The 55995-nt window shown below is 62.4% G+C and carries 53 protein-coding genes and 1 other RNA gene (1 of these 54 only partly in view); 27 read left to right on the forward strand and 27 right to left on the reverse strand.

The window, feature by feature from the left end:
* The first annotated feature begins 215 nt into the window (after nt 1-215).
* Nucleotides 216-1010 carry an SDR family NAD(P)-dependent oxidoreductase gene (locus IRZ77_RS09930; protein ID WP_046617103.1) on the forward strand — a complete coding sequence of 265 codons (795 nt, stop codon included), beginning with the start codon at nt 216-218 and terminating at the stop codon, nt 1008-1010.
* Nucleotides 1011-1140: 130 nt separating this feature from the next.
* Here the strand turns inward: IRZ77_RS09930 and IRZ77_RS09935 are convergent, their stop codons facing one another.
* The 15 genes from IRZ77_RS09935 to yaaA form a co-directional block, all read right to left on the reverse strand.
* The gene (locus tag IRZ77_RS09935) at nt 1141-1953 is read right to left on the reverse strand and encodes an SDR family oxidoreductase (RefSeq protein ID WP_108480646.1); all 813 of its coding nucleotides are present in this window, start codon (nt 1951-1953) and stop codon (nt 1141-1143) included.
* 158 nt (nt 1954-2111) lie between these two features.
* The gene (locus tag IRZ77_RS09940) at nt 2112-2576 is read right to left on the reverse strand and encodes a multidrug transporter (RefSeq protein ID WP_085601224.1); all 465 of its coding nucleotides are present in this window, start codon (nt 2574-2576) and stop codon (nt 2112-2114) included.
* A gap of 99 nt (nt 2577-2675) precedes the next feature.
* Entirely contained in the window at nt 2676-4130 is a 1455-nt protein-coding gene (locus tag IRZ77_RS09945; RefSeq protein ID WP_046617045.1) for a mannose-1-phosphate guanylyltransferase/mannose-6-phosphate isomerase, read from the reverse strand.
* Nucleotides 4131-4165: 35 nt separating this feature from the next.
* A complete protein-coding gene (locus IRZ77_RS09950) occupies nt 4166-4813 on the reverse strand; it encodes an alginate O-acetyltransferase AlgF (RefSeq protein WP_046617046.1) in 648 nt (215 codons plus the stop codon).
* Nucleotides 4814-4829: 16 nt separating this feature from the next.
* Nucleotides 4830-5987: an alginate O-acetyltransferase gene (locus IRZ77_RS09955; protein ID WP_046617047.1), complete on the reverse strand. Its 1158-nt coding sequence runs from the start codon at nt 5985-5987 to the stop codon at nt 4830-4832.
* Nucleotides 5988-5997: 10 nt separating this feature from the next.
* On the reverse strand, nt 5998-7455 hold the full coding sequence (locus tag IRZ77_RS09960) for an MBOAT family O-acyltransferase (protein ID WP_046617048.1): 1458 nt from the start codon (nt 7453-7455) through the stop codon (nt 5998-6000).
* Between the two features lie 136 nt (nt 7456-7591).
* Nucleotides 7592-8695: a mannuronate-specific alginate lyase gene (locus IRZ77_RS09965; RefSeq protein ID WP_046617049.1), complete on the reverse strand. Its 1104-nt coding sequence runs from the start codon at nt 8693-8695 to the stop codon at nt 7592-7594.
* A gap of 7 nt (nt 8696-8702) precedes the next feature.
* Nucleotides 8703-10145, reverse strand: a complete 1443-nt coding sequence (locus tag IRZ77_RS09970; RefSeq protein ID WP_046617050.1) for an alginate O-acetyltransferase — start codon at nt 10143-10145, stop codon at nt 8703-8705.
* Between the two features lie 13 nt (nt 10146-10158).
* The gene (gene algG / locus IRZ77_RS09975) at nt 10159-11718 is read right to left on the reverse strand and encodes a mannuronan 5-epimerase AlgG (protein ID WP_085601193.1); all 1560 of its coding nucleotides are present in this window, start codon (nt 11716-11718) and stop codon (nt 10159-10161) included.
* 22 nt (nt 11719-11740) lie between these two features.
* Complete coding sequence (locus IRZ77_RS09980) at nt 11741-13219, reverse strand: alginate export family protein (protein ID WP_046617052.1); 1479 nt, start codon at nt 13217-13219, stop codon at nt 11741-11743.
* Nucleotides 13216-14643, reverse strand: coding sequence for an alginate biosynthesis TPR repeat lipoprotein AlgK (gene algK, locus IRZ77_RS09985; protein ID WP_046617053.1), 1428 nt, complete (start codon nt 14641-14643; stop codon nt 13216-13218). Before algK ends, IRZ77_RS09980 begins: the two co-directional genes overlap by 4 nt.
* Before the next feature lie 12 nt (nt 14644-14655).
* Nucleotides 14656-15822 (reverse strand): alginate biosynthesis protein Alg44, encoded by a 1167-nt coding sequence (locus IRZ77_RS09990; RefSeq protein WP_046617054.1) that lies wholly within the window; start codon nt 15820-15822, stop codon nt 14656-14658.
* Between the two features lie 36 nt (nt 15823-15858).
* Nucleotides 15859-17340, reverse strand: coding sequence for a glycosyltransferase family 2 protein (locus IRZ77_RS09995; RefSeq protein WP_046617055.1), 1482 nt, complete (start codon nt 17338-17340; stop codon nt 15859-15861).
* Between the two features lie 74 nt (nt 17341-17414).
* Entirely contained in the window at nt 17415-18731 is a 1317-nt protein-coding gene (locus tag IRZ77_RS10000; RefSeq protein ID WP_003257136.1) for a nucleotide sugar dehydrogenase, read from the reverse strand.
* An 867-nt stretch (nt 18732-19598) separates the two neighbouring features.
* Nucleotides 19599-20378, reverse strand: coding sequence for a peroxide stress protein YaaA (gene yaaA / locus IRZ77_RS10005; RefSeq protein ID WP_085601194.1), 780 nt, complete (start codon nt 20376-20378; stop codon nt 19599-19601).
* Between the two features lie 137 nt (nt 20379-20515).
* On the opposite strand from yaaA, the gene IRZ77_RS10010 reads away from it, so the two are divergent.
* The 5 genes from IRZ77_RS10010 to moaE all read left to right on the forward strand — a co-directional run bounded on the left by IRZ77_RS10010 (nt 20516) and on the right by moaE (nt 24706).
* On the forward strand, nt 20516-21646 hold the full coding sequence (locus tag IRZ77_RS10010; protein WP_196173457.1) for a polysaccharide deacetylase family protein: 1131 nt from the start codon (nt 20516-20518) through the stop codon (nt 21644-21646).
* A gap of 365 nt (nt 21647-22011) precedes the next feature.
* The gene (locus IRZ77_RS10015) at nt 22012-23406 is read left to right on the forward strand and encodes a PhoH family protein (RefSeq protein ID WP_046617058.1); all 1395 of its coding nucleotides are present in this window, start codon (nt 22012-22014) and stop codon (nt 23404-23406) included.
* A gap of 135 nt (nt 23407-23541) precedes the next feature.
* Nucleotides 23542-24012 carry a cyclic pyranopterin monophosphate synthase MoaC gene (gene moaC, locus IRZ77_RS10020; RefSeq protein WP_108480648.1) on the forward strand — a complete coding sequence of 157 codons (471 nt, stop codon included), beginning with the start codon at nt 23542-23544 and terminating at the stop codon, nt 24010-24012.
* Nucleotides 24012-24257, forward strand: a complete 246-nt coding sequence (gene moaD / locus IRZ77_RS10025) for a molybdopterin converting factor subunit 1 (protein WP_003251777.1) — start codon at nt 24012-24014, stop codon at nt 24255-24257. Before moaC ends, moaD begins: the two co-directional genes overlap by 1 nt.
* A gap of 2 nt (nt 24258-24259) precedes the next feature.
* A complete protein-coding gene (gene moaE, locus IRZ77_RS10030; protein WP_046617059.1) occupies nt 24260-24706 on the forward strand; it encodes a molybdopterin synthase catalytic subunit MoaE in 447 nt (148 codons plus the stop codon).
* Between the two features lie 137 nt (nt 24707-24843).
* Here moaE and rhlB read toward each other — a convergent pair whose 3' ends face one another.
* On the reverse strand, nt 24844-26307 hold the full coding sequence (gene rhlB, locus IRZ77_RS10035; protein WP_046616496.1) for an ATP-dependent RNA helicase RhlB: 1464 nt from the start codon (nt 26305-26307) through the stop codon (nt 24844-24846).
* Between the two features lie 101 nt (nt 26308-26408).
* Nucleotides 26409-27065 carry an alpha/beta hydrolase gene (locus tag IRZ77_RS10040; RefSeq protein WP_108480652.1) on the reverse strand — a complete coding sequence of 219 codons (657 nt, stop codon included), beginning with the start codon at nt 27063-27065 and terminating at the stop codon, nt 26409-26411.
* A 331-nt stretch (nt 27066-27396) separates the two neighbouring features.
* On the opposite strand from IRZ77_RS10040, the gene IRZ77_RS10045 reads away from it, so the two are divergent.
* The 4 genes from IRZ77_RS10045 to IRZ77_RS10060 all read left to right on the forward strand — a co-directional run bounded on the left by IRZ77_RS10045 (nt 27397) and on the right by IRZ77_RS10060 (nt 31554).
* The gene (locus IRZ77_RS10045; protein WP_046616498.1) at nt 27397-28425 is read left to right on the forward strand and encodes an amino acid ABC transporter substrate-binding protein; all 1029 of its coding nucleotides are present in this window, start codon (nt 27397-27399) and stop codon (nt 28423-28425) included.
* Between the two features lie 67 nt (nt 28426-28492).
* Entirely contained in the window at nt 28493-29671 is a 1179-nt protein-coding gene (locus IRZ77_RS10050; RefSeq protein ID WP_196173459.1) for an amino acid ABC transporter permease, read from the forward strand.
* Nucleotides 29672-29681: 10 nt separating this feature from the next.
* On the forward strand, nt 29682-30779 hold the full coding sequence (locus IRZ77_RS10055) for an amino acid ABC transporter permease (RefSeq protein ID WP_046616500.1): 1098 nt from the start codon (nt 29682-29684) through the stop codon (nt 30777-30779).
* 10 nt (nt 30780-30789) lie between these two features.
* The gene (locus IRZ77_RS10060; RefSeq protein ID WP_003251792.1) at nt 30790-31554 is read left to right on the forward strand and encodes an amino acid ABC transporter ATP-binding protein; all 765 of its coding nucleotides are present in this window, start codon (nt 30790-30792) and stop codon (nt 31552-31554) included.
* 124 nt (nt 31555-31678) lie between these two features.
* Here the strand turns inward: IRZ77_RS10060 and algW are convergent, their stop codons facing one another.
* On the reverse strand, nt 31679-32839 hold the full coding sequence (gene algW, locus IRZ77_RS10065; RefSeq protein ID WP_046616502.1) for a Do family serine endopeptidase AlgW: 1161 nt from the start codon (nt 32837-32839) through the stop codon (nt 31679-31681).
* 168 nt (nt 32840-33007) lie between these two features.
* Between algW and IRZ77_RS10070 the strand changes: the two genes are divergently transcribed.
* The 4 genes from IRZ77_RS10070 (at nt 33008) to IRZ77_RS10085 (ending at nt 37375) form a co-directional block, all read left to right on the forward strand.
* A complete protein-coding gene (locus IRZ77_RS10070) occupies nt 33008-33766 on the forward strand; it encodes a Nif3-like dinuclear metal center hexameric protein (RefSeq protein ID WP_046616503.1) in 759 nt (252 codons plus the stop codon).
* A 242-nt stretch (nt 33767-34008) separates the two neighbouring features.
* Nucleotides 34009-34926, forward strand: coding sequence for a sulfate adenylyltransferase subunit CysD (gene cysD / locus IRZ77_RS10075; protein ID WP_013974136.1), 918 nt, complete (start codon nt 34009-34011; stop codon nt 34924-34926).
* 15 nt (nt 34927-34941) lie between these two features.
* Nucleotides 34942-36843, forward strand: a complete 1902-nt coding sequence (gene cysN, locus IRZ77_RS10080; protein ID WP_046616504.1) for a sulfate adenylyltransferase subunit CysN — start codon at nt 34942-34944, stop codon at nt 36841-36843.
* 157 nt (nt 36844-37000) lie between these two features.
* On the forward strand, nt 37001-37375 hold the full coding sequence (locus IRZ77_RS10085; RefSeq protein ID WP_052970536.1) for a tail fiber domain-containing protein: 375 nt from the start codon (nt 37001-37003) through the stop codon (nt 37373-37375).
* Nucleotides 37376-37544: 169 nt separating this feature from the next.
* Here the strand turns inward: IRZ77_RS10085 and IRZ77_RS10090 are convergent, their stop codons facing one another.
* Nucleotides 37545-38024: an Lrp/AsnC family transcriptional regulator gene (locus IRZ77_RS10090; protein ID WP_016498026.1), complete on the reverse strand. Its 480-nt coding sequence runs from the start codon at nt 38022-38024 to the stop codon at nt 37545-37547.
* A 127-nt stretch (nt 38025-38151) separates the two neighbouring features.
* On the opposite strand from IRZ77_RS10090, the gene IRZ77_RS10095 reads away from it, so the two are divergent.
* On the forward strand, nt 38152-39348 hold the full coding sequence (locus IRZ77_RS10095; protein ID WP_196173461.1) for a methionine gamma-lyase: 1197 nt from the start codon (nt 38152-38154) through the stop codon (nt 39346-39348).
* A 144-nt stretch (nt 39349-39492) separates the two neighbouring features.
* On the opposite strand, the gene IRZ77_RS10100 is transcribed toward IRZ77_RS10095, so the two are convergent.
* A complete protein-coding gene (locus IRZ77_RS10100) occupies nt 39493-39930 on the reverse strand; it encodes a YhcB family protein (RefSeq protein ID WP_025340565.1) in 438 nt (145 codons plus the stop codon).
* A 135-nt stretch (nt 39931-40065) separates the two neighbouring features.
* Here IRZ77_RS10100 and IRZ77_RS10105 point away from each other — a divergent pair, with 135 nt between their 5' ends.
* The 3 genes from IRZ77_RS10105 (at nt 40066) to zapE (ending at nt 43335) form a co-directional block, all read left to right on the forward strand.
* Nucleotides 40066-40701 (forward strand): alpha/beta hydrolase, encoded by a 636-nt coding sequence (locus tag IRZ77_RS10105; RefSeq protein ID WP_085601201.1) that lies wholly within the window; start codon nt 40066-40068, stop codon nt 40699-40701.
* 25 nt (nt 40702-40726) lie between these two features.
* Entirely contained in the window at nt 40727-42076 is a 1350-nt protein-coding gene (locus IRZ77_RS10110; protein ID WP_046616508.1) for a tryptophan--tRNA ligase, read from the forward strand.
* 164 nt (nt 42077-42240) lie between these two features.
* Nucleotides 42241-43335, forward strand: coding sequence for a cell division protein ZapE (gene zapE, locus IRZ77_RS10115; RefSeq protein ID WP_046616509.1), 1095 nt, complete (start codon nt 42241-42243; stop codon nt 43333-43335).
* Between the two features lie 33 nt (nt 43336-43368).
* On the opposite strand, the gene IRZ77_RS10120 is transcribed toward zapE, so the two are convergent.
* Together IRZ77_RS10120 and IRZ77_RS10125 are read right to left on the reverse strand one after the other, a co-directional pair.
* On the reverse strand, nt 43369-44289 hold the full coding sequence (locus IRZ77_RS10120) for a GlxA family transcriptional regulator (protein WP_075047039.1): 921 nt from the start codon (nt 44287-44289) through the stop codon (nt 43369-43371).
* A 303-nt stretch (nt 44290-44592) separates the two neighbouring features.
* Nucleotides 44593-45633, reverse strand: a complete 1041-nt coding sequence (locus tag IRZ77_RS10125; RefSeq protein ID WP_046616510.1) for an NADP(H)-dependent aldo-keto reductase — start codon at nt 45631-45633, stop codon at nt 44593-44595.
* A 257-nt stretch (nt 45634-45890) separates the two neighbouring features.
* Between IRZ77_RS10125 and rplM the strand changes: the two genes are divergently transcribed.
* The 7 genes from rplM to IRZ77_RS10160 all read left to right on the forward strand — a co-directional run bounded on the left by rplM (nt 45891) and on the right by IRZ77_RS10160 (nt 50757).
* Nucleotides 45891-46319 carry a 50S ribosomal protein L13 gene (gene rplM, locus IRZ77_RS10130; protein WP_003260798.1) on the forward strand — a complete coding sequence of 143 codons (429 nt, stop codon included), beginning with the start codon at nt 45891-45893 and terminating at the stop codon, nt 46317-46319.
* Nucleotides 46320-46333: 14 nt separating this feature from the next.
* Nucleotides 46334-46726: a 30S ribosomal protein S9 gene (gene rpsI, locus IRZ77_RS10135; protein ID WP_003260797.1), complete on the forward strand. Its 393-nt coding sequence runs from the start codon at nt 46334-46336 to the stop codon at nt 46724-46726.
* A gap of 264 nt (nt 46727-46990) precedes the next feature.
* Entirely contained in the window at nt 46991-47584 is a 594-nt protein-coding gene (gene petA / locus IRZ77_RS10140; RefSeq protein WP_015271723.1) for a ubiquinol-cytochrome c reductase iron-sulfur subunit, read from the forward strand.
* Nucleotides 47584-48795: a cytochrome b gene (locus IRZ77_RS10145; protein ID WP_025340560.1), complete on the forward strand. Its 1212-nt coding sequence runs from the start codon at nt 47584-47586 to the stop codon at nt 48793-48795. The genes petA and IRZ77_RS10145 overlap by 1 nt, the downstream gene beginning before the upstream one ends.
* A complete protein-coding gene (locus IRZ77_RS10150) occupies nt 48795-49574 on the forward strand; it encodes a cytochrome c1 (protein WP_046616512.1) in 780 nt (259 codons plus the stop codon). The genes IRZ77_RS10145 and IRZ77_RS10150 overlap by 1 nt, the downstream gene beginning before the upstream one ends.
* Nucleotides 49575-49691: 117 nt before the next feature.
* A complete protein-coding gene (locus tag IRZ77_RS10155; RefSeq protein ID WP_085601202.1) occupies nt 49692-50315 on the forward strand; it encodes a glutathione S-transferase N-terminal domain-containing protein in 624 nt (207 codons plus the stop codon).
* 10 nt (nt 50316-50325) lie between these two features.
* Nucleotides 50326-50757, forward strand: a complete 432-nt coding sequence (locus tag IRZ77_RS10160; RefSeq protein ID WP_046616515.1) for a ClpXP protease specificity-enhancing factor — start codon at nt 50326-50328, stop codon at nt 50755-50757.
* 51 nt (nt 50758-50808) lie between these two features.
* Here IRZ77_RS10160 and IRZ77_RS10165 read toward each other — a convergent pair whose 3' ends face one another.
* From IRZ77_RS10165 to IRZ77_RS10185, 5 genes are all read right to left on the reverse strand, one after another.
* Complete coding sequence (locus IRZ77_RS10165) at nt 50809-51027, reverse strand: YgdI/YgdR family lipoprotein (protein WP_046616516.1); 219 nt, start codon at nt 51025-51027, stop codon at nt 50809-50811.
* 165 nt (nt 51028-51192) lie between these two features.
* Nucleotides 51193-51771: a BON domain-containing protein gene (locus IRZ77_RS10170; protein WP_063913315.1), complete on the reverse strand. Its 579-nt coding sequence runs from the start codon at nt 51769-51771 to the stop codon at nt 51193-51195.
* Nucleotides 51768-52361 carry a phosphoheptose isomerase gene (locus tag IRZ77_RS10175; RefSeq protein WP_012274070.1) on the reverse strand — a complete coding sequence of 198 codons (594 nt, stop codon included), beginning with the start codon at nt 52359-52361 and terminating at the stop codon, nt 51768-51770. The genes IRZ77_RS10170 and IRZ77_RS10175 overlap by 4 nt, the downstream gene beginning before the upstream one ends.
* A gap of 85 nt (nt 52362-52446) precedes the next feature.
* Nucleotides 52447-52818: a YraN family protein gene (locus IRZ77_RS10180; RefSeq protein ID WP_013974121.1), complete on the reverse strand. Its 372-nt coding sequence runs from the start codon at nt 52816-52818 to the stop codon at nt 52447-52449.
* Nucleotides 52818-54635, reverse strand: coding sequence for a penicillin-binding protein activator (locus IRZ77_RS10185; RefSeq protein ID WP_196173463.1), 1818 nt, complete (start codon nt 54633-54635; stop codon nt 52818-52820). The genes IRZ77_RS10180 and IRZ77_RS10185 overlap by 1 nt, the downstream gene beginning before the upstream one ends.
* Nucleotides 54636-54821: 186 nt before the next feature.
* Between IRZ77_RS10185 and rsmI the strand changes: the two genes are divergently transcribed.
* Both rsmI and rnpB read left to right on the forward strand, forming a co-directional pair.
* Complete coding sequence (gene rsmI, locus IRZ77_RS10190) at nt 54822-55697, forward strand: 16S rRNA (cytidine(1402)-2'-O)-methyltransferase (protein WP_043935900.1); 876 nt, start codon at nt 54822-54824, stop codon at nt 55695-55697.
* 67 nt (nt 55698-55764) lie between these two features.
* An RNA gene (gene rnpB / locus IRZ77_RS10195) (RNase P RNA component class A) lies at nt 55765-55995 on the forward strand; it runs 129 nt beyond the window's last position.

A 55995-nucleotide genomic window follows, 5' to 3' on the forward strand; every position in this document is an offset into this window, starting at 1 on the left:
ACATCGGCGGGGGGGGGGGGGGGGCTGGGTTTTGTTGCGCGCCCTGCTAATAACCAAAAACCCGGGGGCCGGGGTGGGGCCCCATCGCCGGCAAGCCAGCTCCCACAGGTACAGCGCTGGCCCCAGGCACAGTGCAATTCCTGTGGGAGCTGGCTTGCCGGCGATGGGCTGCAAAGCAGCCCCCTGCGATTCCCCAGACAGATGAGGAGGCACAGATGCACATTTCCCTGAACGGCAAGCGCGCCATCGTCAGCGGCTCCACCGCGGGCATCGGCCTGGCCATCGCCATCGGCCTGGCCGAAGCGGGGGCCGAGGTGGTCCTCAACGGACGCACCCAGGCCCGGGTCGACGAAGCTCTCAAAGTTGTGCGCGAACGCCTGCCGCAGGCGCGCATCATCGGCATCGCTGCCGACCTGGGCACCCAGGCTGGTGCGCAGCAGCTTTTCGACCAGGTGCCGCACACCGACATACTGGTCAACAACCTGGGCATCTTCGAGCCCAAGCCGTTTTTCGAGATCGAGGATGAGGACTGGCAGCGTTTCTTCGACGTCAATGTGCTCAGCGCCGTTCGCCTGTCGCGTCACTATGCCCAGGGCATGGCCGAGCGCAAATGGGGGCGGGTGGTGTTCCTGTCCAGTGAGTCGGCGCTGCAGATTCCGACCGAGATGATTCATTACGGCATGACCAAGACTGCGTTGCTGGCGGTGTCGCGCGGGTTGGCCGAGACGCTGGCTGGTACCGGGGTGACGGTGAATTCGGTGCTGCCGGGGCCCACACGCTCGGAGGGGGTGGGTGATTTCTTTGCCAAGCTGGCCGAGGAGCAGGGGGTGTCGACTGAAGAACTGGAGGCCAACTTCCTGGCTGAGCACCGGCCGACCTCGCTGATCAAGCGGCTGGCGACGGTGGAGGAGGTGGCGAACATGGTGGTGTACCTGGCGTCGATGCAGGCCAGTGCTACCACCGGGGCTGCCTTGCGGGTGGATGGCGGGGTGCTGCGTTCCATTGCCTGATCTGTTTTGCCTGTACCGGCCTCTTCGCGGGTAAACCCGCTCCCACAGGGATCGCACAGGACTCAAATTCTGTGGGGTACCTGTGGGAGCGGGTTTACCCGCGAAGAGGCCAGCACAGGCTACCCATCAATCAGAGCGGGCGCAGTAGGCCAAACCGCTTGCGTAGCGCCCAGTCCAGCACCCGCCGTGGCAGTAACCGGGCCATCAACGGCAAAGCCGTACTGCCGTTCCCCAACCGTACCATCGCCGGCACCGGCGACTTCCCGACCGCCGCCAGCACGCCCTGGGCAAACACTGCCGCCGAGGTGGGCTTGTCCTGCGAAGCCCGTGCCCGTGCCTGCACGTGCTCGCGCAGCGGCCACCACGCCGAGTCCGCCGCCAGCACCTGCTCGGCCTGACGCTGGGCATTGCTGGCGAACTGCGAGGCAATCGCCCCAGGCTGCACTTCCATCACCCGCACCCCAAACGGCGCCAATTCCAGGCGCAATGCATCGCTCAGTGCATGCACGGCTGCTTTCGAGGCGCAGTAGGCGCCGGCAAACGGCGTGACCAGCACGCCTGATACGCTGCCGATGTTCACCACCAGGCCCCGTGAGCGGCGTAGCTGTGGGAACAATGCGCGAGTAACGCCGACCACGGCGAATACGTTGGTTTCGAACTGCTGGCGCAAGGCATCCACACCGCCATCGAGCAGCGGGCCCATGGCGCCGTAGCCGGCGTTGTTGATCAAGATATCGAGGTTTACCAGTTCCTCGGCCAGGCGGGCCAGCGCTTCGCTGTCGTTCACATCAAGTTGCCGGGCGGTGAAGCCGGCGGCGTTCAGTTGCTCGACATCCTCAGGTTTGCGGGCGGTGGCCCAGACGTGGTGGCCGGCATCGCGGAAGGCGTCGGCCAGGGCGCGGCCGATGCCGCTGGAACAACCGGTGATCAGGACGGTGGGCATGGTTGGGGCCTGTTGTCAGGGGAAGTTGGTGTTGCCTGTGCCGGGGCCGTGTGGGGGGCGGCCCGGGCGGGGGGGGGCGTGTGGCCGGGGTAGGTGGGGGTTGCGGGGCGGGGCCTTTGCGGGGCCACGCCCCGTAATGGCCCGGCACAGGCGATACATTAGTTGGCAAACGCACCTTGCAGGTGCTCTGCACGAAACTCCAAGGTCTGCGGCCGGTACCCAGAGCGCAGTGGCGGCAGTGGCAGGCAGTCTTTCCACTCGGCCCCCGGCTGTAGTTCACCCGGCCCACGGTAGCGCGGGGCGTTGTAGGTGTTCTCCGCCAGGTTCACGGTATCGCCCGGCGCATACGCGGCCACCCGCCAGCGCAGCTCGGTCAGCGGCACGTCGTTGCCGTTCTTCATGCGTACCTGCAGGGCGCGGTCGGCGGGGCAGTGTTCGGGGGCGTAGGCCAGGCGCAGGTCCAGGCGGGCCAGTTGCGAGGTTTCGCGGGTGTCCTGCCAGATGACGAACAAGGCCACCAGGCCCAGGCCACAAACGGCGGCCAGCGAGATCGGCAGGGCCTTGGCCGGGTAGCGCAACAGCAGCACCAGCCAGGTGAGAATGAGGAAGGCACCGATGATCATGGGGCAGGCAGACCTTGGTTGCGCGGGGTCTGACCATCGTAGCCCGAAATGGGAAGTGGCTCAAAAAAGCGGGGCCGCAAAGCGGCCCCAGGGGTTGCATTACTGCGCGATGGTCTTCACCGAAACACCCCGTTCGATCGGCGTGGAGGTACGCCCGTAAACATCTTCGAAGCGCTCGATGTCATCCTCGCCCAGGTAGCTGCCGGACTGCACTTCGATGATCTCCAGCGGGATCTTGCCCGGGTTGCGCAGGCGGTGCACCGAGGCGATCGGGATGTAGGTGGACTGGTTCTCGGTCAGCAGGAACACGTTCTCGTCACAGGTCACCTCGGCGGTACCGGACACCACGATCCAGTGCTCGGCGCGGTGGTGGTGCATCTGCAGCGACAGGCTGGCGCCCGGCTTGACGGTGATGTGCTTGACCTGGAAGCGGCCGCCCATGTCCACCGAGTCGTACGAGCCCCACGGGCGATACACTTCCAGGTGGTTCTGGGTTTCGCTGCGGCCCTGCTCGTCGAGGGTCTTGACCATCTGCTTGACGCCCTGGACCTTGTCCTTGTGGGCAATCATCATGGCGTCCTTGGTCTCGACCACCACGATGTTCTCCAGGCCGATCACCGACACCAGCTTGCCGTTACCGTGGATCATGCAGTTGTGGCTGTCCTGCACCACCACGTCGCCCTTGGTGACGTTGCCGTTGTCGTCCTTCTCGTGCACTTCCCACAGCGACGACCAGCAGCCCACGTCGCTCCAGCCTGCCGACATCGGCACCACGCAGGCGCGCTGGGTCTTTTCCATCACCGCGTAGTCGATGGAGTTGTCCGGGCAGCAGGCGAAGGTGGCTTCGTCGATGCTCAGCACATCACCGTCTTCCTGGCTGCGCTCCAGGGCCAGCACGCAGGTGTCGTAGATGTCGCCGTCGTGTTTTTTCAGCTCTTCGAGGAAGCGGCTGGCACGGAACAGGAACATGCCGCTGTTCCAGAAGTAACCGCCGGCCTGGACGAACTCGGCGGCGCGTTTTTCATCGGGCTTCTCGACGAACTGCGCCACGCGCGCCACGCCTTCTGGCAGCAGGGCGTCCTGGCTGGAACGGATGTAGCCGTAGCCGGTTTCCGGCTTGGTTGCCGGCACGCCGAACAGCACCATCTCGCCACGCTCGGCGGCCACGGTGGCCAGGGCCAGGGCGCGTTGCAGGGCCTTCTGGTCCTCGATCACGTGGTCAGCGGGCAGCACCAGCATCAGCTCGTCGCGGCCTTCGTTGATCAGTTTCATGGCAGCCATGGCCACGGCCGGCGCGGTATTGCGGCCGAACGGTTCCATCAGGATGCCTTGGGTTTCCAGCTTCAGCGCGGCCAATTGCTCTTGCACGATGAACTTGTGGTCCTTGTTGCAGACCACGATCGGGGTGTCCATGCCTTCGAACACCAGGCGCTCGAGGGTTTGCTGGAACAGCGTGTGTTCACTGGTCAGGGCCAGGAACTGCTTGGGGAACTGCTTGCGCGACAGAGGCCACAGACGGGAACCGCTACCACCAGAAAGAATTACCGGGATCATCATGTTTCTCCAATAGTCGTTGAGAGGCAGGGGAATCAGTTGCTAGCCACGGGGCGAGTTACCCACACCGGCGACAAGGCGTTGCCGGAACCCGTTACGTACAGCACTGCGGCTTCGCCGCGCTCCAGGGCGACGGGTTTGACGTCACCCACTTTCTTGTCTCCTTGGTACAGCGCCAGGTTGACCTTGACCGGGTTGATTTCGCGTTCGCCACGGCCGTTGGCGGCAACGGGCTTGACCACTTCGGTCTTGCCGTCGGCGGTCTTCAGGGTCAGTTGCTGGTCACTGAGGTTCTGCACACGAACCAAGGCTTTCTGCTTGTTCTTGAACGGCGGCTCTTCGATCAGCTGCGGGTTGCCGCTGGCGCTGTTGACCAGGGTGTAGTACTTGTCCGCAGCCAGCTTGACCGGCACGCTCTTGCCGCCGACCTGGGCGGTGTAGTCACCCCCTGGCAGGAAGCTGAAGTCGCTGCTGCCCTGGGCGCCAACCTGCTTGATCTGGGTGTTGCCGACCGAGGCTGCAGCCGGTGCGCTGGAAGCGTTGTACAGGCGCACGAAGGTCGAGCCTTTTGGTGCGCTCGGGCCGTACAGCGCGGCGTCGGCACCGGCGAAGGCCTGCATAGAGGCCAGGGACAGGCCGGCCGCGAGGGTGAGGGCTTTGGCAATGGAAGTCTTGGTAGTCATATGTATGTTCCTCTGATTAGTGGTTAGTCCGGGTGGACGACAAAGCCAGGTTTTCTTCGGATTTACGGGTGTTCTTCAGCTGGGCGATCCACTGCGGATCGAAGCTGCTGAGGTCGTTCTTCATTGGCAGATAACGTTCGGGGAATTCCCACACCACCACCTGGGGTGCGGCGTTCTTGAAGGCATCGCTTTGCAGGTACTTGAGCATCGGCAGCAGCGGGCCATGGCCGTCTTCGGCGTAGTTGGCCACGTCGCTGCGCAGGGCCTGCTGCAGCGCGCCGAGGAAGTTCCAGTGCGGGTTGGCGCTGTAGCTGGTGCCCACCAGGGCAACCGGGATCTGCTTGTCGGCGAACAGTGCGTCACCGGCTTCACCTTCGGCCTCGACAGGGCGAGTGGTGCGTTGCTGCAGGTTGTCCGGGGCCGGCAGCAGGTTGCTGAACAGCGGGTCCAGTGGCAGGAAGTTGGTCAGGTCACCCTTGTATGGCGCGGTGCTGCCGGCTTCGGTGATGAACGCCTGCGGGTCGCCGTTGAGCAGGCTCTGGCGGCTGACCGCCTCGGCCACGGCCTGCGCCGCCACTTCGGCACCCATTGGCGTCCAGTGGGTGTCGGTGCGCAGGAACACTTGGCCGCGGGCCTTGGCCTGTTCCATGGGTGCCATCAGGTCCGGAGCGAACACGTTGGCCTGGCGCACCTGGGCATGGAACTGGTTGTACAGGTCGTCATGCAGGCTGGTCGGCAGTTCCTTGCCCAGGTACTCGGCGTACACCCGCGCCTTGGCCGGCACGATCGCCAGCACCAGCTGGCTGCCGTGCTGCTGCAGGGTGTCGCGCACGCCACGGATCAACGCCAGGTTTTCCTGCATCAGCTGCTCGGCACCGGCGGTGGGCTTGAACTCCTCGTCACTGAACAGCCACTGGTCGCGGCCCAGCACCACGCCGGGGCGGCCTTCGTTGAACAGCTTGAAGTCCATCGCCGCCCACAGGTTGGTGCCCAGGCGCTTGATCGGGAACTGCTCGTCGTAATGGGTCTCGGCGGCCTTGGCCAGCTTGCCGTTGAGCAGGGTCATCTGCTCGGTACGCTGGAAGCTTTGCAGGCCACCGGTGGACCAGACGCCCATGCCCACCAGCAGGCCGAGGAACGACAGCGAATAGGTAATGCGTAATGTCCGGGTCATGTCATCAACCTCAGAACTGGAAGTAAAGGAACGGCGAGTAGCTCTGCGCCGAAAGCTTGAGGATCGAGGCCACGAACAGCAGCAGCACCAGGGCGCGGGTCATCACCCGGGTCCAGTCCAGGCCGATCGAACCGTCGCTGTTGACCTCCACCGGGGTGGCCTTGGGCGTTGGCCTGGCGTTGCGGTAGAAGTCGCGCAGGCCGAAGAACGCAAGGGTGATGTAGGCGACAACCAAGGTGGCTACCTGCAGGCCGGTGAGCTGGGCACGGTTGAGTTCCGACAGCTGCCATTCACCGAAGCTGAACATGGCGCCATACATGCGGCCGGCCACTTCCAGGTTCTCGGCACGGAAGATCACCCAGCCGACCACCACCAGCAGGAAGGTGAATGCCCACTTCACCGGGTTGAAACGCTGGGGGTTGGTGTCGATGCCCAGCGCGCGCTCGATGGCCAGCCACATGCCGTGCCAGGCGCCCCAGATGATGTAGGTGAAGTTGGCGCCATGCCACAGGCCGCCCAGCAGCATGGTCAGGAACAGGTTGCGGTAGGTGTTGAAGGTGCCTTTGCGGTTACCGCCCAGGGTGATGTACAGGTAGTCGCGCAGCCAGGTCGACAGGCTGATGTGCCAGCGCCGCCAGAACTCGGTGATCGACTGGCTGATGTACGGCTGCTTGAAGTTCTCCATGAAGCGGAAGCCCATCATCAGGCCCAGGCCGATGGCCATGTCGCTGTAGCCGCTGAAGTCGAAGTACAGCTGCGCGGTGTAGGCCAGGGCGCCGAGCCAGGCATCGCCGGTGGTCGGGTTCTGCAGGGCGAAGCAGTGGTCGGCCACTACCGCCAGGGTATCGGCGATGAACACTTTCTTGATGAAGCCCTGCATGAAGCGGGTGCAGCCTTCGGAGAACTTGTCCAGGGTATGGGTGCGGTTGTTGAACTGGTCGACCAGGTCCTTGAAGCGCAGCACGGGGCCGGCGATCAGGTGCGGGAAGATCGCCACGAACGCCGCGAAGTCGATCAGGTTGCGGGTGGCCGGGGTATCGCCGCGGTACACGTCGATGATGTAGCTGATCGACTCGAAGATGTAGAACGAGATACCGATCGGCAACAGCACGTGGGTGAGGATGAACGGCTCCAGGCCGAACGAAGTTATGATCGCGTTGAGGCTGTCGACACCGAAGTTGGCGTACTTGAAGTAGCCGAGGATCGCCAGGTCGACACCGACGCCGAGCAGCAGCCAGCGCTGCGCGGGCTTGGTACGCACACCGGCAGCGCCGACTTTCAGGCCGATCCAGTAGTTCCACAGGGTGACCCCGGCAAACAGGGCCAGGAAGTCCACCCGCCACCACGCGTAGAAGATGTAGCTGGCGACCAGCAGCAGCAGGTTGCGATAACGTTGCCCGCTCAAGTAGTACAGGCCGAGGAAGATCGGCAAGAACAGGAACAGGAACACGTTGGACGAGAAGACCATCCCGGTTCTCCTTTTTGTTCACAGCATCCGGGGCAAAGCGCCCCCCAAACCCCCCAGCGAAAAACCGGAAGGCAACTTAGGTCCCTGTGGTAGCGGGCAAGCCCGCTGCCACAGGTTCACTCCCAGATGGGAGGTGTCACTTCTTGCTCTTTGCGCTCGGGTCGTAGACCCGTGTCACGTCGCCGCCGAGCCTGAAGCTGTTGAACGGCTGCATGTCGTGCTTGCGCTCCAGGGTGTCACCGACGCAGTGGTACAGCGCGCACCAGGGTTCGAGCCATGAATACTTGCTGTCGATCTTCAGGTCGGTCATGTCCTGCTTCTCGCCGGCGCGTGCCTTGAATTGACTCGGGTCGCGCACACCGGCCAGCACGCCTTCGCCCAGACGCTGAAGGGCGAAGTTGTTCTCGCTGCGCAGGTCGACACCATTGGCCTGGGCGAAGCTGGCGATCATCGCCAGCGGCGGCAGGGCGTAGTTGTGATACGCCAGGGCGCGCTGCTTGCGCTTGATCTCGTTGGGCAGGAAGCCCTGTTCATCCACCTGGTTGGCGCCGACCTTGTATTCCTTCACCGCCCAGTCGAACAGGTCGCGGCGGTCGGTGGCCACGGCGGTAGCCATCACCGACCAGGCCGCCCAGTAACTGTGGTTGTTGATCTTCTCCAGTGGCAGATCGCTCCAGTCGCGCACGGTCTGTTCAGCGAGGCGGGCGAACCACTTCTCGATCAGCTCGGCCTCTTCCCGGTGCGCGGCCAGCGGCTGCGAGTTGGAAAACTTAAGGCGCAGCCAGGACCCGCTCATGCTGCCCAGCGCCCACTTGCGCATGGATTTGCCGGTGTGGTTGTAGTCGGTGGACATCAGCGCATCGGCACGTGCCCAGGAGCCCAGCCAGGTGAGCGCGCAATCCAGCTGGGCCGGGCGGCCGTCACGCATGTACTGGCCGACCATCTTGCTCACGCCCTTCTCGAGGGTGGTGATGCCCTCGGTCGACTTGCGAAAGGCCTTTTCCGAGGCCACGTTGAGCGTCGCCCGAGCCTTGTCCGAACCTTCATACTTGCTGCGGAACTGCAACGCGCCGGTGTACGGCTTTGGCGCCGGCTCGCAATGGAAGTTGCCGTCTCCGGTCTTGAGCTTTTCAATGCCTTCGTAATAACCCTGCGGGGGCACCAGCGCGGCCTGCGCGGCGCCGCCGAACAGGGCCAGGGTGAGCAGGGCAGGGCGGAAGATTCGCTTGAGCATGGTCATGGTCGCCTCACTGGCCGGCCTGCGCGGTCTGCGCGGGCACGGCGAAGTTGTTGCGTTTGCAGAGCTTGGCCTCGACCTTCTGGGTACCGCTTTCCGGCCCCTGCACCTCGAACGCCAGCAGGCTCTGGCTGGCCCAGTCCTCGTCTTCGCGCATCTGGAAGACGAAGCGGCCGTCGGTGTCGGAGGTTTCCGGTTTTTCCAGCTTGATGTCCTCGTGGCGACCGTTGAGGTACCAGAGGGTGGCCTGCAGCACCTTCACCGATGGGTCTTCGAACTTGACGTCCATCTGGATGTTGCGGTTGATCAGGTCTTTGATCACGCCGCCCTTGCCGTTGACCATCAGCTCGTTCTTGCCGGGTTTGAGGGTGGCGCTGGCGCTCATCAGGGCCGGGCGGTCATCGCAGCCGTCGTCGAGCAGACCAAGGATTTGCCGCCAGATGGTTTCCTGGTCCAGGCGATACAGCGGGGAGAATTCCCAGATCAGGATCTTCGGCGGGTTCTTCTGGAATTCCTCGCTGCCCAGGTACTGGATCATCGAGCCTTCCAGGCCGCCGCCGGGGAAGGCGACGTTCAGTACATCGGCACCAATGTACTGTTGCAGGAAGCCCGCGAAGTTGTAGTTCTTGCCACTGTGGCTGGTACCCACCAGGGTGATCTGCGCGTTGCCGGCGTCACCGAACAGGTCGTCACCGCCACTGTCGGAGCCTTTGGGCTCGGTGGCGAACTGGTCCATGTACTGGACGGCGTAGCTGGTACCACAGAGCTGACCGGCGACGTTATGCAAGGTGCCGGTCTTGCCCATGCGCCCGGACTTTTTCGTTTCGAATTCCTTGCGCGGGATGCCTTCGAAGGCCGGCATCTTGTGCACGGTATCGGCCACGATCCTGGCAGCGCGCTCGGCGCCGTAAGGCGTCCAGTGCTGGTCGCCACGGAAGTAGAAGTCCTTGCCCTGGTCGGCAGCGGCCAGCTGTTCGTTGGTCAGCGGCGACAGGTCGGGTACGTTGTAGCCCATGCTGGCAAAGCGCTTGAGCATGGCCTGGTAGTTGCCCAGGGCCTTCTGGTAGTCGAAGGCAGCCTTTTCCGCCGGGTTGAGCATGTTGCGGTTCACCAGGCCACGGGTCGGCTGGTACACCACCACCAGCTCCACGCCGCGCTTCTTGAACGCGTCGTGCACTTGCTGCAGGCGCTTGTAGCCGGCCGGGGTGGTATTGAACTCGGTGCGCAGGTCTTCGCGGGTACGGAACAGCCAGTCGCCCTGGGCCTGCACCAGCGTGGTGAAGTTCTGCTGGTAACGGGTTGTGTAGCGGCTTGGGTCATGCGCTTCAGGGCACAGCTGGCAGCAAGGCTCGGCGCTGAAGGTAGGGGCCTTGACGTCTTCGGCGCGCACGCCCTGGCTGATCGCCAGGAGGGCGGCGGACAGGCCCAGCAGTTTCATCAGATGTGGGGTCATGGTCTGGGCTTCCTTAATCGATCATTTCGGTCTGGCGTTCGACCGGGTCGATCAGCACAGCCTTTTGCTGGCGTACCAGCAGGTCGAGGATTTCGTCCTGGCGTTCGCCCAGAACGCCGTTGAGGCTGATACCGCTGGCCTTGCGCGGGGCGAGCATGGACACCTTGTACAGCTCGACCGACAGCGGCGAGTCGATCGACAGGGGGCCGGAGCCGTTGGCCGACAGTTCGCCACCGACCAGGATCAGCGACACCTTGGTGTCGAACGGGTCGAGGGCGATGTCGCGGTCGGTGTTGGACAGGTCCTTGATGTGGCCGTACACGCCGACCAGACCGTTGGCCATGGCGACGTTTTCGTACAGGCGGATGTTCACGCTGTTGCGCACGCGGATGCCGTGGCGGCGGTTGTTGATCAGCTTGTTGCCCCAGATCAGGTTGTCGCCACTTTCGTACAGCGTGATGCCGTCGGTGTGGTTGCGGTAGATCTCGTTGTAGGCGATCAGGTTGTTGACGCTGTTACGGTCGATCACCACGCCCGAGAGCTTGTTGTCGAAGCTCTTGTTGTTGATGATCCAGCTGTCGTTGACCTCACGCGAAACGATGATGCCGTGCTTCTTCTTGGTGCCGTACACCGTGTTGCCGGCGATGATCAGCCGGTGCGAGCGGTCGTGCGGGTCGATGCCGTAGACGATGTTGTCGCGGTAGGTGCTGTCCTTGACCACGAAGTCCTGGGTCTCGTAGCAGTAGAAGCCGTACCACATGTCGCTGAACTCAGAGCCGATGATCCAACCGGTGGGTTCCGGGCGGCCCATGCGCTTGGCCATGTTCGGCGTGTACTGCGAGATGCTCACGCCGTACGATTTGGACTTGGCGTAGCCGAAGCTGGCCATCTTGGTGTTGACGATGTAGGTCTCGGTACCGCCCCACGACAGCAGGAACGGGCGGAATTCCTTGGGCGAGCGGAAGGTCGCCGGGCCATTTTCCTTTTCCCGCCAGCCGGTCACCTGGGTGTCGGTGACGAACAGCTTGCCGTCGTTGACCAGGAACGAACCGCCTTCCTGGGACAGGCGCAGCTGCTTGACCTTGCCGTCGATCTCGAGGATGCCCTTCTGCCCGACCACGATCGGCAGGCGCGCCAGGTATACACCCGGCTCGACTTCGCTGAGGTACTGCTTGGGTACCTTCTTGCTCAGCTCGACCAGGTCGACATGGCCGTCATCGATGAAGATCGCCTGTGGAATGCCATGCTGGCGCTGGACCCACTCGGCCGCCTTGTTGTCGCCGCCGACGAATTCCTTGAGGGTATCCTCCTGGAACATGCGGCGCAGGCTGACCTTGCCCTTGTGGCGGCGGTCGATTTTCTTCTGCACCGCATCAAAGGTGTAGCCGGTCAGGTCAGGCAGCTTCGGCGGGTCCATGTGCAGCGGCTCGATCGGCGCGCTGGAGACCGTGTAGGTCTTGGCCTGCTGCAGTTCCTTGGCGATCACCTGGGGCTCTGCGGCAGCCACCAGGCCGCTGGCCAGCAGCAAGGCGCTGGCCAACAGGCTGTGACGTAAGTGCGGGTGAAGGTTCATAACGGTAAGTCCTCTACCGGCCTCAGAAGCGCCAGATCACGTCGACGAAGGCGCGGTGCATGTACGAGTCCGCTTCCTTGCCATAGGCATCGCCCGGCTTGAACACGCCAGCACGCAGGCGCACCAGGGCAGATGGCTCGTCGATGGCCTGGCTCATCGAAGCCGGCAGCAGGCCTTGCTTGAAGTACTTGGTCACGACCACGTCCATTTCCTGGCCAAGGTCTTTTTCACCATCGACCAGCGGGCGGTTCACGCCGTTGTCGTTGACCACCGCGTTGATGCCGCTGGAACCGATGTTCTGGTTGCCATCGACACGCCAGAACTTGTGGTAGATGAAGCTGGCGTCGTAGTCGTCGCGCAGCTGCCAGGAGGCGAACAGGGTGGCCGCCTGCAGGTTGCCCAGCTCGCCGCGGAAGGCTTCACCGAAGCGGTGCACGCGCGAACGGGTACCGGTGTAGTTGGAGCGGTTGCTCTCCAGGCCGGTCTGCTCGTAGTTGCTCGAACCGTCGTCGCCACCACCGCCACTGCCACGGGCGTAGGCCGCACCGACCTGCCATTGCGGGTCGAGGCGCAGGCGGATGCCGAGGTCGGTGGCCCAGGCGTTGACATCACCACTCTGCTTGCCGGTGGCCACGGTGTCGTCGCCGACCACCTGGCTGCTGAGGGTGTCGCGGTCACCGGTCAGCCAGGTGACGCTGCCCCAGTAGTTGACGGTGTGGTCGTTGCGCCAGTTGTAGGCGTCGCTGTTGGCTTCCAGGCCCAGCCAGGTGAGGTCGCCGGTGCGGGTCTTGTCCAGCGCATCGACGGTTTCGCCCGGGTTCTTCAGGCTGCCGCCGTCGTGGGTGTGGTGGGCGCGTACACCGACCCAGTGGCCAGGGGTCCACTGCGTGGCGACATTGCCGTAGACGTGCGTACGGTCCTTGTCTTCGGGGGCCAGCTCGGTGAGGTCGGTGCGGTATTCGCTGAAGCGTTGGGCAACGCCCAGGTCGGCCTTGAGCAGGGTGGTGTCGAAGGTCCAGTTCAGCGCCTCGATGTTGGTGTCGCGCCACATGCCATCGTCGCTGCGCAGGCGCTGGCGGCCGAAACGCAGCTGCTCGCCGGGATAGGCGGTGAGGCCGCTGTAGCCGACCCAGAATTCGCGCATGGCCAGGTAGCTCTTGTCCTGCTCACGGCCGTCGGCGGCGGTGTCGGTCGTGGTGCCGTCGTCGTTCTGGCGCAGAGTGTCGGTTTCGATGGTGTCGGTCGCGGTGACGGCTTGGCCCATGGCATAGGCGCTCCAGTTGCCACGCTCGCCATATACCCAAGGGCGCAAGTCGAGACCCAGGCCGTTGACGTCGCCGCCGGAGCGGGTGCCCAGATCACGGTCGTCTTCCGACTGGCCGGTGATCTTCACATCCAGGCCGAAGTTCTTTTCAGCGGTCATTTCCGCCAGGGTCGGGCAGGACCACAGCAGGGCGAAGCTCAGGCCGATGCCGGCTTTCACGAAGGGATTGAGCGTCATAGCGAGTCCTCACCGGTTACTTCTTTTTCATCGTCTTGCAGGGCTTCGATGGCCAGGGTGCTGTTGGCGCCTTGCGCCATGCTGCCGCGTGCCTGCTTCTCTTGTGCCAGCAGTTGCTGGGCCTGGCTGCGCTGGTCAGGCGTAAGTTGCTGGTCGAGCTGCTGCAGCAGTTCAGCGGACTGCGGCGACGGGTTGGCCTGGGCCAGCTGGGCGAATACCCAGGCGTTGCCCGGTTGCGGGCGAATGCCATGGCCTTCGCTGAACAGCTGGGCCAGGGCATAGTCGGCACTGTTCTGCCCACCACGGGCGGCGGCCAGCAGGTTGTCGACGGCCTTTTGTGGCTCGACGTTGCCCAGGTAGCCGCGGCGGTACAGCTGGCCCAGGTAGTAATGGGCGCTGACTTCGCCTGCGTCGGCGGCAGCCTGCAGGTGTTGTTCGGCTTTGGCCGCGTCCGCAGGCACGGTCTTGCCTTCGTAGTACAGGCGGCCAAGCAACAGTTCGGCGCGTGGCTGTTCGGCTTCGCGGCCCTTGTCGATGTAGGCCATCAGCTGGTCGGTATCGCCCAGCTCTGGGAAGTCGTACACCAGTTGCGCCAGGCTGACCCAGGACGCCGGGTTGGCCGGGGCCACCTGTTCGAGCAGGTCCTTGGCGGTTTTCTCGTCGGTCTGGCCAAGGCTGCGGTCAGCCAGTACCCGGGCAACGCTGTCTACCCGGGTGGCCGGTACTGCGCCACGGGCGTAGGCAGCCTTGAGCTGGCCGAGCAGGGCAGCCTGCTGGTCGGCCTGGCCACGCTTCTGGTACACGGTGGCCAGTTCGACGTAGCAGATGTCGGTGCTGTTCAGCGCGGCCTTGCAGATTTTTTCCACTTCGCCCAGATGCTGGTCGTAGGTGCCCTGGGTGCGGTACAGCAGCACCTGGGCCAGGCCCGCTTCCGGGTTGCCGGCGGCGCGCCATTGGTCGATCTGCTGCTGCGCGTTGACCTTGGGGAAGCTCTGCGGGTAGGTCAGGTAGAGCATCGCCAGCGGGATCAGGGTGTTGCTTTCGCCCTGCTTGGCGGCTTGCTTGAGCAGTGTTTCGGCTTCTTCGCGCTCGGCCTGGGTGCTGTCGGGCTTGGCCACCAGCAGGCGGCCGAGGCGCGCCTGGGCACGCGGCGAAATGGCGGCCGCGGCGCGGTAGGTAGCCTCGGCTTCCTTGATTTTCGCCGGATCGCGGGTGGCAACCTTGATGTCGGCCAGGCCCACTTGCGCTTCGCTGTAGCCCAGGTCGGCCAGCGCCTTGTAGTTGCGCTCGGCCAGTGCAGTGTCACCGCGCTTCATGGCTTCGTTGGCCAGGCGCTGGTCGGGCAGGCCCGCACAGCCGGCCAGGGTGATGGCAGCAGCCAGGGCACACAGGCCCAGGCTGGCGCTTTTCTTGTGGGGAATCATGTTGTGATCCTCTTACAGCCCACGGGCCATGGCTTTGTCGATCAGCCAGTTCAGCGATGGGCCACGGTCGCTGTTGACCGAAGCCGGGCGACCGGCGAGTTCGGCGGGCAGGGCGCTGTCAGGTTTGATCTGCACACGGATGTCGGCGGCCAGGTCTTCGCTGTTGAGGCTGGCGCTGCTGACGATCTGGCCGGTGCGTACTTCGTCTTCGCCGGCTACCTGGAAGTTGACCCGGGTGCCTGGCTTGACCTCGTCGAACTGGCGGTAGGTGAAGCGCGCCTCGATCATCGGGTTGGTGGTACGCGGGATCAGCTGGAAGATCGGCTGGCCCTTGGCGGCGTACTGGCCGTTGTCGACCAGCTGGCGGGCAACCACGCAATCACACGGGCTGGTGAGGGTGCCGGACAGCTGCTTGCCGAATAGTTCCTCGATCTTCGCCGGCTCCAGCTGTGCGTCTTCCAGGTTGCCCTTGAGCATGTCCAGCATGCTGGTGGTGAAGCTGGCCAGTGGTGCGCCCTTGGCGATCTGGCCACCGCTTTCGACCAGGCTGTTCACGGTGCCGTCGCGCGGCATGGTGACGTTGGTGGTGGGTACCGCGACCACGCCGGCTTCGGCATGGCTTACGAAGTACATGCCGTACAGCGACTTGGCGATGAAGCCGAAGGCGGCGACACCGACCACGAATACACCGAGGGTGACGGTGACTGCCTTGAGGCGGCCGAAGGCGCTCAGGCCACTGCCGCCATCCTTCTGCTTGCGTGCCTTGGTGAAGTTGTCGCGCTGCAAGGTGCTGAGCACATCGCCAGCAGTGATCAGTTCACCCGAGAGGTGCGAGGTGATGATGTGGCGCAGCGTGGCGATGTCGCGTGGCTCGAGGTTCTGGAACTGCGCGCCGGTACGGCCGCTGTCCGGGTTGTAGGAGCGCACCTGGAACTCGATGTCCATCGACAGGCCGAGGTTGTCGACCGTGAACTGCAGCCGCCCGCGGAGCACGTCGCCAACCGACAGTGGTTGCTTGGTGTGGAAGCTCAGGCCTCCGGCGGAAAGATCGTCGACTTTCACATCGTGGGCTTGGCGCTGAGGGTCGAGGAAGCGCAGCTTGGCGGGGATGCGTACCCGGGCGTGCTGGCGCTGGGCTTCGGACTCATGCACGACGTTGACGTTCACGGCGGTATTCATGTGGTTTGTTCCTGTTAGTTCCGATCCGGGTTGGGCTCACACGACCATGAACAGCACAGCGACGAAGATGCTGGCAGCCGAGAAGGTCATGGTCCGCGAGGACCAGGTGTTGAACCATTGTTGAAAGCTGGCGAGGTCACGCTTGAGGGCAGTGGGCTGACGCGTCCAGGACTGCTTGTCGAGGCGGAAGAACACGTAGATCTTCATCAGCGCGCCGATGATCTGGTTGTAATAGAGAATCAGCGGGTAGGCCGGGCCCACGTTATGGCCGGAGCACAGCAGCATGATGGTGAGGATCAGACGGGTGATGCCGATCCACAGCAGGTACACCAGCAGGAAGCCCATGCCGAACTTGAGGCTGGCGATTACCGCCACGGTCAGGCCCAGCAGGCTGGTCCACATCGACACGCGCTGGTCGAACAGCACGATGCTGGTGAACAGGCCCAGGCGGCGCAGGCCGAGGCCCAGCGCGCGGGAGTTCTGCCGCAGGTTGTTGCCGTACCAGCGGTACATCAGTTTGCGGCTGGCCTTGAAGAAGCTCTTCTCCGGCGGGTGCTCGACCGTGTTGATGGCGGCGTCCGGCACGTAGAAGGTGTCGTAGCCCAGGCGCATCAGGCTGAACCAGCTGGACTTGTCGTCACCGGTGAGGAACTTGAAGCGGCCCAGGCGCCAGTGCATCAGCGAGTCGCTTTCGACGTCGGCGATGAACTCGGGGTTGGTCACCACGCTGGCGCGGAACATCGACATGCGCCCGGTCATGGTCAGCACGCGCTTGGACAGGGCCATCGAGCACATGTTGATGTGGCGCTGGGCGAAGCGCAGCTTGTGCCACTCGCTCATGATGTAGCCGCCACGCACTTCGCAGAACTCGTTGGTGGTCAGGCCGCCGACGTTGGGGAACAGCTTGAACCACGGCACGGTCTTGCGTACCACGCCATCGCCCAGCACGGTGTCGCCGTCGATGACCGCCACCACGGCGTTCTCGTCCGGCAGCATGCGCGAGATGGCACGGAAACCGTAGGCCAGGCCGTCACGCTTGCCGGTACCGGCGATGCGCACGATGTCGAGCTTCACGTGGGCGGGCGGGTTGTATTTGGCCCACAGGCTTTTCACCAGCAGTTCGTCCGACATCTCCACCAGCGAGCAGACCACGGTGGTGGGGAAGCCACAGTTGATCGCCTCGCGAATCACCGAGCTGTACACCTGGGCGGTGGTCAGCGCTTCGATGCGGAAGCTGGTCACCATCAGGTAAACGTGGGACGGGTCGGCGTCCTTCCCCATCTTCTGCACCTTGCGGCGCAGGTACGGGTACACGCCGTAGAGGAAGATCATGCCGCGGATGAAATGGGTGGCGCCCATGGAATAGCGCCAGATGCCGACTGCGCCGACCAGGAAGATGAAGTGCTTCGACTGCGAGTCGAAGATATCGGCTGGCAGGGCCAGGGCGATCAGCATGAGCAGACTCATGTAGAGCAGCCAACCGGCGCACTGCAACAGCACTGTCTGGATCCTTTGCATGTTCAGCATCCGTCGAGAATTCGGGAAAAGGTGGGCAGCGGGGGGGGGGGAGGCCCCCGCTGCCCGGCCAGCACTTACCAGCAGATGCCTTCGGTACGGCTGGTGGCGCAGGTCGGTTTGCTCATGAAGCCGACCAGGTCGATCACGTGCTTGCCGGCCGGCGCTTGCTGGGCCAACGCACGGAACTGCTCGTCACGGTTGCCCAGGACGATGATGTCGGCGTTGTCGATCACCTTCTGGAAGTCGGCGTTGAGCAGCGACGACACGTGCGGGATTTTCGACTCGATGTAGTCCTTGTTGGCGCCGTGGACGCGGGCGTACTGGACGTTCTCGTCGTAGATGTCCAGCTGGTAGCCCTTGCCGATCAGGCGTTCGGCCAGTTCCACCAGCGGGCTTTCACGCAGGTCGTCGGTGCCGGCCTTGAAGCTCAGGCCGAGCAGGGCGACCTTGCGCTTGTCGTGGGCTTCGATCAGTTCGAAGGCGTTCTGCACCTGCGATTCGTTGCTGCGCATCAGCGAGTCGAGCAGCGGTGCGCGTACATCGAGGCTGGCGGCGCGATAGGTGAGGGCGCGCACGTCCTTGGGCAGGCACGAGCCGCCGAAGGCGAAGCCAGGGCGCATGTAGTACTGGGACAGGTTCAGTACTTTGTCCTGGCAGACTACGTCCATCACGTCACGGCCATCCACGCCTACGGCCTTGGCGATGTTGCCGATCTCGTTGGCGAAGGTGACCTTGGTGGCGTGCCACACGTTGCAGGTGTACTTGATCATCTCGGCCACTTCGATCGGCTTGCGGATGATCGGTGCGTCGAGCTCTTCGTACAGGGCCTGCAGGATGTCGCCGCTGGCGCTGTCCAGTTCGCCGATGACGGTCATCGGTGGCTGGTCGTAGTCCTTGATCGCGGTGCTTTCACGCAGGAATTCCGGGTTGACCGCGACGCCGAAGTCGACGCCGGCTTTCTTGCCCGAGCAGTCTTCGAGGATCGGGATCACCACGTTCTTCACGGTGCCCGGCAGCACGGTGCTGCGTACCACGATGGTGTGGCGGCGCTCGCTGTCACGCAGCACGTAGCCGATTTCGCGGCACACCGACTCGATGTACTCGAGGCCCAGGTCGCCGTTCTTCTTGCTTGGGGTACCCACGCAGATCATCGATACGTCGCTGGCACGGATGGCTTCGGCGAAATCGGTAGTACCGCGCAGGCGGCCGTTGGCGATGCCCTGTTGCAGCAGTGCTTCCAGGCCAGGTTCGACGATGGGCGACTTGCCCTGATTGATCAGGTCGATCTTGGTGCTGGACACATCCACACCGATCACTTCATGGCCTCGCGCCGTCAGGCAACCTGCACAGACCGCACCCACATAACCCAAACCAAAGATGCTGATACGCATCGCTATCACCTCATGTGTTTATCACGTCGGCACCTCCGGAGAGAGCCGGACTGGGTTGATTAACAACAGTTTTCGGGCGCACGGATCCATGGCGAAATGCACACTTCGCCGAGCGCAGGCAAAATAAATCCGGAGCGCAAAAAGTTATGCACTCAAATGTGGCAGTAAAAAGCCATTAATTAAAAAACGTGCCCTGGAATGCAGCCGTCTTTATTGCAAGGCGCTACGTGGCGCTTTGCTGTGCTTGTTTTTTCAAGTGGAAAAATCCTTTGAAATCAACCACTAGGACGAATTGAAAGGGACGCGTCTCTCCTGCATGGACAGGCTCTTCGGGGGGTGCCCGTCATACCTGTCGAAGTTGTTGGGCTGGTAGTGGATACCTGCCGTTGTCATCTGTAAGTCATCTCTCACAGCCCGGGGGCAGGAAAATCGTTACGGCACTATGAGCGATTCGTCGTAGCAGAAGTTCCGGGGTGGGTTCGGTGTGGATGAAAGATTTCTAAATATTTTTTCAGTGGCGGACAATTTCAATCTGATAGCACACGGGTGTTTTGCCCCGATATATAAAGGGCGAAACTGTTGCGAGATATTTTTATGCCAGCATCGAAAAATATTTTGAAAAATTCGTCAAAAAAGCTACGAACGGTCTTATGGCGTTTGGCTATAAGTGGCAGAGTGTCGATTTTTTGGCGTCGGATTTGTGGCGTGATGGCGATATGAAGTGCGCCCTGTTGCGGGGCAGGAGAGATGCGTAAATGGCTGCTGGCCTCTTTGCGGCTAAAGCCGCTCCCACAGGTAGTGCACTGGTCTTGCGTTCAGTGAAGTACCTGTGGGAGCGGCTTTAGTCGGGAAGAGGGCGTGACAGGATCACTCGGAAGGATGATCCCGCAGGAACACCAGGTGGTCCGGCTTCGACTGCTCGGCACTGTAGTAGTACCCCTGCACATCGAATTGCTTGAGTTGCTCCGGGTCGCTGATGCGCTGCTGGATGACGAAGCGGCTCATCATCCCTCGCGCCCTCTTGGCGTAGAAGCTGATGATCTTGTACTGGCCGTTCTTCAGGTCCTTGAAGTCGACGTTTATCACCCGGGCCTTCAGCGCGCTGCGTTTCACCGCGCTGAAATACTCGTTGCTGGCCAGGTTCAGCAGCACGTCATCGCCCTGTTCGGCCAGGGCCTGGTTCAGCCATTCGCTGATGCGCGTGCCCCAGAAGGCGTACAGGTCCTTGCCGCGGGCGTTGGCCAGCTTGGTGCCCATTTCAAGGCGGTAGGGTTGCATCAGGTCGAGCGGGCGCAGCAGGCCATACAGGCCCGAAAGCATGCGCAAGTGCTGCTGCGCATAGTTGAAATCGTCATCGCCCAGGCTCTCGGCATCAAGGCCGGTGTACACGTCGCCCTTGAACGCCAGCAGCGCCTGCTTGGCATTGGCCGGGGTGAAGTCCGGGGTCCAGCTGCCGAAGCGCGCTGCATTCAGGCCGGCGAGCTTGTCGGACAGGTGCATCAGTTCGCTGATCTGCGCTGGCGACAGGTCGCGCAGCTGCTGGATCAGTTCCTGGGAGTCGTCCAGGTACTGGGGCAGGGTGAAACGCTCGGTCACCGGCGGGGTGTCGTAGTCGAGGGTCTTGGCGGGTGAAATCACCGTCAGCATCGGGTCGGCTCCTGGCATCGTTGGCCGGGAATTCTACGGGCTGTACGGTGCAAGTCCAAACTATGGCGACGATAGTCACAGACCATGGCCGGTGCAGAGGCTATAGTGCGCGTTTCGCCGTTGCGGAGCCTTCAACCGTGCGTATTGCCTCTGCCTTGCTGGCCGCTCTGCTGAGCCTGGCCGTGCAGGCCGCCCCGTCATCACCCCAGGTGAGCCTGGACCGCAGCCTGTGGCCCGAACAGCTGGACAGCCCGGCGTTGTTCGATGTGGCCTCGCGGGCCGAGATCCTCTCCTTCGCCCAGGTACTTCACGAAAGCGAACTGCTGGACGACGCGGCGCTGGCGGCACGCCTGGGGCTACGGCAAGTCAACCTGCAGAAGGTGCGCCAGGTGCGGGCGCGCATGTGGCAGCGGTTGTGGGAAGGCTATCAACAGGCGCAGCGCAGTTGCGAGCAGGATGCGTCGTTCTGCTATCCGGTGACGTCGATGGCGGAGTTGCGCACGCAAGCGGCGACGTTCGCTGCCGATGTCGGCACTTTCTACACTGGTTGGATCGAGCCTAGCCACCAGTTCCATGTGCGTTACCTGGACGAACAATTGCGCAAGGCGGCGTTGCTGCCGCAGACCAGCAGCGAGGTCGAGCGGCTATCCTCGCGTGAGCGCAATGGGGATGAACTGAACGACCGAATGTTCCTGCTGACCTTCGTCGGCGGGCCAGGGCCGGATGGCGGCAGTACCGACCTGCTGGCGGATTACCTGCGTCGGCAAAAGCTTGAAGGCACGTTCTTCGTGCTCGGCAACCGCCTGCAGCAGCGCCGCGATGCCGGCGCGGCAGATACCTTGCGCAAGCTCTATGCCGGGCAGTGCGTGGGGGTCCAGGGTTGGGAGTACCGCTCCCACGCGCAGTGGACAGGCTGGCAGGACTCGCTGCGACGCAGCCAGGCGCGGGTGCAAGCCGACCTGCCGGAGCAGTATGTGCCATTGTTCCGGCCGCCTTATGGGCAGCGTCGGGCCGATGGCGAGGCGTTCATGGCCAGCCAGCAGTTGCAGGTGTCGTTGTGGGACATCGATGCACAGGATGACGGCGCACTGAGCGCCGAGGCCTCTGCCCAGCGGGTGCTGACCTTGATGCTGCTGTGGCGCAAGGGAGTGATCCAGTTCCATGACAGCCTGCCCAAGGCACAGCCGGCGGTAGAGTGGTTGTTGCGCAATACGGCACAGAGCGGGATTGGTTGGGAAGATTGCCAGGGATATGCCAACCAGGGGTGATAGGGGGCTGCTACGCAGCCCATCGCCGGCAAGCCAGCTCCAACAGGTACCGTGCATGGCCAGCTGGCGATGGCCCCTGCAAGGCCAGCCTGATTTTTGACTGTAGTCCTCACACGCCCCCTCGCCAACCCCTGTTCGTCATTTGGAAAAATAAACTTCACCTGCACGTAAAAAGACTTTTTCTAGTCATCATTTTTGCGGTATGAAGAAACCAGACAGCCGATTCCTGCAGCACAGGTGGCGTCATCCAGGCCCACCTAGCCAGGTTCGCTTCCCGCCCGTAACAACGCGGATACGGGGACAGCGGCAGTCACTCTGCGGCGTAACAGACCACGCCGTGTGGCTTCGACATAAGGTGACCGAGTATGGATGACCAAGGACGCAACCCTTCCTCCAGCAAGCCTATCCTGTATGTGCTCGATACCAACGTCCTGATTCACGACCCCAACGCGTTACTGAACTTCGAGGAGCACCATGTCGCCATCCCGATGACGGTGCTGGAGGAACTCGACAAGCTCAAGACCGGCAAACAGAGCATCGCCGCCGAATGCCGCCAGGCCATTCGCCTTATCGACCAGACCCTTGGTGACTCCTCGCCCAGCGATGTCGAGCAGGGCGTGCCGATTCAGCGTGGCAAGAGTGGGCCCAAGGGCTTCCTGTCCATCCTGATGACTCCGCGCAACGAGCCGAACAAGCTGCTGCCGGAAAACCTCAACGACAACATCATCATCAACCAGTTGCTCGAAGTACGCGCCCGGCGCACCGACCTGGACGTTGTGCTGGTCACCAAAGACATCAACATGCGCCTGAAGGCGCGTGCCTGTGGCATCGCGGCCGAGGACTACAGCACCGATCAGCTGGTCGATGACGTGTCCTTGCTGTCCAAGGGCTACCATTCGGTCACCGGCTCGTTCTGGGACCGGGTGAGCAAGGTCGATACCCGTCAGGAGCGTGGCCGCACCTGGCACCGCGTGCAATTGATCGACAACCTGCCGGCGGTTCACGTCAATGAGTTCATCATCGATGAACAGGGCTTCGTCGGCTGGATCAAGGGTATCCGCAACGATGAGCTGCTATTGCTCGACCTGCACCAGGAGCCGCTGCTGCACCAGGAAGCGTGGGGTCTGAAGCCGCGTGACATCCACCAGAGCCTGGCGCTGTTCGCCCTGCTCGACCCGGATATCCACCTGGTCAACCTGACCGGCGCAGCCGGTTCCGGCAAGACTATCCTGGCCCTGGCTGCGGCGATAGAACAGACCATGGTCAGCAAGCGCTACCGACGCATCATCGCCACCCGCAGCGTGCAGGGGCTGGATCAGGAGATCGGCTTCCTGCCGGGCACCGAGGCCGAGAAGATGGAACCCTGGCTGGGTGCCATCACCGACAACCTCGAAGCCTTGCACATGGATGACGAAAGCACCCATGGCAGCGTCGAGTACATCCTCGAGCGCGTGCCGTTGCAGTTCAAGTCGCTGAACTACATCCGTGGCCGTAGCTTCCAGCAGAGCCTGATCCTGATCGACGAGTGTCAGAACCTGACGCCGCACCAGATGAAAACCATCATCACCCGTGCGGGTTCCGGTTCCAAGGTTGTCTGCCTGGGCAACCTGGCGCAGATCGACACCCCCTACCTGTCCGCGACCAGCTCGGGCCTGACCTACCTGACCGAGCGCTTCAAGGACTTCCCCCATGGCGTGCATATCACCCTGCAGGGCGTGCCACGCTCGGTGCTGGCCGAGTACGCCGAGTCGCATCTGTAACCCTCGGTGCCGGGCGGTTCTCCGCCCGGCCTCTTCGCGGGCGTGCCCGCGAAGAGGCCGGCCCGGTTGACGCACCCTCTGCTCAAACCTGACTCACAGGTTTACACTGCGAATTCCCTTCACAGGAGCAGAGCAGTGCTGACACATCTTGATTCCCAGGGGCGGGCCAACATGGTCGACGTCACTGAAAAGGCCGTGACCGAGCGCGAGGCCACCGCCGAGGCGCGGGTGCGCATGTTGCCGCAGACCTTGCAGATGATCGTCGACGGTGAACACCCCAAGGGCGACGTGTTCGCCGTGGCGCGCATTGCCGGGATCCAGGCGGCGAAGAAGACCAGCGACCTGATCCCGCTGTGCCACCCGCTGATGCTGACCAGCGTCAAGGTCGAGCTCAGCGCCGAAGGGCAGGACGCCGTGCGTATCGTCGCCCGATGCAAGCTGGCCGGGCAGACCGGCGTGGAGATGGAAGCGCTGACCGCCGCCAGCGTGGCTGCGCTGACGATCTATGACATGTGCAAGGCTGTGGATAAAGGCATGGTCATCGAACAGGTGCGCCTGCTGGAAAAACTCGGTGGCAAGAGCGGCCACTACAAGGTGGAAGTGTGATGAAGGTCAAGGTGATGTACTTCGCCCGTTACCGCGAACTGCTGGGCGTGGATGCCGAGCGGGTGGAGGGTGCGTTCAAGGTGCTCGACGATGTGCGCCAGGCCTTGGTGGCCAAGGGCGGGCAGTACGAAGTGCTGGCCGAGCAGAACCTGATGTGTGCGCGCAACGAAGAACTGTGCAAGCTCGATGAACCGCTGGAAGAGGGCGATGAAGTGGCATTCTTCCCGCCGGTGACCGGAGGCTGAACATGGCTGTGCGAGTACAGGAGGGCGCGTTCGATCCGGGGGCCGAGACCAGCGCCATGCACGCGGCGAATGTCGGCGTGGGCGCGGTGGTCGGTTTTGTCGGCTACGTGCGGGATTTCAACGATGGCCGCGAAGTGGCGGGGATGTTCCTCGAGCACTATCCGGGCATGACCGAAAAGGCCTTGGCCAAGATCGTGGTCGAGGCCGAGCAGCGCTGGCCGTTGCTCAAGGTGGAGGTGCTGCACCGCATCGGTGCACTGGAGCCGGGTGAGCCGATCGTGTTCGTAGGTGTGGCCAGTGCCCATCGGCAGGCGGCGTTCGATGCCTGCAACTTCATCATGGACTACCTCAAGACCCGGGCGCCGTTCTGGAAGAAGGAAAATACCCAGGAAGGGGCACGGTGGGTAGAAGGGAAGCAGAGTGACCAGGATGCCGCCGAGCGCTGGTAGATCCTTGTTTGATGGCCGGGGAGGAGCCCCGGTTCGCGGGAGAACCCGCCCACACAGGTACTGCACAGGTTTCGAAAGCTGTGCAGTACCTGTGGGAGCTGGCTTGCCGGCGATTGGGCTGCAAAGCAGCCCCAGCATCAGTGATGCTTGCGCGGCACCGGCTTCAGCAGCTCATCCGGCGGCATTTCACACTTGATCTTGCGCCCCAGCAGCTCTTCGATCGCCGGCAGCTGGTACGAGTCATCCTCACCGGCAAAGCTGATCGACACACCACTGGTGCCTGCACGGCCAGTCCTGCCAATGCGGTGCACGTAGTCGTCCGGGTCTTCCGGCAGGGTGAAGTTGATCACGTGGCTGATGCCATCGATGTGGATGCCACGCCCCGCCACGTCGGTGGCCACCAGCACAGTGATGCGCCCTTCGCGGAAGTTCTCCAGGGTGCGGATACGCTTGTGCTGCGGCACGTCGCCCGACAGCTGCGCGGCATTGATGCCGTCGCGCACGAGTTTTTCCTCGATGCGCCGCACTTCGTCCTTGCGGTTGGCGAATACCATCACCCGTTCCCACTTGTTCTGGGTCACCAGGTTGAACAGCAGCTTGTACTTGTCGCTCCCGGCCACCGCATAGACGTGCTGCTCCACCGTTTCGCTGGCAACGTTCTCCGGCTCGATCTCGACGATGGCCGGGTTCGTGGTCCACTGCTTGGCCAGGTTCATCACATCGTCGGTGAAGGTGGCGGAGAACAGCAGGGTCTGGCGCTCGCTTTTCGGCGGCGTCTGGCGAATGATCTGACGCACCTGGGGGATGAAACCCATGTCGAGCATGCGGTCGGCTTCGTCCAGCACCATCACCTCGACCATGTCCAGGTGCACCTCACCGCGCTGGTTGAAGTCCAGCAGGCGGCCCGGAGTGGCCACCAGGATGTCGCAATGGCGCGCTTCCAGGGCCTTGAGCTGCTTGTCGAAGTCCATGCCGCCGACGAAGCTCATCACGTTCAGGCCGGTGTACTTGGTCAGGGCGATGGCATCCTTGGCGATCTGCACCACCAGCTCGCGGGTGGGCGCGATGATCAGCGCGCGTGGCTCGCCCATGTAGCGTTCCTTCGGCGGCGGCGTCTGCTGCAGCTGGGAAATGATCGAGATCAGGAACGCTGCAGTCTTGCCGGTACCGGTCTGGGCGCGGCCGATGGCGTCCTGGCCACGCAGGGTATAACCCAGCACCTGTGCCTGGATCGGCGTGCAGTACGGAAAGCCCAGGTCGTGGATGGCGTGCATCAGCTCGTTGGATAGCTTGAAGTCGTGGAAGCGGGTCTTGCCTTCCTGCGGCTCGACCACGAAGTCCTCCGGTTTCCACAGGCTGGCCTGTGGCTTGGGCTTGCGCTCGCGACGCGGTTTGTCCTTGGCCGGCTTGTCGGCGGCTGGCGTAATGGTGGCAGGCTGCTCGGCCAGGGGGGCGTGGGTGGCGCGTGAGGCGGCCGGTTTTGCCGCAGGCTGGGCCTCGCTGGCGGGGGCGGGCGCAGGCGGCGTCACGCTGGCAGCAGGAGCGACGGCCTGTGGCGCGGCGTCTCCCTTGCCGAAGATTTTCTTGAGTGCCTTGAGCACGATCGTCTCGTCAACTGGTTAAGGAATGTACGCCGGGCAGTGTAATGCAAGATTCAGGCGCGGCGTAGTGGAATAGCCTTACAACTACATGCGGCCCTGGCTTATTGCAATTGCTTGCTCAGCCAGTCGTGGATGTCGTTCAACTCTTCCACCACCACTTCATGTTCCATCGGGTATTCGTGCCAGCGGGCGGCTACGCCCCAGGTATTCAGGTACTCGAAGGCGGTGCGGCCCATCGCGGGGATCACCACCGGGTCGTGCACGCCGTGCAGGCACAGGGCCGGGGTGCGTTGCTGGCAGGCGCTCAACTGATGCTGGTCGTTGAAGGTGGGGGCGTAGGTGGACAGGGCGATCACCCCACCCAGTGCTTCTTGCCACTTTATATAGGCAGTGTGCAGCACCACCGCGCCGCCCTGGGAGAAACCGGCCAGGAAGATCCGCGACAGGCTGATGCCTTTGGCCTGCTCGGCCTTGATCAGGGCAATGAGCTGCTCGGCCGATTCTTCCAGCTGCGCCTCGTCAATGGCGCGGGCCGGGGTCATGGCCTTGATGTCGTACCAGCTGGGCATGGCGTAGCCGCCGTTGATGGTTACCGGGCGGGTTGGAGCCTGGGGCATGACGAAACGGGTGCTGAGCAGGCGTTCCTGCATGAATTCGGCCACTGGTAGGAAGTCGTAACGGTCGGCACCCAGGCCGTGCAACCAGATCACACAGGCGTCTGCGGTTTTCTGCGGTTCGAGAATCAGCGGATTGGTCATGACTGCTCCGAAAGTGTGCGGGTCTTGTTATGGCGTGCGTGAAAAGAAGGCGCTGGAAATGATTGTCGGAAAAAGAATGTCGCAACGATACAACTTTCCCTACTTGACTTGCGCTTAAACGCTACAGCCAGAAATTTTGGTACGCGCTTTGCAATTCCACCAACGATGCAAAGGGCAGGCCGTGACGGTAACACCCTTTGCACGCGAAGGCTGTCACAGAACAGCCCATTGCGCCATTGACCCAATAACAAGCCAACACGGGTCGGATACGCCTCAAAAGGGTGCGGTGCAATTCCGGCTCGATACAACAAGAGCGATTTGGAGGTTGTGAATGAAGATGTTGAAAACCACCCTGGCAGTCCTGGCCGCTGCTGCCGCGCTGGGCGCCGTGAGCAACGCCCAGGCCGGCGCCACCCTCGATGCGGTAAAGAAGAAGGGCTTCGTCCAGTGTGGCGTGAGCGACGGTCTTCCAGGGTTCTCGGTACCTGATGCACAGGGCAAGATCATTGGTATCGACGCTGACGTCTGTCGCGCCGTGGCTGCCGCCGTGTTCGGCGATGCCACCAAGGTCAAGTTCAGCCAGCTCAACGCCAAGGAACGCTTCACCGCCCTGCAGTCGGGCGAAGTCGACGTGCTGTCTCGCAACACCACCTGGACCAGCTCGCGCGATGCGGGCATGGGCCTGGTATTCGCCGGTGTTACCTACTACGACGGCGTCGGCTTCCTGGTCAACAAGAAACTGGGTGTTTCCAGCGCCAAGGAACTCGATGGCGCGACCATCTGCATCCAGGCCGGTACCACCACCGAGCTGAACGTGTCGGACTTCTTCCGCGCCAATGGCCTGAAATATACCCCGATCACTTTCGATACCTCTGACGAAAGCGCCAAGTCGCTGGAGTCCGGTCGTTGCGACGTGCTGACCTCGGACAAGTCGCAGCTGTTCGCCCAGCGTTCCAAGCTGGCCGCGCCGGCCGACTACGTGGTACTGCCGGAAACCATTTCCAAGGAACCGCTGGGCCCGGTGGTGCGCAAAGGCGACGAGGAATGGTTCAGCATCGTCAAGTGGACCCTGTTCGCCATGCTCAACGCCGAAGAGGCGGGCATCACCTCGAAGAACGTAGAGGCCGAGGCCAAAGGCACCAAGAACCCGGACGTCGCCCGCCTGCTGGGTGCGGACGGCGAGTACGGCAAGGACCTCAAGCTGCCCAAGGACTGGGTAGTGCAGATCGTCAAGCAAGTCGGTAACTACGGCGAAGTGTTCGAGAAGAACCTGGGCCAAAGCACCGACCTGAAGATCGACCGTGGCATGAACGCCCTGTGGAACAACGGCGGCATCCAGTACGCGCCACCTGTGCGCTGATGGCTGCACCCTGCGGCGGCATCCCGCCGCCGCAGGCTGTTCGGAACCCTACTGTCCGGGGCACTTCATGCAAAATCGAATCGGCGCACAAAAGGGTTTATCCCTGAGCGATCCACGTGTGCGCGCGTGGCTGTTCCAGATCCTCACGATAGTCTTCGTGGTCGGTCTGGGCTGGTATCTGTTCCACAACACGCAAACCAACCTGCAACACCGGGGCATCACCTCGGGCTTCGACTTCCTCGACCGCAGTGCCGGCTTCGGCATCGCCCAGCATCTGATCCCCTACGTGGAATCCGACAGCTATGCGCGGGTGTTCGTCATCGGCCTGCTCAATACCTTGCTGGTGACCTTCATCGGCGTGGTACTGGCGACCATCCTCGGCTTCATCATCGGTGTGGCGCGGTTGTCGCCGAACTGGATGATCAACAAGCTGGCGACCGTGTATGTGGAAACCTTCCGCAACATCCCGCCGTTGCTGCAGATCCTGTTCTGGTACTTCGCAGTGTTCCTGACCCTGCCGGGACCGCGGGGCAGCATCAATATCGACGACACCTTCTTCATCAGCAACCGTGGCCTGAACATGCCCGGCGCATCCATGGCCGAAGGCTTCTGGCCGTTCGTCGTGGCGCTGGTCCTGGCGCTGCTGGCCATCGTGGCGATGGTGCGCTTTGCCAACAAGCGCTTCGACGAGACCGGCGTGCCGTTCCACAAGTTCTGGGTGGGGCTGGCAATCTTCATCGCCATTCCGGGCGTTTGTGCACTGCTGTTCGGCAGCCCTGTGCACTGGGAAGTGCCGCAATTGAAAGGATTCAACTTCGTCGGTGGCTGGGTACTGATCCCCGAGTTGCTGGCGCTGACCCTGGCGTTGACCATCTATACCGCTGCGTTCATCGCCGAGATCGTGCGCTCTGGTATCCGTTCGGTCAGCCATGGCCAGACCGAGGCCGCGCACTCGCTTGGCCTGCGCGAGGGCCCGACCCTGCGCAAGGTGATCATCCCCCAGGCACTGCGGGTGATCATCCCGCCGCTGACCAGCCAGTACCTGAACCTGGCGAAGAACTCATCGCTGGCAGCCGGTATCGGCTACCCGGAGATGGTCTCGCTGTTCGCCGGTACCGTGCTCAACCAGACCGGCCAGGCTATCGAGGTGATCGCCATCACCATGATTGTCTATCTCGCCATCAGCATCAGCATTTCGCTGCTGATGAACTGGTACAACAAGCGCATTGCGCTGATCGAGCGGTGAGGATACGCCCGTGAATGCCCATGTTTTCAAACCCGACATGCCGCCACCGGTGAAAACCGTCGGCGTGCTCGCATGGATGCGTGCCAATCTGTTCTCCAGCTGGCTCAACACGCTGCTGACCCTGTTTGCCATCTACCTGGTATGGCTGATCGTGCCTCCGCTGCTGCAGTGGGCGTTGCTTGACGCCAACTGGGTCGGCACCACACGCGCCGACTGCACCAAGGAGGGCGCCTGCTGGGTGTTCGTGCAGCAGCGCTTCGGCCAGTTCATGTATGGCTACTACCCGGCCGAGTTGCGCTGGCGCGTGGACCTCACCGTGTGGCTTGCCGTGCTTGGCGCCGCGCCGCTGTTCATCAAGCGTTTCCCACGCAAGGCCTTCTACGGCCTGGGCTTCCTGGTGCTGTACCCGCTGCTGGCCTACACCCTCCTGCACGGGGGCGTGCTGGGCCTGGAAAACGTACCGACCAGCCAGTGGGGCGGGCTGATGCTGACCCTGGTGATCGCCACCGTGGGCATTGTCGGCGCATTGCCGCTGGGCATCCTGCTGGCCTTGGGGCGGCGCTCGAAGATGCCGGCGGTGAAGGTGGTATGCGTGACCTTCATCGAGTTCTGGCGTGGCGTGCCGCTGATCACCGTGCTGTTCATGTCATCGGTGATGCTGCCGTTGTTCCTGCCTGAGGGCATGAGCTTCGACAAGCTGTTGCGGGCGATGATCGGCGTGATCCTGTTCCAGTCGGCGTACATCGCCGAGGTGGTGCGTGGTGGCCTGCAGGCCATCCCCAAGGGCCAGTACGAAGCTGCCGCGGCCATGGGCCTGGGCTACTGGCGGGCGATGGGCCTGGTGATTCTGCCGCAGGCGCTCAAGCTGGTGATCCCCGGCATCGTCAACACCTTCATTGCCTTGTTCAAGGACACCAGCCTGGTGATCATCATCGGCCTGTTCGACCTGCTGAACAGCGTCAAGCAAGCCGCCGCCGACCCGGCCTGGCTGGGCATGGCCACCGAGGGCTACGTGTTCGCCGCCCTGGTGTTCTGGATTTTCTGTTTCGGTATGTCCCGCTACTCCATGCATCTGGAGCGCAAGCTGGACACTGGCCACAAGCGTTAGGAGTTTCGAAATGAGTGAAGCGATCAAGCAGCCTGCCGGCCCCGAAGGCATCATCCAGATGCAGGGCGTGAACAAGTGGTACGGCCAGTTCCATGTGCTCAAGGACATCAACCTGAACGTGCGCCAGGGCGAGCGCATCGTGCTGTGCGGGCCGTCCGGCTCGGGCAAATCCACCACCATCCGTTGCCTCAACCGCCTGGAAGAGCACCAGCAGGGGCGCATCGTGGTCGATGGTGTGGAGCTGACCAACGATCTCAAGCAGATCGAGGCCATTCGCCGCGAAGTGGGCATGGTGTTCCAGCACTTCAATCTGTTCCCGCACCTGAGCATCCTGGAAAACTGCACCCTGGCGCCGATGTGGGTGCGCAAGATGCCACGGCGCAAGGCCGAGGAAATTGCCATGCACTATCTGGAGCGGGTGCGTATTCCGGAGCAGGCTCACAAGTACCCAGGGCAGTTGTCCGGTGGCCAGCAGCAGCGTGTGGCGATTGCCCGCGCGTTGTGCATGAAACCGAAAATCATGCTGTTCGACGAGCCGACCTCGGCGCTGGACCCGGAAATGGTCAAGGAAGTGCTCGATACCATGGTGGGCCTGGCCGAGGATGGCATGACCATGCTCTGCGTGACCCACGAGATGGGCTTTGCCCGGACCGTGGCGAACCGGGTGATCTTCATGGACAAGGGCGAGATCGTCGAGCAGGCGGCGCCGGATGACTTCTTCGACCGGCCGCGCAGTGACCGGACCAAGTTGTTCCTGAGCCAGATCCTGCATTGATGCAAAAGGGGCCGCTTTGCGGCCCATTTGCAGCACAAGGCTGCTCCTACAAAAGCGAATTTCGCCGCCTCTTGCAGGAGCAGCCTTGTGCTGCGAAGCAGCCCCTGGAGACCAGATCGAAGCCTTACTTCTCTTCCTTGGCGACTGCCGGCGCCGGTGGCGGCCGCAGCCCCACCTCGGCGATCAGCTTAAGCTGCTGCCCATTGCGCATCACTTCGATGGTGATCTTCTCGTTGGGCTTGATCCGCGCCACCTGGTTCATCGACTTGCGGCCGTCGCCGGCCGGCTCGCCGTTGATGCTCAGGATCACGTCACCCAGCTGCAGCCCGGCCTTGGCCGCCGGCCCTTCGCGGAAGATACCCGCCACCACGATGCCCGGGCGGTCCTTCATGCCGAACGATTCAGCCAGTTCCTGGCTCAGCGGCTGCACTTCGATGCCCAGCCAGCCACGGATCACCTGGCCGTGCTCGATGATCGACTTCATCACCTCCAGTGCCAGTTTCACCGGGATGGCGAAGCCGATGCCCTGTGAACCGCCGGACTTGGAGAAGATCGCCGTGTTGATACCGATCAGGTTGCCGTTGGCATCCACCAGCGCACCACCAGAGTTGCCCGGGTTGATCGCGGCGTCGGTCTGAATGAAGTCTTCGTAGTTGTTCAGGCCCAGCTGGTTGCGGCCAGTGGCGCTGATGATGCCCATGGTCACGGTCTGGCCGACCCCGAACGGGTTGCCGATGGCCAACGACACGTCGCCGATGTGAATGTTGTCGGAGCGGCCGATGGTGATCGCCGGCAGGCTCTTCAGGTCGATCTTCAGCACCGCAAGGTCGGTCTCCGGGTCGCTGCCGATGACCCGGGCCAGGGTTTCGCGGCCATCCTTCAGGGCTACGACGATCTGGTCGGCGCCGCTGGTGACGTGGTTGTTGGTCAGCAGGTAGCCCTCGGGGCTCATGATCACCGCCGAGCCCAGGCTTGATTCCCAGCGGCGCTGCTTGGGCAGGTTGTCACCGAAGAAACGGCGGAACTGCGGGTCTTCGAACAGCGGGTGGGCGCTCTTGTTCACCACCTTTGTGGTGTACAGGTTGACCACCGCCGGGGCGGCCAGGGTCACGGCGTCGGCGTAGGATACCGGGCCCTGCATGATCCGCGAGGTCTGCGGCGCCTGCTGCAGGTTGACGTCCTGGCTGGGGAGGCCGACCCACTCCGGGAAGCGCTGGATGATCAGCATGGCGATCAGTACGCCGGTAAGCAGGGGCCAGCCAAAATAACGCAAAGCCTTGAACATGAATGAATCCTGGAAAGAGCCGGGGACGGTGACCGTGCGGTGGGGCATGAGCGCGCGCGATCATACACCGGTTCCCCCAGTGCCGGCGACGGCCCATAATGGCCGGCATTATACGGGCGTTGCATGGGCGTTGTGCCCGAGAAAAACGCAGATTTCGAGGAGATTTTCATGGCCGTCGCTCTCAACACCCTGGTCGAGGAAGCCGAGCGTTACCTGAGCAGCGCGAAGATCCAGGATTATTGCCCCAATGGCCTGCAGGTCGAAGGCCGGCCGCAGGTCAGCCGAATCGTCAGCGGCGTTACCGCCAGCCAGGCGCTGCTGGATGCGGCGGTCGAGGCTGAGGCCGACCTGGTGCTGGTGCACCATGGCTACTTCTGGAAGGGTGAGAACCCTTGTATCACCGGCATCCGGCAGCGCCGGCTGAAGACCCTGTTGAACAACGACATCAGCCTGCTGGCGTTCCACCTGCCGCTGGATGTGCACCCGGACGTGGGCAACAACGTGCAACTGGCGCGGCAGCTGGACATCACCGTCGAAGGGCCGCTGGACCCGGAGAACCCCAAGGTGGTCGGCCTGGTCGGCTCGCTGGCCGAACCGATGACTGCGCTCGACTTTGCCCGACGGGTGCGTGAGGTGCTGGGGCGTGAGCCTCTGCTGGTCGAAGGTGAGCAGATGATTCGCCGGGTCGGCTGGTGCACGGGGGGCGGGCAGGGCTACATCGACACCGCGATCGCGGCCGGGGTAGACCTTTACCTGACCGGCGAGGCGTCGGAGCAGACCTACCATAGTGCTCGCGAGAATGGTGTCAGCTTCATTGCCGCCGGGCACCACGCCACCGAGCGGTATGGGGTGCAGGCGCTGGGGGATTACCTGGCGCGGCGCTTTGCCGTGGAGCACCTGTTCATCGATTGCCCGAACCCGATCTGACATCGGCGTCGCCTTCTTCGCGGGCGCGGCCCCCCCCCCCACGGGGGCCGGGGTCCCCGTGGGGGGGGGGGGGGCCCCGCGAAGGGCCGCAGAGCGGCCCCAATTCCAGCCCAAACCCCCAGTCATATCGTTAGACTTTTTCGATCTAGCCAGCCTCCTAAATAGAAGCAGCTGCTGTGATAAAGTGGCTCGCTCGAACACGGCCCGCAGGCCGTCCATAAGATCGTTTTTCGTGAGTAGCCATGGTCGACAAACTGACGCACTTGAAACAGCTGGAGGCGGAGAGCATCCACATCATCCGCGAGGTGGCCGCCGAGTTCGACAACCCGGTGATGCTGTACTCGATCGGCAAGGATTCCGCCGTGATGCTGCACCTGGCGCGCAAGGCCTTCTTCCCGGGCAAGCTGCCGTTCCCGGTGATGCACGTCGACACTCAGTGGAAATTCCAGGAGATGTACAGCTTCCGCGACAAGATGGTCGAGGAAATGGGCCTGGAGCTGATCACCCACGTCAACCCCGAGGGTGTGGCGCAGGGCATCAACCCGTTCACCCATGGCAGCTCCAAGCACACCGACATCATGAAGACCCAGGGCCTGAAGCAGGCGCTGGACAAGCATGGTTTCGATGCCGCCTTCGGTGGTGCGCGCCGCGACGAAGAGAAATCGCGGGCCAAGGAGCGCGTGTACTCGTTCCGTGACAGCAAGCACCGCTGGGACCCGAAGAACCAGCGCCCGGAACTGTGGAACGTTTACAACGGCAAGGTCAACAAGGGCGAGTCGATCCGCGTCTTCCCGCTGTCGAACTGGACCGAACTGGACATCTGGCAGTACATCTACCTCGAAGGCATCCCGATCGTGCCCCTGTACTTTGCCGCCGAGCGTGAAGTGATCGAGAAGAACGGCACCCTGATCATGATCGACGACGAGCGCATCCTCGAACATCTCACCGACGAAGAGAAAGCGCGCATCGTCAAGAAGAAGGTGCGTTTCCGTACCCTCGGCTGCTACCCATTGACGGGTGCTGTCGAGTCGGAAGCCGAGACCCTGACGGACATCATCCAGGAAATGCTCCTGACCCGTACGTCCGAACGCCAGGGCCGTGTCATCGACCACGATGGCGCCGGTTCCATGGAAGACAAGAAACGCCAAGGCTACTTCTAATTTCAGGGTTACTCCATGTCGCACCAATCTGATCTGATCAGCGAGGACATCCTCGCCTACCTGGCCCAGCACGAGCGCAAGGAACTGCTGCGCTTCCTGACCTGCGGCAACGTCGACGATGGCAAGAGCACCCTGATCGGGCGCCTGCTGCACGACTCGAAGATGATCTACGAGGACCACCTCGAGGCCATCACCCGTGATTCGAAGAAAGTCGGCACCACCGGGGAGGAAGTCGACCTGGCACTGCTGGTCGACGGTCTGCAGGCCGAGCGCGAGCAGGGCATCACCATCGATGTCGCCTACCGCTACTTCTCCACCGCCAAGCGCAAGTTCATCATTGCCGACACCCCAGGCCATGAGCAGTACACCCGCAACATGGCTACCGGTGCGTCCACCTGCGACCTGGCGATCATCCTGGTCGACGCCCGCTACGGCGTGCAGACCCAGACTCGCCGCCACAGCTACATTGCCTCGTTGCTGGGCATCAAGCATATCGTGGTCGCGGTCAACAAGATGGACCTCAAGGGCTTCGATCAGGATGTCTTCGAGTCGATCAAGGCCGACTATCTGAAGTTCGCCGAAGCCATCAAGCTGACCCCGAGCAGCCTGCATTTCGTGCCGATGTCGGCGCTCAAGGGCGACAACGTGGTCAACCATAGCGAGCGTTCGCCGTGGTACGCCGGCCCTACGCTGATGGAAATCCTCGAAACCGTCGAAGTGTCGGCCGACCGCAACTTCACCGACCTGCGCTTCCCGGTGCAGTACGTCAACCGTCCGAACCTGAACTTCCGTGGCTTCGCCGGCACCATCGCCAGCGGTGTGGTGCACAAGGGCGACGAAATCGTCGTGCTGCCGTCGGGCAAGAGCAGCCGCGTCAAGTCCATCGTCACCTACGAAGGCGAGCTGGAAAACGCAGGCCCTGGCCAGGCCGTGACCCTGACCATGGAAGACGAGATCGACATCTCCCGTGGCGACCTGCTGGTGCATGCCGACAACGTCCCGCCGGTCACCGACCAGTTCGACGCCATGCTGGTGTGGATGGCCGAGGAACCGATGCTCCCGGGCAAGAAATACGACATCAAGCGCGCCACCAGCTACGTACCGGGCTCGATTGCCAGCATCACCCACAAGGTTGATGTGAACACTCTGGAGCAGGGCGCTGCCAGCGCGCTACAGCTGAACGAAATCGGCCGCGTCAAGGTGTCCCTGGACGCCTCGATCGCTCTGGACGGTTACGACAGCAACCGCACTACTGGTGCGTTCATCGTCATCGACCGCCTGACCAATGGCACCGTTGGCGCTGGCATGATCATCGCCCCTCCAGTCCTGCCGCACGGCAGCACCGGCCATCATGGCAAGCTGTGCCATGTGGCCACAGAAGAGCGTGCCCTGCGCTTCGGCCAGCAGCCTGCCACCGTGTTGTTCAGCGGCCTGTCCGGCGCTGGCAAGAGCACGTTGGCCTACGCCGTGGAGCGCAAGCTGTTCGACATGGGCCGTGCGGTGTACGTGCTCGACGGCCAGAACCTGCGCCACGACCTGAACAAGGGTTTGCCACAGGACCGCGCCGGCCGCACCGAGAACTGGCGCCGCGCCGCCCATGTGGCGCGCCAGTTCAACGAAGCCGGTCTGCTGACCCTGGCAGCGTTCGTGGCCCCGGATGCCGAAGGCCGCGAACAGGCCAAGGCGTTGATCGGCAAGGAGCGCCTGGTGACCGTTTACGTCCAGGCCTCGCCGCTGGCCTGCCGTGAGCGTGACCCGCAAGGCTTGTACGCTGCTGGTGGCGACAACATCCCGGGCGAAAGCTTCCCGTACGATGTGCCGCTGGACGCAGACCTTGTGATCGACACCCAGGCCACCAGCGTGGACGAGGGCGTGAAACAGGTGCTGGACGTGCTGCGTCAGCGTGGCGCGATCTAAGCGCCAGACTGCAAGAGAAAACCCGCTTCGGCGGGTTTTTTTATGGGGTAACTAGAGGCGCATTGCCTTTTCCTGCGCTAACAAGCAAGAAGTCCGACTATTGCGTAGAAGACCGTTCACTCACCCTGTGTGCTCCTACAATCAAGGAGACGCAACGGTGAAAATCACCAACCATTTTGCAGCATTGACACTGATATTGGCTGTTGGGTTATCGGGCTCGGCAAGTGCCGACTTGGGTTCCAAATGCTGCCCGTTCAGTGATGCACGCCTGAAGACGGATGTAAAGGAACTGCTGAATTCCACCGACACCCTGTTGAAGATTCACGGCGTGCGGATGAAGTGGAAAGAGTCCGGTCGAGATGATATCGGTGTGATCGCCCAGGATGTGCAGAAGATCTATCCGGAGCTGGTACATGAAAAGGACGGCCTGCTGACAGTGGATTACGAAAAGCTGGTTGCGCCGTTGATCGAATCTGTTCGCGAACTGGATCGTCGAATAACGGCTCTGGAAAAATCCAGCATCTCGCACTAGTCGCTGGACAGAGCAAGCCAGGCGCTGATCTGCGAGGAGTGCCTGGTGTTCGCTGTAACATTTCAAGCGTCTATCAGGTCGAGCACCATAAAAAACCGAAAAGTTGCCCTATAAAAAAATGTCGAGTCGAATCGGGCAACGAAGTGCCATTTCCGTGACGATAGTCAGTTCAAATATGTTTTTCCGATACCGGAATTACCCGCCGTTCCTTCACCGCCTTATAGGAAAAGCTCGAATAGATCTCCTTCACCCCCGGCAACCGCTGCAGCACTTCCCGGGTGAACTCCCCAAACGACTCCAGATCCCGCGCCAGAATCTCCAGCAAGAAGTCGTAGCGCCCGGAGATGTTGTGGCAGGCGACAATCTCGGGAATTTCCATCAGCCGCTGCTCGAACGCCAGCGCCATGTCCTTGGTGTGCGAGTCCATCATGATGCTGACGAACGCGGTCACGCCAAACCCCAGCGACTTGGGCGACAGGATGGCCTGGTAGCCGGTGATGTAGCCGTTGTCCTCCAGCAATTTGACCCGCCGCCAGCACGGCGAGGTGGTCAGCGCTACCTGGTCGGCAAGTTCGGCAACGGTGAGGCGGGCGTTGTCCTGCAGGGCAGCGAGCAGGGCGCGGTCGGTGCGGTCGAGGCTTGAAGGCATGTTTTGCCCTCCTGGTCCGGTAATTGTTGTTTTTGTTCCAGAAAGCACGCGTATGCGTGGGTCATTTTGGAAAAATTCGGGCAGCTCGGTGGCATAAGCTTATAGCAAACCACAAGAGGCTGTTGCCATGCGCGACTCCCATAACAACACCGGTTTTTCCACACGGGCCATTCACCATGGCTACGACCCGCTTTCCCACGGTGGCGCCCTGGTGCCGCCGGTGTACCAGACCGCTACTTATGCCTTCCCCACCGTGGAATACGGCGCTGCGTGCTTTGCCGGGGAGGAGCCTGGGCATTTCTACAGTCGCATCTCCAACCCTACCCTGGCCCTGCTGGAACAGCGCATGGCCTCGCTGGAGGGCGGTGAGGCGGGGTTGGCATTGGCGTCGGGCATGGGGGCCATCACCTCGACGATCTGGACCCTGCTGCGCCCCGGTGATGAGCTGATCGTCGGGCGTACTTTGTACGGCTGCACCTTTGCCTTCCTTCACCATGGCATTGGCGAATTCGGGGTGAAGATCCGCCATGTAGACCTGAACGATGCCAAAGCCCTGAAAGCGGCGATCAACAGCAAAACGCGGATGATCTATTTCGAAACGCCGGCCAACCCCAACATGCAGCTGGTGGATATCGCTGCGGTGGCCGAGGCGGTGCGCGGGCATGATGTGCATGTGGTGGTCGACAACACCTACTGCACACCCTACCTGCAGCGGCCGCTGGAGCTGGGGGCGGACCTGGTGGTGCATTCGGCGACCAAGTACCTCAGTGGCCACGGTGATATCACTGCCGGGCTGGTGGTGGGGCGCAAGGCGTTGGTCGACCGCATTCGCCTGGAAGGGCTGAAGGACATGACCGGGGCGGTGCTGTCGCCCCACGATGCAGCGCTGCTGATGCGCGGGATCAAGACCCTGGCCCTGCGCATGGACCGCCATAGTGCCAATGCCCAGCATGTGGCGGAGTTTCTGGCTCGGCAGCCGCAGGTGGAGCTGATTCACTACCCGGGGTTGCCGTCGTTTGCCCAGTACGAGCTGGCGCAGCGGCAGATGCGTTTGCCGGGCGGGATGATCGCATTCGAGCTCAAAGGGGGTATCGAGGCCGGGCGCAGGTTCATGAATGCCCTGCAACTGTTTGCCCGGGCGGTGAGCTTGGGCGATGCCGAGTCACTGGCGCAGCACCCGGCGAGCATGACCCATTCCAGCTATACGCCGCAGGAGCGGGCGCATCACGGGATATCGGAGGGGCTGGTGCGCTTGTCGGTGGGGTTGGAAGATGTGGAGGACCTGCTGGCGGATGTCGAGCAGGCGCTGGAGGCTTGCAGCTAGGTTGCCCGGGCCGGTCTCTTCGCGGGTCAGGCGTAGTATTTGAAACCTGCGCCGACCCTGTAGGAGCGGGTTCACCCTCGAAGAGGCCAGTGAATCCAGCCCACAAAAAAGGCCTCTTGCGAGGCCTTGTTCATGTTCGGCAGATCAGCGCTTGAGCCCGTAGCTCTCGTCGAGCATGCCCGGCGAGTTCGGCGCTTTCGGCGCGTAGTCGCGCGGCACTTCGGCGGTGTCTTTCGGAGGGGTCAGGCGGTCACGTGGGCCCTGGCTGCCTTCGGAATGCAGGGCGGCCAGCAGGCGCTGACGGGTCACGTCGTCGAGGGCCAAGGTATTGGCGCCGTCGGCCAGGTGATCCTGGACGTCCTGGTAGCTCTGGGTCAGTTTCTTGACCAGCACGGCAGTGCTGTTGAAGTGGGTGACCACTTCGTTCTGGTAGCTGTCGAAACGCTTCTGGATATCATCCAGCTGACGCTGGGTGCTGCTCGGCGCGGCATTGGGCAGCAGGCGAGCGACGACGAAACCGACCACCACGCCGATGACCAGGGCCAGGGTCGGCAACAACCAAACAAGGAGCGAGAGTTCCACGAGTCCTTCCTCTATAAACGGCTTTGCTTTACGTTAACGGCTCAGACCTGCGCTGTATACCGCGAGCGATCGCAAATCAGAACAGAATTCCTCACCTAGACGAATCGACCCCTCCCGAGGTCACGGAGTAGTGCCTTGCTTGTCCGCGAAACCCCCTTGTTCATCGATGGCCCCAGCGGCCAGCTGGAAGCCTTGTATCTGGATGTGGCCAACGCACGTGGTGCGGTGCTGATCTGCCACCCCAACCCTGTCCAGGGCGGCACCATGCTCAACAAGGTGGTCTCGACCCTGCAACGCACTGCCCGTGATGCCGGTTACGTGACATTGCGGTTCAACTATCGTGGCGTCGGGCAGAGCGCCGGCACCCATGACATGGGCGCTGGCGAGGTGGACGATGCCGAGGCCGCTGCGGCCTGGCTGCGCGAAAAGCATCTGGGCCTGCCGCTGGTGCTGATGGGCTTCTCGTTCGGTGGCTTCGTCGCCATCAGCCTGGCCGGCCGCCTGGAGGCCGCCGGGGTAGAGCTGCAGCAGCTGTTCATGATCGCCCCGGCGGTCATGCGCCTGACGGCGGAATTCCCCTTGCCGCAGCGCTGCCCGATTACCGTGGTGCAGCCGGACGCCGACGAAGTCGTCGCGCCGCAGCTGGTTTACGATTGGTCCGACAGCCTGTCGCGCCCCCATGAGCTGCTGAAAGTGGCAGAATGCGGACACTTCTTCCATGGCAAGCTGACCGATCTGAAGGATCTGCTGCTGCCGCGCCTTTCGAACTGAGCCAAGCCTGAATAAGCGAACACCCATGACCACGCGCATTCTTACCGGTATCACCACCACCGGCACTCCGCACCTGGGCAACTACGCCGGCGCCATCCGCCCGGCGATCCGTGCCAGCCAGCAGCCCGGTGTCGACTCGTTCTACTTCCTGGCCGACTACCACGCCCTGATCAAGTGCGACGACCCGTTGCGCATCCAGCGTTCGCGCCTGGAAATCGCCGCCACTTGGCTGGCCGGTGGTCTCGATCCGGACAAGGTCACCTTCTACCGCCAGTCCGATATCCCGGAAATCCCCGAGCTGACCTGGCTGCTGACCTGCGTCAGCGCCAAGGGCCTGCTCAACCGCGCGCACGCCTACAAGGCCTCGGTGGACAAGAACCTGGAAAACGGCGAAGACCCGGATGCCGGCGTGACCATGGGCCTGTACAGCTACCCGGTGCTCATGGCCGCGGACATCCTGATGTTCAACGCCAACAAGGTGCCTGTCGGCCGTGACCAGATCCAGCACGTGGAAATGGCCCGCGACATTGGCCAGCGTTTCAACCACCTGTTCGGCCAGGGCAAGGACTTCTTCGCCCTGCCGGAAGCGGTGATCGAGGAGAGCGTGGCGACCCTGCCGGGCCTGGACGGGCGCAAGATGTCCAAGAGCTACGACAACACCATCCCGCTGTTCACCAGCGCCAAGGAAATGAAAGACGCCATCTCGCGCATCGTCACCGACTCGCGTGCGCCTGGCGAAGCGAAAGACCCGGACAACGCGCATCTGTTCACCCTGTACCAGGCCTTCTCGACGCCGGCGCAGTGCGCCGAGTTCCGTGAAGAGCTGCTACAGGGCCTGGGTTGGGGGGAGGCCAAGCAGCGCCTGTTCCAGCTGCTGGACGGCCAGTTGGCCGAGAAGCGCGAGTACTACCATCAGCTGATCGCCCGCCCGGCGGACCTGGAAGATATCCTGCTGGCCGGTGCCGCCAAAGCCCGCAAGATCGCCACGCCGTTCCTCGAGCAGCTGCGCGAGGCCGTTGGCCTGCGTTCGTTCCGCAGCAGCGTGCAGGCCAGCACCGAAGTGAAGAAAAAGGCCGCCAAGAGCGCGCGTTTCGTCAGCTTCCGCGATGAAGACGGCAGCTTCCGCTTCCGCCTGCTGGCCGCTGACGGTGAACAACTGCTGCTTTCGCGCAGTTTCGCCGACGGCAAGAGCGCCGGCGCCGTTAGCAAGCAGTTGCAGCAAGGTGGCGAGGCGGATGTGCGCGTCGAAGGCCTGGGCTTCGGCCTGTGGCTGAACGGCGAACAAGTTGCCGACGGGCCGCAGTTCGACAGCGCCGAAGCCCGTGATTCAGCCATCGAAAGCCTGCGTGCAGCGCTTGCGCCTCAACCGGACTGAGGCATTTCGCCTGTAGGAGCGGGTTTACCCGCGAACACCGGCAAAGCTGGTGCCATCCAGCACTTTGTTGGTCTGGATGAGGCATATTGACGCAAGTCTGATTGCCATTAAGCGGGCCTGTCGCTACAGTGACGGCCCGTTTTTTGTTGCCTCGCTAACGAATCATGACGCCCCTAGAACGATATCAAGCAGATCTGAAACGTCCCGACTTCTTCCATGACGCGGCGCAGGAAACAGCGGTGCGTCACCTGCAGCGCCTGTACGACGACCTGGTGCACGCGCAGAACAACAAGCCGGGCGTGTTCGGCAAGCTGTTCGGCAAGAAGGAGCAGACCCCGGTCAAGGGCCTGTACTTCTGGGGTGGGGTAGGGCGCGGCAAGACTTACCTGGTCGATACCTTCTTCGAGGCGCTGCCGTTCAAGCAGAAGATGCGTACGCACTTCCACCGCTTCATGAAGCGTGTGCACGAGGAAATGAAAACCCTCAAGGGCGAGAAGAACCCGCTGACCATCATTGCCAAGCGCTTCAGTGAAGAAGCCAAGGTGATCTGCTTCGATGAATTTTTCGTGTCGGACATTACCGACGCGATGATCCTCGGCACCCTGATGGAAGAGTTGTTCAAGAACGGCGTATCGCTGGTGGCTACTTCCAACATCGTGCCGGACGGCCTGTACAAGGACGGCCTGCAGCGCGCGCGCTTCCTGCCGGCCATTGCCATGATCAAGCAGTACACCGATGTGGTGAACGTCGACAGCGGGGTCGACTACCGCCTGCGTCACCTGGAGCAGGCCGAGTTGTACCATTACCCGCTCGATGAGGCTGCGCACCAGAGCCTGCGCGCAAGCTTCAAGGCGCTGACCCCTGAATGCACCCAGGCGGTCGAGAACGACGTGCTGATGATCGAGAATCGCCCGATCAATGCCCTGCTTACCTGTGACGACGTGGCCTGGTTCGACTTCCGCGCCCTGTGCGACGGCCCCCGCAGCCAGAACGACTACATCGAACTGGGCAAGATTTTCCATGCCGTGCTGTTGAGCAACGTCGAGCAGATGGGCGTCACTACCGACGACATCGCCCGCCGCTTCATCAACATGGTGGACGAGTTCTACGACCGCAACGTCAAGCTGATCATCTCGGCCGAAGTGGAGCTGAAGGACCTGTATACCGGTGGGCGCCTGGCGTTCGAGTTCCAGCGTACCCTGAGCCGCTTGCTGGAAATGCAGTCTCACGAGTTTCTGGCGCGGGCGCACAAGCCTTGACATTCCCGGGGCCGCAAAGCGGCCCCATTCGCCTCAAGCCTCTTGCATGAACTGTTGCCGATACTGGTTCGGCGACAGCTCGGTATGCTGGCGGAACAGCCGCGCAAAGAAACTGGCATCGTCATATCCGACCTCATAGCTGATGGTCTTGATGCTCTTGCGCGTACTCGACAACAAGCCCTTGGCCGTCTCGATCCGTAGCCGTTGCAGGTAGTGCAGCGGCTTGTCACCCGTCGCGCCCTGGAAGCGGCGCATGAAATTACGAATGCTCATGCCGTGGTTGCGGGCCACGTCCTCGAAGCGGAACTTGTCTGCGAAGTGTTCTTCCAGCCAGTGCTGGATCTGCAGGATGATCAGGTCCTGGTGCAGCTTCTGCCCGCCAAAGCCCATGCGCCCGGGGGTGTAGTTGCGCTGCACTTCGTAGAGGATGTCGCGGGATACGGCGCGGGCCACGTTGGCCCCACAGAAGCGTTCGATCAGGTAGATGTACAGGTCGCAGGCCGAGGTGGTGCCGCCGGCGCAGTACAGGTTGTCCGCGTCGGTCAGGTGCTTGTCCTGGTTCAGCCGGATCTTCGGAAAGCGTTCGGCAAAGCTGTTGAAGAAGCGCCAGTAGGTGGTTGCTTCCTTGCCGTCGAGCAGGCCGGACTCTGCCAACCAGAACACGCCACTGGCCTCGGCGCACAGCACAGCGCCACGGGCATGCTGTTCACGCAGCCACGGCAGCACCTGTGGATAACGTTGCAGCAGGTTGTCGAAGTCGTCCCAGAAGGCCGGGAGGATGATCACATCGGCGTCGTCCAGGCCGCCTTCGACTGGCAGCTGCACATTGCTGAAGCTGTCCACGGGCTGGCCGTCCGGGCTTACCAGGCGGATCTCGAACATGGGCTGAAGGCCCAGGCCCAGCTGCTTGCTGTAGCGCAAGCTGGCGAGGTGGAAGAAATCCTTGGCCTGCATCAAGGTCGAAGCGAACACCTTGTCAATGGCCAGGATGCTGACGCGCCGCAGCGACGCGGAGGGTTGGGTAAACATCATTGTCATTGTTCTTATAGGGTAGAGTGGTCAATCACCGGCTGGATCGTCTTATTTTTTGGCGATTGTGTCTAGCCTGTGCAAGAGAGGGTGAGTGCCAACCTGTAGGAGCAGCCTTGCTGCGAAGAGGCCGGGCTGAAGATTGCCTGCGCAAGCAATGGCCTCTTCGCAGCACAAGGCTGCTCCTGCAGGTGCCCCACAGGCCTTGAAGTGGGCACAGGGTCCGGCTCAAGGCGCTGGGTTCGGTTGCTCCTGGTGAATTGCCTCGATCGCCGCCAGTAGTTCATCACTGAGGTTCAGCTCGAGGCTGGCAAGGTTGCTGTCCAGTTGCTCGAGGCTGGTCGCACCAATGATGTTGCTGGTCACGAACGGCTGCCGGGTGACGAATGCCAGAGCCATCTGCGCCGGATCCAGGCCGTGCTCGCGGGCTAGTCGCACATAGCGGCTGCAGGCAGCCACGGTCTGTGGGTTGGAGTAGCGGGCAAAGCGGCTGAACAAGGTCAGGCGCGCGTTTTCCGGGCGTGCGCCGTTCTCGTATTTGCCGGAAAGCATGCCGAACGCCAGCGGCGAATAGGCCAGCAGGCCGCACTGTTCGCGGATGGCCACTTCTGCAAGGCCTACCTCGAAGCTGCGGTTGAGCAGGTTGTACGGGTTCTGGATCGACACCGCTCGCGGCCAGCCGCGGCTTTCGGCCAGTTGCAGGAACTTCATGGTGCCCCATGGCGTTTCGTTGGACAGGCCGATGTGGCGGATCTTGCCCGCGCGCACCTGCTCGTCGAGCACTTCGAGGGTTTCTTCCAGCGGGGTGAAGTGGTCCTGTGGCAGGTGCTGGTAGCCCAGCTTGCCGAAGAAGTTGGTGCTGCGCTCGGGCCAGTGCAGCTGGTACAGGTCGATGCGGTCGGTCTGCAGGCGCTTTAGGCTCTCGTCCAGCGCGGAGACGATGTGCTGGCGGTTGTGCTTGAGCTGGCCGTCGCGGATGTGGCTGATGCCATTGCCGGGACCGGCGACCTTGCTGGCCAGCACCCAGGCGTCGCGATCGCCATTGTCACGGAACCAGTTGCCGATGATGCGCTCGGTGGCGGCGTAGGTTTCGGGGCGGGGCGGCACCGGGTACATCTCGGCGGTGTCTATGAAGTTGACCCCGGCGGCCTTGGCTCGGGCAATCTGTTCGAAGGCCTCGGGCTGGACGTTCTGCTCGCCCCAGGTCATGGTGCCCAGGCACAGGGCGCTGACATTGAGGTCGGTACGGCCGAGCTGGCGGTATTCCATCGGATAGACACTCCTTGACAAAGAAGCCCATCAAAGCAGGTTGAAATTTTTCGCGCAATCTGGATAATTCGGCCCCTCTCCGTGTGGCGGAAGTGATGCACCACCACACAGGAAGAACCCCGTCGAACATTGGCGTGCCTGACCCGAGCCCCCAAAAGCGTCAGCGTTCGGCTGCGCGCTTGCCCTTGGCAAGCTGTGCACTATCCAGTAAGATTCGCCGTCTATTTTTCGCTGGGCGGCCTCTGAGGCTTTAGAGAATGAAAACTTTTACTGCTAAACCGGAAACAGTAAAGCGCGAGTGGTTCGTAGTCGACGCCGCTGGCCAGACCCTGGGTCGTCTGGCTACCGAAATCGCTAGCCGTCTGCGTGGCAAACACAAGCCAGAATACACCCCTCACGTTGACACCGGCGACTACATCGTCGTCATCAACGCCGAGCAGGTTCGAGTGACTGGTGCCAAGTCTTCCGACAAGATGTACTACTCCCACTCCGGTTTCCCGGGCGGTATCAAGGAAATCAACTTCGAGAAGTTGATCGCCAAGGCCCCTGAGCGTGTTATCGAAACTGCGGTCAAAGGCATGCTGCCGAAGAACCCGCTGGGTCGCGACATGTACCGCAAGCTGAAAGTGTACGCGGGTGCTGCTCACCCACACACTGCTCAGCAGCCTCAAGAACTGAAGATCTAACGGGATAGTTCATTATGTCGGCGACTCAAAACTACGGCACTGGCCGTCGCAAGACCGCAACCGCTCGCGTATTCCTGCGTCCGGGTACTGGTAACATTTCCATCAACAACCGTTCTCTGGACGTGTTCTTCGGTCGCGAAACCGCTCGCATGGTTGTTCGTCAGCCACTCGAGCTGACCGAAACCGTCGAGAAGTTCGACATCTACGTCACCGTTTCCGGTGGTGGTGTCAGCGGTCAGGCCGGTGCGATCCGTCACGGTATCACCCGCGCTCTGATGGAATACGACGAAACCCTGCGTGGCGCTCTGCGTCGTGCTGGCTACGTCACCCGCGACGCTCGTGAAGTCGAGCGTAAGAAAGTGGGTCTGCGTAAAGCGCGTAAGCGTCCTCAGTACTCCAAGCGTTAATACCGCTTCGGCAGTCGAAAAAAGCCCGGTTCCTTGGAACCGGGCTTTTTTTATGTCTTGGACTAACCTGTCAGCATGTCAGTGACCACTTGTCGCATAGACGCAGATCAAGCAAAGCGCGGGTAGTGCCCCATGGCTGGGGTATTCACCTTGTCAGTGTGTGGATTTGTTTCTTACCATGGCGACCAATTTTTAGCGCCACTGACACAACCTAAGTACAGGGTCTGGTTCAACAGGCCAAGCAAGCTGATGGGAGAGGACTGAATGAGCAATGACGGCGTCAACGCAGGCCGGCGCCGCTTCCTCGTAGCCGCGACATCTGTAGTCGGGGCAGCGGGGGCAGTGGGGGCTGCGGTACCGTTCGTGGGGTCATGGTTTCCCAGTGCCAAGGCGAAAGCCGCGGGTGCACCGGTGAAGGTCAATATCGCCAAGGTCGAGGCCGGGCAGCAGATGGTGGCCGAGTGGCGTGGCCAGCCGGTGTTCATCGTGCGGCGAACGGACGAGATCCTCGGTAACCTGAAAAAGGTCGTTGGCGACCTGGCTGACCCCGAGTCCAAGGCCTCGGTACAGCCCACCTACGTCGATCCGCAGGTTCGTTCGATCAAGCCGGAAATCCTCATTCTCGTCGGCCTGTGCACACACCTGGGTTGCTCGCCCACCTTCCGCCCGGAAGTCGCACCTGCCGATCTTGGCCCGAAATGGGTCGGTGGCTATTTCTGCCCGTGTCACGGCTCCCACTATGATCTGGCCGGCCGTGTCTACAAGTCGCAGCCGGCGCCTCTCAACCTGCCCGTGCCACCGCACTCTTACGAGTCGGACGAGATCGTCGTCATCGGCGTTGACCAGGAGAACGCATGATGAGCAAGTTCATGGACTGGATTGATGCTCGCTTCCCCGCCACCAAGATGTGGGAAGACCACCTGAGCAAGTATTACGCGCCCAAGAACTTCAACTTCCTCTACTTCTTCGGCTCCCTGGCGCTGCTGGTGCTGGTCAATCAGATCGTCACTGGTGTTTGGCTGACCATGAGCTTCACGCCCTCGGCGGAAGAGGCGTTCGCCTCGGTCGAGTACATCATGCGTGACGTGGAATACGGCTGGATCCTGCGCTACCTGCACTCCACCGGTGCATCTGCGTTCTTCATCGTGGTCTACCTGCACATGTTCCGCGGCCTGCTCTACGGCTCCTACCAGAAGCCGCGTGAACTGGTGTGGCTGTTCGGCATGCTGATCTACCTGGCGCTGATGGCCGAAGCCTTCATGGGCTACCTGCTGCCGTGGGGCCAGATGTCGTACTGGGGAGCCCAGGTGATCATCTCGCTGTTCGGCGCCATTCCGGTGATCGGTGGCGACCTCACCCAGTGGATTCGCGGTGACTACCTGATCTCGGGCATCACCCTGAACCGCTTCTTCGCCCTGCACGTGGTCGCCCTGCCGATCGTGATTCTCGGCCTGGTGGTGCTGCACATCCTCGCCCTGCACGAAGTGGGTTCGAACAACCCCGATGGCGTCGACATCAAGAAGAAAAAGGACGAAAACGGTATCCCGCTGGATGGCATCCCGTTCCACCCGTACTACACCGTCAAGGACATTGTCGGCGTGGTGGTATTCCTGTTCGTGTTCTGCGCCGTGGTGTTCTTCTTCCCGGAAATGGGCGGCTACTTCCTGGAGAAGCCTAACTTCGAGCAGGCCAACGCCTTCAAGACCCCGGAGCACATTGCGCCTGTGTGGTACTTCACACCGTTTTACGCGATCCTGCGTGCGGTGCCTGACAAGCTGATGGGCGTCATCGCCATGGGTGCGGCCATTGCCGTGCTGTTCGTACTGCCCTGGCTCGACCGCAGCCCGGTGCGTTCCATGCGCTACAAGGGCTGGATCAGCAAGCTCTTCCTGCTGGTGTTCTGCGTGGCCTTCGTCATCCTCGGCGTGCTGGGCGTACTGGCACCGACACCTGGGCGTACCTTGCTTTCGCAGGTGTGCACGGTGTTGTACTTCGCCTACTTCCTGCTTATGCCGTTCTACACAAGGCTCGAGAAGACCAAACCGGTTCCGGAAAGGGTGACTGGCTGATGAAAAAGTTGATTGCAGTATTTTTGCTGGCAGTGATGCCTGCCTTTTCCTTTGCGGCCGAAACGGGCCTGGAGCTGGACAAGGTCGACATCGACCTGACCGACAAGGCCGCCATGCAGGACGGTGCGCGTACTTTTGCCAACTATTGCATGGGCTGCCACAGTGCCAAGTTCCAGCGTTACGAGCGGGTGGCTGATGACTTGGGCATCCCCCACGAGCTGATGCTCGAGAAGCTGGTGTTCACCGGTGCCAAGATCGGTGACCACATGCAAATCGGCATGAAACCCAGTGACGCCAAGACCTGGTTCGGCGCTGCACCACCCGACCTGACCCTGGTAGCCCGGGTGCGTGGCACCGACTGGCTGTACACATACCTGCGCAGTTTCTATGAGGACCCGTCGCGGCCTTATGGGGTAAACAACAAGGTGTTCCCGAACGTCGGCATGCCCAACGTACTGGTTGGCCTGCAGGGCAACCAGCACATCGGCTGCAAACAGGTGCAGACCGTGGCCGATGGCAAGAAGCAATTCGACCCATTGACCGGCACCCCGATCACCCATGAAGCGTGCGACCAGCTGACCATTACACCGAATTCCGGTACCCTGACGACCGAGCAGTTCGACGAGAAGGTCAAGAACCTGGTGACCTTCCTGGCCTATTCGGCCAACCCGGTCAAACTGGAAAGCCAGCGCATCGGTACCTACGTGTTGCTGTATCTGGCTTTCTTCTTCGTATTCGCCTACTTGCTCAAGCGTGAATACTGGAAGGACGTGCACTGATCACGCAGTAGTTTCTGGTTGTTGAACGCGCCCGTGGTGGCCTGGCAGATCTGCCAGGTCACCACGGGCGCGTTTTCATTTACAGTTTCACAAGCATCCCGTGCGAGGAGGCGCTACATGGGCGCAACCAACAGGTTAGCCTGCTATTCCGACCCCGCTGATCACTATTCTCATCGGGTACGCCTTGTGCTGGCCGAGAAGGGTATCAGCGTGCAGGTCATCGATGTCGACCCCAGCCGCCTGCCGCCCAAGCTGGCCGAGGTGAACCCTTACGGCAGCGTGCCGACCCTGGTCGACCGTGACCTGGCGCTGTATGAATCGACCGTGGTGATGGAATACCTCGAGGAGCGTTATCCGCATCCGCCGCTGATGCCGGTGTACCCGGTTGCGCGGGGCAACAGCCGCTTGCTGATGCATCGCATCCAGCGTGACTGGTGCTCCCTGGCCGATACCGTGCTCGACTCGCGCAGCAGCGAGGCTGCCCGAGCCGAAGCGCGCAAGGAATTGCGTGAGAGCCTGACCGGGGTTTCGCCGTTGTTCGGCGAATTCGCCTGCTTCATGAGTGAGGAGCAAAGCCTGGTCGATTGTTGTCTATTGCCCATACTCTGGCGGTTGCCAGTGTTGGGCATCGAGCTGCCGCGGCAAGCCAAGCCGCTGCTGGATTACATGGAGCGGCAGTTCGCCCGCGAGCCTTTCCAGGCGAGCCTGTCCTCCGTAGAACGTGAAATGCGCAAGCTTTAAGGAGCCGTTGATGAACTCCAGTCGCCCCTATCTGGTTCGAGCACTGTACGAGTGGATCGTCGACAACGATTGCACGCCCCATATGCTGGTCAATGCCGAATTCCCAAAGGTACAGGTGCCGGACGGTTTCGCCAGTGATGGCCAGATCGTGTTGAACATCTCGCCAAGCGCCGTGCGCAGCCTGCACATGGACAACGACGCGGTCAGCTTCGAGGGCCGCTTCGGTGGCGTGGCTCACTCGCTGTTCGTGCCGGTTGGCGCCATTCTGGGTATCTACGCCCGCGAAAATGGCCAAGGTATGGTCTTCGAACTGGAGCCGCCCGTGATGGATGACGATGAGCCGGAAGATGATGATGTGCAGCCGGACGACAATGGCCCGCCAGAAGGTGGTGGCCAGCCGCCACGCCCGACTGGTCGACCAAGCCTGAAAGTGGTCAAGTAACAAAAAAGGCGATCCAACCGGATCGCCTTTTTTGTTGCTGCCAACCCTGGCTTACAGGTCGCTGATGGTGCGTACCTGATCCTTGTTGATGCGGGTACGCTTGCCGTCGAGTTGCTGGAACTCGTAGAAGCCGGCGTCGCGGTCGAACTTCGGTGCGTCGACGGCCTGGATTTCACGGCCATCGTTGAGGGTGATCAGGCTTGGGGTGGAGCAGCCGGCCAAGGTGGCGAAAGTGCCGAACAGCAGGGCGGGCAGCAGAAGCTTTTTCATGCGGTGTTTCCTGGATTTCTGAAAGGTGGGGCAGTGTTGTCGCCTGTGCTGGCCTTTTCGCGGGTAAAGCCGCTCCCACACAGGAATACAACAAGCCTTGAAAGCTGTGAGATCCCTGTGGGGGCGGGTTTACCCGCGAAGAGGCCGACGCAGGCAATCAGTGAATCAGTCGATGTACTCGAACAGCTTGACGATCTTCTGCACACCCGACACGCCCTGTACCACGGCCGTGGCCGAGTTGGCCTCCTGCTGGGTCACCAGGCCGAGCAGGTAGACGATGCCGTTCTCGGTAATCACCTTGATACGCGAGCTTGGCACGGCATTGTCGGTCAGCATCTGGGCTTTGATCTTGGTAGTCAGCCAGGCGTCGTTGTTGCGGGCCAGGATGGAGGAGGGCTGCATTACCTGCAGCTCGTTGTGCACTTTCTTGACCCGCTGTACCTGGCTGGCAGTCTGCTCGGCAAGGCTCTTGAGGTCGGCGCGCGGGGTCTGGCCGGCCAGCAGAACGATGCCGTTGTAGCTGCTGACAACGATGTGCGAACCTTTGTCCAGGTCAGGGCTGGCTTTGGCGATGTTGACCGAGGCCTTGGTTTCGATCAGCGAGTCGTCGATCTTGCTGCCGATGGTGCGAGTGCCGCGATCGTCCTCGATCGGCGAATTGCGGGTAGAGGTCAGTACCGAGCTGCAACCAGTGACGCTCAGGCACAGGGTCAGGGCCATAAGGCCGAGGCGCATAGGGGTCATTCTTCACTCCCGAACAGTTGGCTGTCGATCAGATCACACAGGCAGTGGATCGCCAGCAGGTGGACTTCCTGGATACGCGCGGTAACCGTCGAAGGCACGCGGATTTCCACGTCTTCGGGCAGCAGCAACGAAGCCATGCCGCCGCCGTCGCGACCAGTCAATGCTACGACAATCATTTCACGGTCATGTGCGGCCTGGATCGCCTGGATCACGTTGGCCGAGTTGCCGCTGGTAGAGATCGCCAGCAGAACGTCACCGGGCTGGCCCAGCGCGCGGATCTGCTTGGAAAAGACTTCGTTGTAGCTGTAGTCATTGGCGATCGAGGTCAGGGTGGAGCTGTCGGTGGTCAGCGCAATGGCCGGCAGGCTCGGGCGTTCGCGCTCGAAGCGGTTGAGCAGCTCCGAGGAAAAGTGCTGGGCATCGCCAGCCGAGCCGCCGTTGCCGCAGGCGAGCATCTTGCCCTCGTTGAGCAGTGCATTGACCATGACCAGGCTGGCCTGCTCGATGTGCGGTGCCAGGATGTCCATTGCCTGTTGCTTGGTATCGATGCTGGCCTGGAACAGCCGGCGAATTCGGGATTGCATGTCCATCTGGTGACCTTAAGTGGGGCGGTGGCCTTTGCTACGCGCAACAACGACCAGCCCGCGAAACATAGAGCAAAAAAACGGAGTGGGTTCAGCATTCGAAGGCGTTTTTCAGCCATTGAAGCGGTCTGCCTGCATGGTGGCTGCCCTGCAGGGCGACTACGTCGAAGCGGCAAGGGTGGTTGCCCCAGTGGGGCTCCTTCTGCAAGAACAGGCTGGCGGCAAGCACCAACCGTTTCTGCTTGCGCCCGTCGATACTGCCGAGGGCGCCACCGAAGCCGGCGTGCAACCGGTAGCGGACTTCGACGAATACTACTGTATCGGCGTCGAGCATGACCAGATCAAGCTCACCGCCTTTGCATCGCCAGTTGCGCGCCAGCAGTTGCAGGCCCTGCCCTTGAAGGTACTCAAGGGCCTGGGTTTCCGCTGCCTGGCCGGCGCTGGTAGGCGACGCTGCTGCCATCAGCGAGCGGTATCAGGCAGGCGCTGGACCTGGCCGCCGACGAACTCGGCCCAAGGCAGCTGGCGCTCGACACGCTGGTTGGCGTTCATGCTCAGGCTGCCCGAAAGGCCCAGTACGCGATTGTCCGGCAGCGCTTTCAGCTGGCCCAGGCGCGGCGCCAGGCTGTAAGCGTCGACGCCCATGGCATACAAGCGGCCCAGGCTGCCGGCGGCTTGCGGCCACTGCTGCACGACCTGCTGGCGCAGGCTGTTGCTGGTATCGAGCAGCCACGGGGTTTCGCAGAAGCGGATACCGTTCATGTCTTTGTACTGGTTGACGTCACCACTGGCACTGTACAGGTTGGAGGTGGCGTAGACCGGTACGTCACCGGCGTATTGGAAGTTCAGGGTCGGCTTGATCTGCTGCGCCTGTTGCGGGGTCGAGGCGAGGAAGATGAAGTCGATGTCCTGGCGGCGCGACGGCTGTGCGGCGATGCTGCCGCCTACCGTGCTCTGCAAGCTCTTGGCGCGGCCTTCGCTCTGGCGCAGCTGGAACAGGTCGGCAATCTGCTGTGCCAGTGCAACCGGCTGGGCGATGCGCTCGGCGGCGAGCAGGGTGCCACCGTTGCCTTCCCAGTCCTGGCGGAAGGCGGCAAGCACGCGGTCGCCCCATTCGCCGCTCGGCACCAGGGCCACGGCGCGGACCATGCCATCGGCGCGGGCGCGGCGGGCCACTTCACGGGCTTCGTCTTCGGCAGCCAGGCCGAACTGGAACAGTTGCGGCGGCGCCTTCTGGCCGGCGTCGGCGTAATTCAGGGCCAGGGTGGTGATCGGTAGTTGTGGCTTGGCAGCCAGTTGCTTGACCAGCGGTTTCTCCAGCGGGCCGATGACCAGCTGTACGCCTGCGGCCTGTGCCTGGCGATAGAAGTCGTCGAGCGAGCCGATGCGCGAACTGTCGAATACCTGCACGGCTGGCGCCTGCTGGCCGGCTTGCTGAGCCTGGAAGTGCGCAGCCATGAAGCCGTCACGCAGGGCGCGGGCAACACCAGCCAGTGGGCCTTCCTGGGGCAGCAGCAGGGCAATCTTGGTCAGCGCCTGGCTGGCCAGTTCCTTGAGCTTGGTCAGTGCCAGCGGCAGTTGCTGGGCGGCCGGGTGGTCAGGGTGCTGTTTGACCCAGGCGTCGATAGCCGCTTGCTGCTGCTCCAGGGTGCCGGCACTTTTTACCGCGAAGGCCAGGCTGGTCCAGCCGGCCAGGGTCTGGTCGTTGCCAGGCTGCTGCAATTGCTCTGCCGGCAGCGAGGCGACCAAGGCCCAGATGGCGTCATTGTTGGCGCTGGCGGCCTGGCCGCTGAGCAGCGGAGCCAGCAGCACGCGCTGTTGCGCGGCGGCCAGGGTCTGGCCATCGGCTTCGAGGGCGGCCGCGTGCACGCTGTAGGTGCGTGCTTGTAGGTCTTCCGGCAGTTCGGCGACGCGCTGCAGGCTGGGGTGGGCCAGGGCGGTCAGTGCAGCCTTGGGCTGGTTGCGGCTCATGGCCAGCTCGGCACCGAGGGTGCTGGCGAACACTTGCTGGGCCGGCTTGAGCGTTTCCAGCGGCACCAGCTCGAGAATGCGTGCGGCGCGTGGGAAGTCCTTCTGCTTGTAGGCCAGGTCGGCTGCGCTCAGGCGCAGCAGCGCGGCGTCTTCCGCGGACTTGCTGGACGCCGCCTTTTCGAGCAGTTGCTCGATGCTGGCGTCCGGGGTGCGCGGCAGCTCGCCCAGGCTGGATGAGGGCGAGCTGGCGCAGGCTGCCAGCAGGGCGGCAAGGCAGAGGGCTGTGAACAGCCGCAGGCAAGCGATCATGTAAAGGTCCTGTTACTCGATCAAGTTGGCCGGCAATTGTACCCAAGCGCTGGCCGGGGCGCGATGTTGCCGTGTCGATCCTTCACTATAGGTGGCCTGCCATCGGTCGTCGGCGAAGTTCTTTGCGCCCTGTTGCAGGCGCTCGGGCTACAATGGCGCCTTTGATCCGAACGACAGGTGTGCGCAGTGACTGATGTGGCAGGGGCTTCGAAATCCACCGTGGGGACGCTGTATGTGGTCGCAACCCCCATCGGCAACCTCGACGACATGAGTGCCCGGGCGCTGAAGGTGCTGGCGGACGTGGCCCTGATCGCGGCGGAAGATACTCGTCACTCGATCCGCCTGTTGCAGCACTTCGGCATCGACACGCCGCTGGCAGCCTGCCATGAGCACAACGAGCGTGATGAGGGCGGTCGTTTTCTCACCAAGTTGCTGGCGGGCGAAAATGTGGCGTTGGTCTCCGATGCCGGCACGCCGCTGATTTCCGACCCGGGGTACCACCTGGTTCGCCAGGCGCGGGCTGCGGGTGTGAACGTGGTGCCGGTGCCGGGCGCCTGCGCTCTGATCGCCGCGCTGTCGGCGGCCGGCCTGCCTTCGGACCGCTTCATCTTCGAAGGCTTCCTGCCGGCCAAGGCAGCGGGGCGCCGGGCGCGCCTGGAGCAAGTAAAGGAAGAGCCGCGCACGCTGATCTTCTATGAGGCCCCGCACCGTATTCTGGAATGCCTCGAGGACATGGAGGCGGTGTTCGGTGGAGAGCGCCCGGCGCTTTTGGCGCGCGAGCTGACCAAGACCTTCGAGACCCTCAAGGGCCTGCCCCTGGCCGAGCTGCGCGCGTTCGTTGCCGGTGACAGCAATCAGCAGCGTGGTGAGTGCGTGGTGCTGGTCGGTGGCTGGAGTGCGCCGGAGGGCGAGCAGGCAATCAGTGCCGAAGCGCAGCGGGTACTCGACCTGCTGCTGGCCGAGTTGCCGCTCAAGCGGGCAGCGGCGCTGGCTGCGGAAATTACCGGGGTGCGCAAGAACCTGCTCTATCAACTTGCTCTGGAAAAGCAGAAAGCCGAGTAGTGGCAAATTGATATAGATGTCGGTATTGCTTGTTCTCGGGCGCGCGTGCCGTTAATCTTGGCGGCGGAGAGTCGATCGGACAGTCGCTGCCTGCTTTTGTTCCGCAACAGCAGGGGGAGGAAAGTCCGGGCTCCATAGGGCAGAGTGCCAGGTAACGCCTGGGAGGCGCGAGCCTACGGAAAGTGCCACAGAAAATAACCGCCTAAGCACTTCGGTGCCGGTAAGGGTGAAAAGGTGCGGTAAGAGCGCACCGCACGGCTGGCAACAGTTCGTGGCTAGGTAAACCCCACTCGGAGCA

The organism is Pseudomonas pudica, from assembly GCF_015680405.1.
Classification (GTDB): domain Bacteria; phylum Pseudomonadota; class Gammaproteobacteria; order Pseudomonadales; family Pseudomonadaceae; genus Aquipseudomonas; species Aquipseudomonas pudica.

What these genes read in the sequence shown, in the direction of transcription:
- IRZ77_RS09930 (WP_046617103.1), top strand. Translation starts at nt 216, where the DNA reads ATGCACATTTCCCTGAACGGCAAGCGCGCCATCGTCAGCGGCTCCACC.
- IRZ77_RS09935 (WP_108480646.1), bottom strand. Translation starts at nt 1,953, where the DNA reads ATGCCCACCGTCCTGATCACCGGTTGTTCCAGCGGCATCGGCCGCGCC.
- IRZ77_RS09940 (WP_085601224.1), bottom strand. Translation starts at nt 2,576, where the DNA reads ATGATCATCGGTGCCTTCCTCATTCTCACCTGGCTGGTGCTGCTGTTG.
- IRZ77_RS09945 (WP_046617045.1), bottom strand. Translation starts at nt 4,130, where the DNA reads ATGATCCCGGTAATTCTTTCTGGTGGTAGCGGTTCCCGTCTGTGGCCT.
- IRZ77_RS09950 (WP_046617046.1), bottom strand. Translation starts at nt 4,813, where the DNA reads ATGACTACCAAGACTTCCATTGCCAAAGCCCTCACCCTCGCGGCCGGC.
- IRZ77_RS09955 (WP_046617047.1), bottom strand. Translation starts at nt 5,987, where the DNA reads ATGACCCGGACATTACGCATTACCTATTCGCTGTCGTTCCTCGGCCTG.
- IRZ77_RS09960 (WP_046617048.1), bottom strand. Translation starts at nt 7,455, where the DNA reads ATGGTCTTCTCGTCCAACGTGTTCCTGTTCCTGTTCTTGCCGATCTTC.
- IRZ77_RS09965 (WP_046617049.1), bottom strand. Translation starts at nt 8,695, where the DNA reads ATGACCATGCTCAAGCGAATCTTCCGCCCTGCCCTGCTCACCCTGGCC.
- IRZ77_RS09970 (WP_046617050.1), bottom strand. Translation starts at nt 10,145, where the DNA reads ATGACCCCACATCTGATGAAACTGCTGGGCCTGTCCGCCGCCCTCCTG.
- algG (WP_085601193.1), bottom strand. Translation starts at nt 11,718, where the DNA reads ATGAACCTTCACCCGCACTTACGTCACAGCCTGTTGGCCAGCGCCTTG.
- IRZ77_RS09980 (WP_046617052.1), bottom strand. Translation starts at nt 13,219, where the DNA reads ATGACGCTCAATCCCTTCGTGAAAGCCGGCATCGGCCTGAGCTTCGCC.
- algK (WP_046617053.1), bottom strand. Translation starts at nt 14,643, where the DNA reads ATGATTCCCCACAAGAAAAGCGCCAGCCTGGGCCTGTGTGCCCTGGCT.
- IRZ77_RS09990 (WP_046617054.1), bottom strand. Translation starts at nt 15,822, where the DNA reads ATGAATACCGCCGTGAACGTCAACGTCGTGCATGAGTCCGAAGCCCAG.
- IRZ77_RS09995 (WP_046617055.1), bottom strand. Translation starts at nt 17,340, where the DNA reads ATGCAAAGGATCCAGACAGTGCTGTTGCAGTGCGCCGGTTGGCTGCTC.
- IRZ77_RS10000 (WP_003257136.1), bottom strand. Translation starts at nt 18,731, where the DNA reads ATGCGTATCAGCATCTTTGGTTTGGGTTATGTGGGTGCGGTCTGTGCA.
- yaaA (WP_085601194.1), bottom strand. Translation starts at nt 20,378, where the DNA reads ATGCTGACGGTGATTTCACCCGCCAAGACCCTCGACTACGACACCCCG.
- IRZ77_RS10015 (WP_046617058.1), top strand. Translation starts at nt 22,012, where the DNA reads ATGGATGACCAAGGACGCAACCCTTCCTCCAGCAAGCCTATCCTGTAT.
- moaD (WP_003251777.1), top strand. Translation starts at nt 24,012, where the DNA reads ATGAAGGTCAAGGTGATGTACTTCGCCCGTTACCGCGAACTGCTGGGC.
- moaE (WP_046617059.1), top strand. Translation starts at nt 24,260, where the DNA reads ATGGCTGTGCGAGTACAGGAGGGCGCGTTCGATCCGGGGGCCGAGACC.
- IRZ77_RS10040 (WP_108480652.1), bottom strand. Translation starts at nt 27,065, where the DNA reads ATGACCAATCCGCTGATTCTCGAACCGCAGAAAACCGCAGACGCCTGT.
- IRZ77_RS10045 (WP_046616498.1), top strand. Translation starts at nt 27,397, where the DNA reads ATGAAGATGTTGAAAACCACCCTGGCAGTCCTGGCCGCTGCTGCCGCG.
- IRZ77_RS10050 (WP_196173459.1), top strand. Translation starts at nt 28,493, where the DNA reads ATGCAAAATCGAATCGGCGCACAAAAGGGTTTATCCCTGAGCGATCCA.
- IRZ77_RS10060 (WP_003251792.1), top strand. Translation starts at nt 30,790, where the DNA reads ATGAGTGAAGCGATCAAGCAGCCTGCCGGCCCCGAAGGCATCATCCAG.
- algW (WP_046616502.1), bottom strand. Translation starts at nt 32,839, where the DNA reads ATGTTCAAGGCTTTGCGTTATTTTGGCTGGCCCCTGCTTACCGGCGTA.
- IRZ77_RS10070 (WP_046616503.1), top strand. Translation starts at nt 33,008, where the DNA reads ATGGCCGTCGCTCTCAACACCCTGGTCGAGGAAGCCGAGCGTTACCTG.
- cysD (WP_013974136.1), top strand. Translation starts at nt 34,009, where the DNA reads ATGGTCGACAAACTGACGCACTTGAAACAGCTGGAGGCGGAGAGCATC.
- cysN (WP_046616504.1), top strand. Translation starts at nt 34,942, where the DNA reads ATGTCGCACCAATCTGATCTGATCAGCGAGGACATCCTCGCCTACCTG.
- IRZ77_RS10090 (WP_016498026.1), bottom strand. Translation starts at nt 38,024, where the DNA reads ATGCCTTCAAGCCTCGACCGCACCGACCGCGCCCTGCTCGCTGCCCTG.
- IRZ77_RS10095 (WP_196173461.1), top strand. Translation starts at nt 38,152, where the DNA reads ATGCGCGACTCCCATAACAACACCGGTTTTTCCACACGGGCCATTCAC.
- IRZ77_RS10110 (WP_046616508.1), top strand. Translation starts at nt 40,727, where the DNA reads ATGACCACGCGCATTCTTACCGGTATCACCACCACCGGCACTCCGCAC.
- zapE (WP_046616509.1), top strand. Translation starts at nt 42,241, where the DNA reads ATGACGCCCCTAGAACGATATCAAGCAGATCTGAAACGTCCCGACTTC.
- IRZ77_RS10120 (WP_075047039.1), bottom strand. Translation starts at nt 44,289, where the DNA reads ATGCAGGCCAAGGATTTCTTCCACCTCGCCAGCTTGCGCTACAGCAAG.
- IRZ77_RS10125 (WP_046616510.1), bottom strand. Translation starts at nt 45,633, where the DNA reads ATGGAATACCGCCAGCTCGGCCGTACCGACCTCAATGTCAGCGCCCTG.
- rplM (WP_003260798.1), top strand. Translation starts at nt 45,891, where the DNA reads ATGAAAACTTTTACTGCTAAACCGGAAACAGTAAAGCGCGAGTGGTTC.
- rpsI (WP_003260797.1), top strand. Translation starts at nt 46,334, where the DNA reads ATGTCGGCGACTCAAAACTACGGCACTGGCCGTCGCAAGACCGCAACC.
- petA (WP_015271723.1), top strand. Translation starts at nt 46,991, where the DNA reads ATGAGCAATGACGGCGTCAACGCAGGCCGGCGCCGCTTCCTCGTAGCC.
- IRZ77_RS10145 (WP_025340560.1), top strand. Translation starts at nt 47,584, where the DNA reads ATGAGCAAGTTCATGGACTGGATTGATGCTCGCTTCCCCGCCACCAAG.
- IRZ77_RS10150 (WP_046616512.1), top strand. Translation starts at nt 48,795, where the DNA reads ATGAAAAAGTTGATTGCAGTATTTTTGCTGGCAGTGATGCCTGCCTTT.
- IRZ77_RS10155 (WP_085601202.1), top strand. Translation starts at nt 49,692, where the DNA reads ATGGGCGCAACCAACAGGTTAGCCTGCTATTCCGACCCCGCTGATCAC.
- IRZ77_RS10160 (WP_046616515.1), top strand. Translation starts at nt 50,326, where the DNA reads ATGAACTCCAGTCGCCCCTATCTGGTTCGAGCACTGTACGAGTGGATC.
- IRZ77_RS10165 (WP_046616516.1), bottom strand. Translation starts at nt 51,027, where the DNA reads ATGAAAAAGCTTCTGCTGCCCGCCCTGCTGTTCGGCACTTTCGCCACC.
- IRZ77_RS10170 (WP_063913315.1), bottom strand. Translation starts at nt 51,771, where the DNA reads ATGACCCCTATGCGCCTCGGCCTTATGGCCCTGACCCTGTGCCTGAGC.
- IRZ77_RS10175 (WP_012274070.1), bottom strand. Translation starts at nt 52,361, where the DNA reads ATGGACATGCAATCCCGAATTCGCCGGCTGTTCCAGGCCAGCATCGAT.
- IRZ77_RS10180 (WP_013974121.1), bottom strand. Translation starts at nt 52,818, where the DNA reads ATGGCAGCAGCGTCGCCTACCAGCGCCGGCCAGGCAGCGGAAACCCAG.
- IRZ77_RS10185 (WP_196173463.1), bottom strand. Translation starts at nt 54,635, where the DNA reads ATGATCGCTTGCCTGCGGCTGTTCACAGCCCTCTGCCTTGCCGCCCTG.